Origin of the sequence: Kluyvera sp. EC_51, assembly GCF_019584505.1 — a bacterium.
Taxonomy (GTDB): Bacteria; Pseudomonadota; Gammaproteobacteria; order Enterobacterales; family Enterobacteriaceae; genus Kluyvera; species Kluyvera sichuanensis.
This window is the reverse complement of sequence record NZ_VDAG01000024.1, coordinates 1-57,671: the sequence shown is the minus strand read 5'-3', so window position 1 is coordinate 57,671 and position 57,671 is coordinate 1. Positions and strand designations below refer to the sequence as shown.

The following is a 57,671-nucleotide window of genomic DNA, read 5'->3' as shown; positions in this document are numbered from 1 at the left end:
CTCTCCGGCTAAACCTTCGGGATAGCCGGTGCCGTCCCATTTTTCGTGGTGATAGTGAATCAGGTTTTCTGCCACCGATCCCAGCACCAGCCCCTGGACGATACGCCAGCCTTTAATTGCGTGCTGTTGGATCTGTTTAAACTCATCGTCGGTCAATTTGCCTTTTTTTCGCAGAATATGTTCAGGCACGGCAATTTTGCCAATATCGTGCAGGGAAGCGAAGGTCTCTATCTCGCGGATATGCTTCGGCGGTAGCTTTAGCGCGCCTGCCAGCAGGCTGCAATAGGCTGCTACCCGGCGAATATGGCACCCGGTCTCATCATCATGGACATGGTTAATTTTCTCCATCGCCTCAACAATGCTGCGGTTAATGGCCCGGTTCTTATTCATATGCCGCCACATCATCAGCATCAGGCTAAGAATAAAGAACAGCAGGGCCAGCAGCCCAGCGCTGATAATCTGCAATGCGTTTTTGCTCAGGGAGGTGGATGCCGCAACGTTGGTCGGCGGCGTGAGTTGGTGGCGATTGCTGGAGATAAGATGCACCTGAGTGAGCAGCGCGTACAACGGGTGAGCAAGATTGACCCAGGTACCAATCTGGTAGCTGGAGTGGGTAAGCCCGGCAACCTTCAGCGCGCCACGAAACAGATCGCTACCGCGCAGCGCCTGCTCCAGCGAACTGAGGTCGCCAAGGATAAAGTCGATATGGTTGCTATCAATCGCATCGAGCAGTTCATCGATCGACGCTCGGGCAATCAGAGTGACATCGGTGCCGAACCGTTGACGCAGATAGTAGGCGGCAAACGAGCCGCGAATCACCCCCACGCGCTGATGGCGAACCTGCTCTTCATCGAGAATAAAGGGAGCGCCAGCCTTGTTGTAATAGGCGTTGTACCAGTTCACCAGCGGGCCGACTAACCCCTCCATTTGCGCGCCGTCGCGCACATCAATAATATCGGCAAGGTGGATAGGCCAGTCTTCATTTTTCATCCTTATCATGTAGTTATCAACAAATTGTACGTCGACGTTGATGTTCAGCAGGTCGCGTAAATCGTTCACCATACTGATCGCGCTGCCGTGATAACCCTGGTTGTCTTTCCAGATGATGGGCGCGAAGTTTTCATTCTTTGGCAGCCACAGGGTGAGCCGGTTTTCCTGCAGCCAGGTGTGCTCTTCAGGCGTGATGGTGAGGAAATGACGGAAGTACTCGAGCTGGCTTTGTTCCTCCAGCGCCTGCAGTTTCCCGCTTTGCAGCCATTCGTTGATCAACTGGTTGATGTTGTCGCGCAGCGAAATCAGCTCCGGGCTAATGCCAAATGAGGCGGTAATACGCAGCGAGTCAAACGGGCGGGAGAGGGTGTAGTAAAATTGCGGGCTACCGATTTCCCTGTCTTCATTAATATAGAAATCCGCACCGCCGCTGCGCAGGATCTGCAGCGCCTCTTTACTGCTGTCGACTTCAATAATCTGCTGGAACTGCAATGCCGGATAGGTTTCTCTCACCAGCGCCTGCGTAGGGTCGCTACGGCGAAAAATAACCCGTGTATTATTGATGTCAGTGATGGTTTTGGCCTGGCGAGTGATGCTGGCGGCAACGATCGAATTTTCAAGCAGGCGGGTCGACAGAATCGTGTTTTTCAGATGGTCTTTGGTTTGCAACACGCTGGCGTAGAGGCCATAGTCATGGTGGTTAAAGCGTTGCTCAAAGGTGGTGCCATCGATAGGGCGCAGCGTCAGGTTATAGCCGTAGCGCGCATTAATGGCGTGCAACAGTTCCGGGTAGAAGCCCTGATATTGCCCCCGCGCGTCGCGCCAGAACTCGAAACTATCGGCATCGAGTATCCATACGGGAATAGGGGCCGCCGCCCGTGTCTTTTGCGGCGGAGCCGCATGGGCGCGGGGCAGGCAAATTAGCAGCAGGGTCAGTAGAGCAAGGAGACCCAGCGCGTGTCGAAGTCCTCGGCAGTCCTGTGTCACAAATCAGTTCCTTTGTAGTGACGATTTCATCCATTGAAACGCAGACAAACAGCAGGGGCTTTCTGCCCATAGACCCAGTGTAGTCGACCATTCAGCCAGGTGATAGTAAATAAGTAATGGTTTGTGTAAGGTTTTATCTGCGCCACCTGGACAAAAATGTGACCTCATCGGTAAAAATCAAAACAACTTTTCATAAAATTTGAAAGTGTGTTTGCCTGGTAGTAAGGTGAATAGACTAATCGAACGACTGCGGGTAAGCCGCTTAGCTTTCAGGAGAGGAAAGAATGAAAATTGCACTGATGATGGAAAATAGCCAGGCCAGCAAAAACGCGACTATTCATCATGAGTTAAAAGCCGTTGCCGATGAAAAAGGCTTCCCGGTCTATAACGTGGGTATGAGCGATGAGAACGATCATCACCTGACCTATATCCACCTGGGTATTATGGCCAGCATCCTGCTGAACTCCAAAGCGGTAGATTTCGTGGTGACCGGCTGCGGTACCGGCCAGGGCGCGATGATGTCTCTGAACATTCACCCAGGCGTGGTCTGCGGCTACTGCCTGGATCCAGCAGACGCCTTCCTGTTTGCTCAGATCAACAACGGTAACGCGCTGTCTCTGGCTTTCGCTAAAGGCTACGGCTGGGGCGCAGAGCTGAACGTTCGCTACATGTTCGAAAAAGCGTTCACCGGCCGTAACGGCGAAGGCTACCCACCAGAGCGTAAAGAACCACAGGTGCGTAACGCCGGCATCCTGAACCAGGTTAAAGCTGCGGTAGTGAAAGAAAACTATCTGGATACCCTGCGCGCTATCGACCCTGCACTGGTGAAAACCGCCGTTTCCGGTCAGCGTTTCCAGGAATGCTTCTTTGAAAACTGCCAGAACAAAGAGATTGAAGCCTTTGTTCGCGAGATGCTGGCATAAGCCTGACGCTCAGCGGTTAAATAAAAACCCACGCCATGGCGTGGGTTTTTTGTTTGTGTCGCTTATTGCTTCACTTTCTTCGACACCGCGCTGCCCGCATCCCGCGTTAAGTGCAGCGTATCAATCATCCCCACCAGACAGATAAGCGCGATAAAGATGAACGCCAGCCGGAAGCTGATGCCCGGCACGTCGCTAAGGCTGAGCACGGCGCTAATCTTCTCTCCTAACCGTATACCGATGGCCCCAAGCGTGATGCCAAGGCCGATAGCCAGTTGGCTAGCCGTACTGAACAGCGTATTGGCGTAGCTCATCTGGGCGGACGGCACATCGGCAAAGGCCAGGGTGCTGACGCCAGTGAACTGAATCGAACGGAAGACGCCGCCGAGATACAGCACCAGCATAATGACCCACACCGGCGTTTGCGGGGTTAAAAAGGCACAGGCGACCAGCGCAATTACGTTCAGCGCGCCGTTGAGCAGCAGCAGGCGACGGAAGCCCAGCTTGCGGATAAGCGGCGTGGTGGCTGGCTTAATTGTCAGGTTACCGACGAACACCGCCAGCACCAACAGACCAGAGTGGAACGGGTCCATACCGAAACCGACCTGGAACAGCAGCGGCAGCAGGAACGGCACGGCGCTGATGGAGGCGCGGAACAGCGAGCCGCCGTACATGGTCACCCGGAACGTGGGCACCTGCAGCGCATCCATGCGGATCATCGGTGACGGGCTGCGGCGGAAATGGCGCAGGGCGTAATAGAAGGTCGCGGCGCCAATAACCAGCAGCGCGACGATTAATCCGCCCTGCATTTTTTCCGCTCCCAGCAGCTCCATGGCATACACCAGGCTCACCATCGAGACTGAGGTCGCCACAAAGCCCGGTAGGTCGAAAGGCCGACGCTCATCGTCGCGAATGTTCGGGATAATACGCAGCGCCAGCAGAATCGCAATGATGCCGAGCGGCACGTTAATAAAGAAGATCCAGCGCCAGTCGGCGACCTTGGTGATAAACCCGCCCAGCGGTGGCCCGATGATCGGCGCGATGAGCGCGGGCCAGGTCAGGGTGGCGATGGCGGTAATCAGCAGATGCTTGGGCGTGGTGCGCAGGACGGCAAGTCGCCCAACCGGCACCATGAGCGCGCCGCCGACGCCTTGTAAAATGCGCATTGCCACAAAGCTATGGGCGCTGGTCGCCAGGCCGCAGAAGACGGAGGAGACGGTGAAGATCGCCAGCGCCAGACTGAAGATCGTCCTGGCACCGAAGCGATCGGCAATCCAGCCGCTGGCGGGGATAAGCACGGCGAGGGTGATCAGGTAGGCGCTGATGCCGATGTTCAGGTCAACGGCTTCTACGCCAAAAGTTTTCGCCATATCAGGAAGGGCGGTGGCAATCACCGTGCCATCCAGGAACTCCATAAAGAATGCACCGGCCACAAGCAGCGCAGCAGGGGATACCCCGCGGCTCGCCTGGGCCTGGAGAGGCTCACTCATTGTTGTTTTACCCTATCAAAATAATTTTTAAAATTTATAGCTTTTGTAGATTTGGTAAGTGGTAGATTTCTATAACAAATTTTTTATAAATTTAACGCAATCGATAAAAATAGCGTGACTCAACTCTCAAAATGGTTGATTTTTGTGATGGCGGTCATATTATGTGCGTAAAGACAATAACACCTGCATAACAAACCGGAGCATCAACATGAAACAGCGCATGCGTAAAATCCTCAAAAGCATGTTTGAGAACTACTGCAAAACTTTCAAAGACGTACCGCCAGGCGCTATGTTCTGATAAAAAAAACCTGCCACGGCAGGTTTTTTTATCTTCTGCGAAAGTAGGTTACTATTACGCTCCGCAAAATAGGAGCAAAAAATGTCTCAGAACCTGACCCCGAACGATGAATTGGTATCCGATGTCGTGGCCTGCCAGCTCGTTATCAAACAGATCCTCGACGTTATTGACGTTATCGCCCCGGTTGAAGTCCGTGAAAAAATGGCGAGCCAGCTGAAAACCATCGATTTTACCACCCATCCGGCAGGGGCCGACCCGGTGACGATGCGGGCGATTCAGAAAGCGATTGCGCTGATTGAGCTGAAGTTTACGCCGCAGGACGCAACGCACTAATACGCGGTGAGGTATCAGGGCAGAGCGCCCTGAATACGCCTGAAATAAGGGCGGCGATCCCGCCCTTATGAATTCAATTAATGGTGCTGTTGAGAAACAATATTCAGCAGATGCTGATCGGTTTGCTGAATACACAGGCCTGCTTTACGCGCGCTGCGCACTTCATCCAGAATTGTCTTCAGCAAGATACCATCCTGTTCCTGTTCTTCTTCCAGTGCGTTCAGGAAACTCAGGGTGCTATCGTCATGAAGCACTTTCGCTTGTTCAGTTAATTCTGACAACGTTGACGCACGCTGGTGGTGGTCTTCGAGAGTTTTAAGGAAAAGATCTTCGAGGGTGGCACATTTATCTTCGCAAGTTTCAAAAGCCTTAACCACCGGATAAGCGCCAGATTTCTTCATATAATCGAACACCCGCATCATCTGCGTTACGCTGGACTGTGCCCGTGAACGTAGAAACGTCGCGGTTCCATTCAGCCGATGTTCTGAGCACCACTCGCTCAAACGCAAATAATGATTAGATGCAGAAAATTCAAGATTCATCTGTGCATTAAGCTTTTGAACCATTCCTGGAACTGCCATACAAATATCCTTATTACTGGTAGGAACGACACGCGTGACATCGCATAGTGCGTAATAGCTGCCAACCATGCGCTATTTCCGCGTTTGAGTGTGACTACATATTACCTGTAGTCCTTGCGTCCGACCGGGGGATATAATATCGCCCGGTCGAATAAAAGAATACTCTTAGTATGGATATAAGAAAAGTCTCACGAACTGCTTTTTACGTTTCGTTACAACCTATATTGTGAATAACTAACCAGGAAAGAAGGTATTCTCGTAACGCTATGATTAATAGTGGATATAACGAATATGTATATTCTCTGTAAGGCTTTGTTAACATAAGAGATTGCTATTGCAACGTATGCACTTAAAAGTGTGATCGTGATCTTGTTTTTATTGCTGCATTCGGTAATAACGAATGAAATACGTATTATTTACTATGAATGGCATTTTACGAATAATAAATGCTAACTAAATCGCGTATTTTCAGATGGCTGTATTAAATATCAGAATGATGTTCAATTTGTTTTAGATCATTTTTGGTATTAGCAGGCTAGAGGATTATGTTCTCGGTAATAAAAACTACGTAAAGTCCTTCCCGTTTCGTCGCTTCAGGGAAGACTCGTTGATTTCAAATGACAGGAGTTAAAATGAAACAGGTTGCTGTACTGCTGGCCCCGGGCTTTGAAGAAGGGGAAGCGATTGTCACTATCGATATTCTGCGCCGTTTGCACATCGGCGTTGAACTGGTATCGTGCGCCGAATCTCGCGCGGTAGTGAGTTATCACGATATTCCGATGGTCGCTGATGCGACGCTGGCAGAACGTCTCGATACGCTGTATGACGCGGTGGTTCTGCCGGGCGGCCCACAGGGAAGCGTGAATCTGGCGGCGAATAAAGACGTGGTTAAATTTGTCGCCGCTCACGATGCGGCAGGCAAACTGATCTGCCCAATCTGCTCTGCGGCAGCACGCGTATTAGCAGGTAACGATCTGCTGAAGGGGCGTCGTTACGTCTGCTCCGGTGATTTATGGCAGGACGTCAAAAACGGCGAATACGTTGATGCGCCGGTGGTGGAAGATGGCAACCTGATCAGCGGCAAAGGCTTCGGTCACGTCTTTGATTTCGCCTTTACCGTTTCTGCCCGCCTGCTGGGTGATGAAGCGCCGGTGCGCGACCACGCCGATCATATCTATTACCGTTGGTAATACTGCGAGAATTCCACCTAAAGGGATTTTCCCGCTGCTGATATAGAGATATCTGCTATTCCCCCGCGTGAATTGTCTGACAATTCACGCGTCTTATATGTACTTATTTGCTGAATATATGCATCACTTTACTGTAATTCTGCCGTGTGATGCCGCTCTCTTCTGCAAAGCCAATTCCTGGCTATTAATGTTTCAACAACGTTAACGCTGTTAATAAAACAGCTAATACATTGTTTTATGTCTAATTTAAATCACCTATTTGATTTTCCCTACATAAAAGAACATTAAGGCTGGAGTTAACCATGCACAAATTTACCAAAGCGCTGGCGGCCATTGGTCTGGCAGCGGTTATGTCACAATCGGCTATGGCCGAAAATCTCAAGCTCGGTTTTTTAGTGAAGCAACCGGAGGAACCCTGGTTCCAGACGGAATGGAAGTTTGCCGATAAGGCCGGTAAAGACCTCGGCTTTGACGTGATTAAAATTGCCGTGCCGGACGGAGAGAAAACGCTGAATGCGATCGACAGCCTGGCGGCCAGCGGGGCGAAAGGCTTCGTTATCTGTACGCCGGACCCAAAATTGGGGCCAGCCATCGTAGCGAAGGCGCGCGGTTATGACATGAAGGTGATTACCGTCGATGACCAGTTCGTCAATGCCAAAGGCAAACCGATGGAAGATGTGCCGCTGGTGATGATGGCCGCCAGTGAAATCGGCGCGCGTCAGGGGCAGGAACTCTATAAAGAGATGCAAAAGCGCGGCTGGGATGTCAAAACCACCGGCGTGATGGCGATTACCGCCAACGAACTGGATACGGCGCGTCGTCGTACCACCGGCTCAATGGATGCCCTGAAAGCCGCGGGCTTCCCGGAAAAACAGATCTATCAGGTCCCAACCAAATCTAACGATATCCCTGGCGCTTTCGATGCTGGTAACTCCCTGCTGGTACAGCATCCGGAAGTGAAACAGTGGCTGATTATCGGGATGAACGACAACACCGTGCTGGGCGGCGTCCGCGCGACGGAAGGCCAGGGCTTTAAAGCGGCGAACGTCATTGGTATCGGTATTAACGGCGTCGATGCGGTGAACGAACTGTCAAAAGCGCAGGCGACCGGCTTCTTTGGCTCACTGCTGCCAAGCCCGGATATCCACGGCTATAAGACCAGTGAACTGCTCTACAACTGGGTGCAGAAAGGCGCGGAACCACCGAAATTTACCGCGGTGACCGACGTGGTGCTGATTACTCGCGATAACTTCAAAGAAGAGCTGGCGAAAAAAGGTCTCTGAGTCCTGATAGTGCTCCCTTCGCAACGGCGGAGGGAGACGAGTTGTGTCATTGTGGAGGTTGCGATGCAACAGTCGACCCCTTATCTCTCTTTCCGCGGTATCAGTAAGACCTTCCCCGGCGTTAAGGCGCTGTCCGATATTAGCTTCGATTGCTATAGCGGCCAGGTGCATGCGCTGATGGGGGAAAACGGTGCCGGAAAATCGACGCTGCTGAAAATTCTCAGCGGCAACTACGCGCCGACCTCCGGGTCTTTGCTACTGCGTGGAGAAGAGATTTCTTTTGCCGATACCACTGCGGCGCTGAACGCAGGTATCGCCATTATTTACCAGGAACTGCATCTCGTCCCGGAAATGACCGTGGCGGAAAATATCTACCTTGGGCAATTGCCGAGCCGAGGCGGCTTCGTTAATCGCTCACTCTTAAACTATGAAGCGCGTCTGCAGCTGGAGCATCTGGGGCTGGATATTGACCCTGATACCCCGTTGAAATATCTCTCCATCGGCCAGTGGCAGATGGTGGAGATTGCTAAGGCGCTGGCGCGTAACGCCAAGGTTATCGCCTTTGATGAACCCACCAGTTCGCTCTCGGCGCGTGAGATCGACAACCTGTTTCGGGTGATCCGCGAGCTGCGCAAAGAGGGGCGGGTGATCGTCTATGTCTCCCACCGTATGGAGGAGATCTTTGCGCTTAGCGATGCGATAACCGTGTTTAAAGATGGCCGTTATGTTTGCACCTTTGATGATATGCAGACGGTAAGCCACGACCGATTGGTGCAGGCGATGGTCGGGCGCGAAATCGGCGATATCTACGGCTGGCAGCCGCGTGAATATGGCGAAGAGCGCCTGCGTCTTGAGCAGGTTAAAGCGCCGGGCGTGCGTACGCCAATATCGCTGGCGGTACGCAGCGGTGAAATCGTCGGTCTGTTCGGGCTGGTGGGGGCTGGGCGAAGTGAACTGATGAAGGGGATCTTCGGCGGCACCCGCTTGAGCGGCGGGCAGATTTACATTGATGGTCAACCAGTGACGATTGATAAGCCCGCGCAGGCGATTCGCGCCGGGATGATGCTGTGCCCAGAGGACCGTAAAGCCGAAGGGATTATTCCCGTTCATTCGGTGCGCGATAACATCAACATCAGCGCCCGGCGTAAACACATCCATGCTGGCTGCGTTATCAACAATGGCTGGGAAGCGACCAACGCCGATCACCATATTCAATCGCTCAATATCAAAACGCCTGGTGCCCAGCAGCTGATTATGAACCTCTCCGGAGGCAATCAGCAGAAGGCGATCCTGGGGCGTTGGTTATCCGAGGATATGAAGGTCATCCTGCTCGATGAGCCGACGCGCGGTATCGACGTAGGGGCCAAGCATGAAATTTATAACGTGATTTACGCGCTGGCAGCCTCCGGCGTGGCGGTGCTCTTTGCCTCCAGCGACCTGCCGGAAGTATTGGGCGTGGCCGACCGCATCCTGGTGATGCGGGAAGGGGAAATATCCGGGGAGTTGCTGCACGACAGCGCTAATGAACAACAGGCGTTAAGCCTGGCGATGCCTAAAGTCGGTCAGGCGGTTGCCTGAGGAAGGAGGTTACGATGTCATCTGTTACTACACCGGGCGCGCGTCGCACGTCGCTGAGCTTTGGCCGTATCTGGGATCAGTACGGCATGCTGGTGGTCTTTGCCGTGCTGTTTATCTGCTGCGCTATTTTTGTGCCTAACTTTGCCTCATTTATCAACATGAAGGGGCTAGGGCTGGCGATTTCGATGTCGGGTATGGTGGCCTGCGGGATGCTGTTCTGCCTGGCCTCCGGCGACTTTGACCTGTCGGTTGCCTCGGTTATTGCCTGCGCGGGGGTAACCACGGCGGTGGTGATTAATCTCACCGAAAGCCTGTGGATTGGCGTTTTTGCCGGTCTGTTGCTGGGGGCGCTTAGCGGTCTGGTCAACGGTTTTGTGATTGCAAAGCTGAAAATCAACGCGCTGATTACCACTCTTGCCACCATGCAGATAGTGCGTGGCCTGGCCTACATTATCTCAGACGGTAAAGCGGTTGGGATTGAAGACGAGCGCTTTTTTGCCCTCGGCTATGCCAACTGGTTAGGGCTGCCGGCACCGATCTGGTTAACCGTCGGCTGCCTGATTATCTTTGGCCTGCTGCTCAACAAAACCACCTTTGGTCGTAACACGCTGGCGATTGGTGGCAACGAAGAGGCGGCGCGTCTGGCCGGGGTTCCGGTGGTGCGCACCAAGATTATCATCTTTGTGCTTTCCGGTCTGGTGTCGGCTGCTGCGGGGATTATTCTGGCGTCGCGCATGACCAGCGGCCAGCCGATGACCTCAATCGGCTATGAGCTTATCGTTATCTCGGCGTGCGTACTTGGCGGGGTGTCGCTGAAAGGGGGGATTGGTAAGATCTCGTACGTGGTCGCCGGGATCCTGATTCTGGGGACGGTGGAGAACGCCATGAACCTGCTGAACATTTCGCCGTTCTCGCAGTATGTGGTGCGAGGATTGATTCTGCTAGCGGCGGTGATTTTTGACCGCTATAAACAGAAGGCGAAGCGTACCGTCTGATCGTTTGGTGTTTGTCCCGGCGTCGCGTTGCTCGGCCGGGCTACAGATAGGCATTTTGGTAGCCCGGCCGAGCAACGCGACGCCGGGTTTTGCATATTGTTACAGTGTCACTAACAGCACATCCACGCCACTATTTCCCGCAATGGCTTTCGCCGAGCAGGTCGCACGCGAAAAGAAGCTTTGGTTATGGTTCCCACAGATAACCAGGTCAACCTGATGGTTCTTGCAGAACGCTTTGACATGGTCGCACAGTTCACCGGAAGCGATATGTGTTTTCCAGATGGGGTAGTCTGCCGCATCAGTGAGACTTTGCAGAAACGTTCGCGTCTCCTCCTGCATTAGCTCGCGTAAGTTCTCCATCATCGGCGCAGCCAACTGGTTATACATTTCCGGGTCGGTAGACAGCGTCATCAGGCTAATCCGCGCGTTAGCGGGCCTGGCGATGGCGACGGCTTTCCTTAGCAGCTCATGACTCTCTGGGGTAGGCGCAACGGCCACCAAAAGATGTGAGTACGACATCAGACCTCCTTGCTCGAAGAATACGCACGCTTAACCTTCCATCTCTTACTCTTTTTACCGCACCGCTGCAAGCGGAAGACGGAATATTGCTGTCTATAACTTAATCTAATACATAAGCAAGTTTTATGCGAATTATTGGTGGAATTATGCGCAGATTGCATAAGCCACGCTGAATATATTATGTAACCGATAGCGATCTTAAATATTTAATTTTTGCTGAAATGATGTTAATGAAAAGTAAATAACAAGCGAATGAATTTGCTGCGAATGAATCACTGTTTCAATTTGTTGAATTTAAAATGAATTTTATTTATTAAATGAAAGTATGATCTGTGATAATTTTTTCGCATCTGGCTCACGTAAAGTCCTTCCCCCTGGCTGGATGTTAAATTGTTTTGGTGAATGAATATCCGTTAGGCTGGAATAAAATAGCGAATTTTTTGCTTAAATAATGCGCAAAGCACAATCGTGACTGATGGATTACTCCTAAAAATGGGGTTTGATTTTGTGAAGTGGATCATATAAATTTCAAATTAACAGTGAAGTAACATTGTATGTGTCACATCTGGCGAGTAAAGTTGCGTCGAATTAGGAAAAATCTTAGTAAATTGTAAGAAATGTTTAGATTTGTCGGGCCGAGGTTAACGCCCAGACCGACGATCCTGCAGAAAGATTTGCCTAATCGGCTATGCATTTCGACCGATTCATTTTTATCGGGCCTTGCCCGACGACATCACGGGGTATGCGGTTTGACCGCATAAAAGTACTAATTGGTTATTCGGGATGGGGAAAATGCATACATCCGAGTTGCTAAAGCACATCTATGACATCAATTTGTCTTACTTGCTTCTTGCACAGCGTTTGATTGGTCAGGATAAGGCTTCTGCTATGTTCCGTCTTGGTATCAACGAGGCCATGGCAAAAGTTCTGGGTGAACTGACTCTGCCGCAGATGGTGAAAATTGCGGAGACCAACCAGTTAGTTTGCCAGTTTCGTTTTGATGATGCTCAAACCATCACCCGCCTTACGCAAGAATCACGCGTTGACGACCTGCAGCAGATCCATACCGGCATTCTGCTTTCCACCAGACTGCTGAATGAAGCCAGCCAATCAGGCGAACCTGCACGTAAGAAAAGGGCCTGACGATGAGCGAAAAAAGCATTGTTCAGGAAGCCCGCGATATTCAACTCGCCATGGAGTTGATAACGCTGGGCGCCCGTTTGCAGATGCTGGAAAGTGAAACCCAGCTCAGCCGTGGTCGTCTGATTAAACTGTACAAAGAACTGCGCGGCAGCCCGCCCCCAAAAGGAATGCTGCCGTTTTCCACGGACTGGTTTATGACATGGGAACAGAATATTCACTCTTCCATGTTCTGCAATGCCTGGCAGTTTTTACTCAAAAGCGGACAGTGCTCCGGCGTGGATGCCGTGATCAAAGCCTATCGCTTGTACCTCGAACAATGCCCACAGCAGGATAATGGCCCGCTTCTGGCGCTGACCCGCGCGTGGACGTTAGTCCGTTTTGTTGAAAGCGGAATGCTTGAACTCTCCAGCTGTCACTCCTGCGGCGGCAATTTTATTACCCATGCGCACCAGCCAGCGGGCAGCTTTGTTTGCAGCCTTTGCCAGCCACCATCCCGCGCAGTAAAAAGACGTAAACTTTCTGACAATCTTGCCGATAGTAATCCACAACTGCTGGATGAACAGATAGAGCAAGCTGTTTAACCTCACACGGTGTAGAAAACATACTCCAGCAGCGGTCCTAAGGGCCGCTGCTTTTTTTTACCCGTAGGTGAGTGAAATTGCTCGTCTGTCTCCACTCATGGTCAACGGTGGAAGGATGATAACGTGCTTATCTTAATAGGTTACCTGGTTGTTTTGGGGACAGTTTTCGGCGGCTACATGATGACCGGCGGACACCTTGGGGCACTGTATCAACCGGCTGAGCTGATAATTATCGGCGGGGCGGGGGTCGGCGCGTTTATTGTCGGCAACAACGGTAAGGCCATCAAAGGTACGCTTAAGGCGCTGCCGCTGCTGTTTCGTCGCTCGAAATACACCAAAACGATGTATATGGATCTTCTGGCGCTGCTCTACCGGCTGATGGCGAAGTCGCGTCAGCAGGGGATGTTCTCCCTGGAGCGCGATATTGAAAACCCAAAAGAGAGCGAAATTTTTGCCAGCTATCCGCGCATTCTGGCCGATAAGGTGATGCTGGAATTTATCGTCGATTATCTGCGTCTGATCATCAGCGGCAATATGAACACCTTCGAAATTGAAGCACTGATGGACGAAGAGATTGAAACCCATGAAAGCGAATGTGAAGTCCCGGCGAATAGCCTGGCACTGGTGGGCGACTCGCTGCCCGCGTTCGGTATCGTGGCGGCGGTTATGGGCGTGGTTCATGCATTAGGCTCAGCGGACCGCCCGGCGGCGGAGTTGGGGGCGCTGATTGCCCACGCGATGGTCGGTACTTTCCTCGGGATTCTGCTGGCTTACGGCTTTGTTTCGCCGCTGGCCAGCGTGCTGCGCCAAAAGAGCGCGGAAACGACTAAAATGATGCAGTGCGTCAAAATCACGCTACTGTCGAACCTCAACGGCTATGCGCCGCCGATTGCCGTCGAATTTGGCCGCAAAACCCTTTACACCAGCGAACGTCCATCGTTCATCGAACTGGAAGAACACGTCCGTGCGGTGCGTAACCCGGCAGGCCAGCAGCAGACCACCACCGAGGACGCATGAAAAACCAATCGCATCCTATTGTCGTCGTAAAGCGGCGCAAGCATAAGTCGCACGGTAGCGCCCACGGTTCGTGGAAAATTGCCTATGCGGATTTTATGACCGCCATGATGGCCTTCTTTCTGGTGATGTGGCTTATCTCCATTTCCAGCCCGAAAGAGCTTATCCAGATTGCGGAATATTTCCGTACCCCGCTGGCGACGGCGATTACCGGCGGGCCGCGCATGGCAAACAGCGATAGCCCGATCCCCGGCGGCGGTGATGACGTCACCCAGCAGCAGGGTGAGGTGCAAAAACAGCCCAATATTGACGATCTGAAAAAACGGATGGAGACCAACCGTCTCAAGCGTATTCGCGGCGAGCTGGACCAGTTGATTGAGGCCGATCCGAAACTGCGCGCGCTGCGTCCGCATCTGAAAATCGATCTGGTGCAGGAAGGGCTGCGTATTCAGATTATCGACAGCCAGAACCGCCCGATGTTTAAAACCGGCAGTGCTGAAGTGGAGCCGTACATGCGCGATATTCTGCGCGCTATCGCTCCGGTGCTGAATGAAATTCCTAACAAAGTCAGCCTCTCCGGCCATACGGATGATTATCCGTATGCCTCCGGTGAACGGGGCTACAGCAACTGGGAGCTGTCGGCGGACCGCGCCAACGCCTCGCGTCGCGAACTGGTCGCTGGCGGGCTGGACGACGGCAAAGTATTGCGCGTTATCGGGATGTCTAACTCGATGCGCTTGTCAGAGCACGGCGGCAACGATGCGATCAACCGTCGCATCAGCCTGCTGGTGCTGAATAACCAGGCTGAGCAGGCCATTCTCCATGAGAATGCCGAGAGCCAGAATGAACCTTTAAGCGTATTACAGTCGCCGAATACCGCTTCAGACGCGGCAGGTACTACGCCGCCCCAACCCGACTCGAGGTGATAGCGTGAGCATGGATATCAGCGATTTTTATCAGACATTTTTTGATGAGGCCGACGAACTACTGGCCGATATGGAACAGCATCTGCTGAACCTGGTGGTGGACGACCCTGATGCTGAACAGCTGAATGCTATTTTCCGCGCCGCGCACTCGATCAAGGGCGGGGCGGGAACCTTCGGCTTCACCGTGCTGCAGGAAACGACGCACCTGATGGAGAACCTGCTGGACGATGCTCGTCGCGGGGAAATGCAGCTCAGCACCGATATTATCAACCTGTTTTTGGAAACCAAAGATATTATGCAGGAACAGCTCGACGCCTATAAAAGCTCCACCGAACCGGACGCTGCCAGCTTCGAATATATCTGCAATGCGCTGCGTCAGTTGGCGCTGGAAGCAAAAGGTGAAAGCGTCCCACCTGTGGCGGGTAGCGCACGCTTAAGCGTGGTGGATAACGCTGTGCAGCAGGCAGAATCAGCGACGCCTGCCGATGCCAGCGCAACGGCCGGTAAAAAGCAGATTACGCTCTCACGCCTGAAGGCGGGCGAGCCGGATATGCTGGAAGAGGAGCTGAGTAATCTGGCGACGTTAAGCCAGGTCACTAAAACCGCCGACAGCCTGAGTGCGGTGATTGACGATAGCGTGGATGAGGACGATCTCGTCGCCGTGCTGTGCTTTGTCATTGAAGCCGATCAGATCGATTTCTCGGCCGCGCCAGCTGCGGTTGAAGAGGTGGCTGAAGAGGTGGTTGAAGAACCGCAAGCCCCAGTTGAAGTGGCGGTTGCTGCACCCGTTGCCGTTGCAAGCCCTGCCGCACCGCGCGCTGAGCGAGAAAAACCGGCGGCCCGCAGCAGCGAGTCCACCAGTATTCGCGTGGCGGTAGAGAAGGTCGATCAGTTGATTAACCTGGTGGGTGAACTGGTTATCACCCAGTCGATGCTGGCACAGCGCTCCAATGCGCTCGACCCGGTATCGCACGGTGACCTGATTACCAGCATGGGCCAGCTGCAGCGCAACGCGCGCGACCTCCAGGAATCGGTGATGTCGATTCGTATGATGCCGATGGAGTACGTTTTCAGCCGCTTCCCGCGTCTGGTTCGCGACCTCGCGGGCAAGCTTGGCAAGCAGGTCGAACTGACGCTGATGGGCAGCTCGACCGAACTGGATAAGAGCCTGATTGAACGCATTATCGACCCGTTAACGCACCTCGTGCGCAACAGCCTTGACCACGGCATCGAACTGCCGGAAACGCGTCTGGCGGCAGGTAAATCAGCGGTGGGTAACCTGATTTTGTCTGCTGAACATCAGGGCGGCAATATCTGTATCGAAGTAACCGACGACGGTGCAGGGCTGAACCGCGAGCGCATTCTGGCGAAGGCGATGTCGCAGGGAATGGCGGTAAATGAAAGCATGACCGACGAAGAGGTTGGCATGCTGATCTTTGCGCCGGGCTTCTCCACCGCCGAGCAGGTGACCGATGTCTCCGGGCGCGGCGTGGGTATGGACGTGGTGAAACGGAACATCCAGGAGATGGGCGGCCACGTTGAGATCCAGTCGAAACAGGGCACCGGAACGACTATCCGCATTCTGCTGCCGCTGACGCTGGCGATACTCGATGGCATGTCGGTTAAGGTCAGCGAAGAGGTCTTTATTCTGCCGCTCAACGCGGTGATGGAGTCGCTGCAGCCGCGTGAAGAAGATCTGCATCCGCTGGCGGGGGGCGAGCGCGTGCTGGAAGTGCGCGGCGAATATCTGCCGCTGGTCGAACTGTGGAAAGCCTTCGACGTGCAGGGCGCCAAAACCGAAGCCACGCAGGGGATTGTCGTTATCCTGCAAAGCGCCGGACGCCGCTACGCGCTGCTGGTGGATCAGTTGATTGGCCAGCATCAGGTGGTGGTGAAGAACCTTGAAAGCAACTACCGCAAAGTGCCGGGGATCTCGGCGGCCACCATTCTTGGCGACGGTAGCGTCGCGCTGATTGTCGATGTCTCTGCACTGCAGGGGCTCAACCGTGAAAAACGTCTGGCGAGCACCGCCGCCTGATACGCAGAAAAAAGGGAACAACATGACCGGTATGACGAATGTAACAAAGCTGGCGGGTGAACCGACTGGGCAAGAATTCCTGGTATTTACGCTGGGCAATGAAGAGTACGGCATCGATATTCTGAAGGTGCAGGAGATCCGCGGTTACGATCAGGTGACGCGCATCGCCAACACCCCGGCCTTTATTAAAGGCGTGACCAACCTGCGCGGCGTGATTGTGCCGATTGTTGACCTGCGCGTGAAGTTTAGCCAGGAAGACGTGGAGTACAACGACAACACGGTGGTGATTGTCCTGAACCTCGGTCAGCGCGTGGTGGGGATTGTGGTTGACGGCGTTTCCGATGTGCTGTCGCTGGCGGCGGAACAGATTCGTCCGGCGCCGGAGTTTGCCGTCACCCTCTCAACGGAGTACCTGACCGGGCTTGGCGCGCTGGGTGACCGTATGCTGATTCTGGTGAACATTGAGAAGCTGCTCAACAGCGAAGAGATGGCGCTGCTGGACAGCGCTGCAAGCCACGCGGCTTGATAGCGATTAACAGGGTTCATCGCTATAACACGATGAACCCTGTTTTAAATGTGAAGCACCGCAATATTTTAAATGGCCGACATCAATATTTAAAAACTGTGCACTTAATACATTCCTGACCCTCAATTCTTGATAAGCCACGCTTTATTTTTATTACCATATTGGTTAGCCATTAAATATAATTATTTAAGTTGTGAATGACATATTTAAATCAATAATCCCCGTATATATTTAATGTATTTTTCTTTGTGGTAACTTTATCGCGATTCCCTCGGTGGTCGATAAGTAATAATCTAAAATGACGATAGATTAGTCTGCTATGATATTTTTATGTTAAAAATGGCGGTGTTTGTTGTATCTATTATTATTTTTAAATGTTTGTTAAATATAAATGAATGGTTTCTTGTTTATATTCTGAAATGTTTACATCAATATTTGCAGTAAAATCTTAATAAATTGAATTACTAATTCATTAATTTGTAAAATCATCGACATAATGTGATGGGTCGAAAGAAAATGATTCTTAGTGATCGTCATCTTATTTTTTATTATTTCGCATAGAAAATAGAATCCCGCTGCAATTAATATTTTGGTCGTGGAGAGAAAACTTTCTTTCCCATTATTAAATTCAAAAGTGGCAAAAACATAATCTTAAATATTGATTAAGGGATTTCTATGCGCGTAAAAACTGTAATGATTAAACCCTCTATTATCGCTCTGGCCATTACCGCAGCGGTAGGTGCTCCAGCTTATGCGCTGGCTGCCAGCGGCGACTTCGCCTCGCCGGCCTATACGGCAACGCAGACTAAAGGTGAGATGGTTTATCAGGGCGATGACACGGCAATTTCTATTATGGGTTCCGTTCGTCTGTACGCCAAAGACGATTCCGCGCATAGCGTAGAACATAATATCCAGAACAACGACTCACGTCTTGGCGTGGCGCTGCGGCAGAAAATTAACGACAAAGGCTATTACGCCGTTGGGTATTACGAAACCGGGATGCACGGCCTGGATTCCGCCACGGACGATCAGGGCAACGATGTTTATACCCGACAGGCCTATGCGGGCCTCGGCAATGAAGAATACGGCGTGGTGACCTTCGGTAAACAATATGCGCCAACCGACTGGGGTTTGGGGATTGATACCACTTACGCCTATGGCGGTAAGGCAAAACACGACACCGCCGGGATGTCGACCGATATCGTTAACTCGGCGGCCATTTATTATTACAACACTAAAGCGTTTACCGTGGGTGTGATGGGGCAGGGCAACGACGACGTTGATAAAATTGGCTTCGGCAGCGGCTATGGTGACGGCCCGGATATGCACGACGCCTATCATGACGGCTCGGCAACCGTTCACGGCGGCGGCGCGCTGGCGGCGCAGTATCGCTTCGATAACGGCTTCTCTATTCCGGCGCGGCGGCGTACAACAACTATACGGTGAATCAGGGGACGGAAACGGTCAACGAAGATTACAGCACCACGGGCGGTACCGTACCGGTCACCTATGTCACCGGCCCATCCTATGACGGTAATACCTATTCTATGGGGATGAATGCCAAATACACCGCCAACTTCGATGGCTTCACCTGGTATAACGCTGCCCAGGCGACCTACTACATCAATAAGGTGGATGACGTTAACGCGGCGACCAGCGGTACCAGCAACGCCACCGATGACCAGGAAACGATTCTCGGTCTGGAATACGCCTCCCAGTTCAAAATAACCCCGGAATGGAGCGTATACGCCAACTTCGACTGGAGTGAGGGCGGCGACGCGATGGACGGCCAGCATTTCCAGTCCACCACCCTGGGTACGGATTACTGGTTAGGCAAAAACGCCGTGACCTATATCGAGTACGGCTATGAGAAAGCCAGCGGCAATACAGACGAGTCGTACAACGTCTCCGATCACCTTGCTGCCGTGGGTCTGCGTATCTTTATCTAAACCGCGTTTTACCCCGTCTCCGGCCAGTGAGGCGGGCTGTTTTTTTCATTGCGCTTGAGTATTGCTTTTCGGTCGTCAGGGGAGGGGAGTTGGCTTCGGGGCGACGGTGAAAGGTTTTTTGATGGATTTAGCCAGACCCTGGGGTCTGGCTTTTGTTTGTGGGCGAAGCGCCGCCGGGAACGGCTCAACCCTTACATATTCTGCTGCACAACCTCTGGCTCAATTTCTTCGAGCTGACCTTCGTTCTGCGACAGCATCGCCGTCGCCACGCCGTTACCCAGCACGTTGATAGCCGAACGTCCCATATCGAGGAAGTGGTCAATACCCATCAGCAGCAGGATGCCCGCCACCGGAATGTTGAAGCTAGGAATGGTCGCCGCCAGTACTACCAGCGCAGAGCGCGGTACGCCGGCGATACCTTTAGAAGCCAGCATCAGCGTCAGCATCAGTACGGCAATCTCAGAGAAGCTTAGGTGGATGTTGTACGCCTGGGCGATAAACATTGAGGCGAATGAGCAGTACACCATCGAACCGACCAGGTTAAACGAATAACCAATTGGCAGAACGAACGACACGATATTGCGAGAGCAGCCGAATTTGGTCAGCTGTTCCAGGGTTTTCGGGTAGGCCGCTTCGGAGCTGCTGGTGGTGAATGCCACCAGCACCGGATCTTTCAGCATGCTCAGCAGACGGAAAACGTCTTTCTTCAGCACCATATAGCCGAGCGCCACCAGCACGCAGCAGGTCAGCAGAATCGCCACATAGTAGCCGCCGATGAACGATGCATAGTTAAGCAGAATGCCCAGACCTTCAGTGGCGATTACCGAAGAGATAGCGGCGAAGATGGCCAGAGGTGCTACGTACATCACGTAGCCGGTCACCTTCAGCATAATATGGGAAACCACGTCCAGTGCGGCAACCAACGGGGCATTGAACTTCTGACCCAGCGACGCGCCGCCGATACCGAAGAACATCGAGAAGACCACAATCTGCAGAATTTCGTTATCCGCCATGGCACCGACGATGCTGGTCGGAATGGTATGGGAAAGGAAGCCCTTCAGGCTCATACCGCCTACCGCCAGACCGGTTTCCACCGCGTCTTTTGGCACGGACAAATTCAGGCCACTGCCCGGATGCTGCAGGGTCACGATAAACAGACCCACCAGAATAGACAGCACCGAAGAGCTGATAAACCAGACCATCGCTTTACCGCCCACGCGGCCGATAGTGGAGGTTTCGCCGAGCTTCATGATCCCGACCGTCAGAGTACTAAAGACCAGCGGTGCGATAACCATTTTGATTAGTCGCAGGAATATATCGGTAAGCAGAGTGATGTTACTGGACCAGACTTGAATCGTTGTTGCGGATGCATAGGAATGGATCATTGCGCCGGTCAGAATGCCTGCCAGCATGAAAATCACGATAAAAACCGTGAGTTTATTTGCGTTTGCCACGAAAAATTACCCCGTCAGATTACAAAAATGTCGTGCGATGAAAAATGCTTTTTTAGTTATGTAATGTCATTAATCATTCACCACATAAATTGTATGAAAATGAGGTGATTTACAACTTTTTTTTATATCTTATAAAAAGCGTTGTTATTCAGTGACTCGCATCAGCCCCGTTTTGCCCCCGCGATTTTTACCCACCCACCGCATAAAGTTTCTTTTTGGGATGCCGATAACAGCCGTAACAAGTCATAGAGAAGGTGCTGTATGTTAAACCGTATCCGCGTTGTCACGCTGCTGATGTTGGTGCTGGTCGTCTTCGCACTTTTGCAGTTAGTCTCCGGGGGCTTTCTGTTCTCCTCGTTGCATCAAAACCAACAAAGCTTTGCGCTATCTAATACGCTTCGAACCCAACAAACCGAGCTCACGAAATCGTGGGATCTTTTACTGCAAACGCGTATCAACCTCAGCCGCTCTTCGGCGCGGATGATGATGGATGCGGCCAATCAGCAGAGCAGCGCCAAAACTGAACTGCTGAAAAACGCGCGAACCACGCTGGAGCAAGCTGCCGGCCACTTTGCGCGTTTTAGCGAAACCCCTGCGCTGCCGGCAATGAGCGATGCCAGCCAGCAGGTGGCCAAAACCTATCAACATTATTATGCCGCGCTACAGGAGCTGGTCGGCTTCCTGGAAGCGGGCAATATGGATGCCTATTTCGCTCAACCGACCCAGGGTATGCAGAACGCGCTGGGTGAAGCGATGACCCAATATGCCAGCCAAAGCGAAGCGCTCTATCAGAACGCCTTTACCACCAGTAGCCGCGACTATCAGATAGCCCGCTGGCAGCTGCTGGTGCTGGCGGTAGTGCTGGTCGTGGTGATGGTCGGTGCCTGGTTTGGCATTCGCGCCATTCTGCTGAAACCGCTGGCATCGGTGATGGGCCATATCCGCCATATCGCGGCGGGCGACCTGACCCCAACGCTTTCGCTTCGCGGGCGCAACGAAATCACTGAACTAGCCGACACCGTGAATCACATGCAGGCCTCGCTGATTGATACCGTGACGCACGTTCGTTCGGGGGCTGAAGCGATTTACCACGGCACCAGCGAGATTGCGGCGGGAAATAACGATCTCTCGGCGCGCACCGAACAACAGTCGGCTTCGCTCGAAGAGACGGCGGCCAGCATGGAACAGCTGACGGCAACCGTGAAGCAGAATGCCGAAAACGCCCGTCAGGCATCGCATCTGGCACAAAGCGCCTCTGAAACCGCCCAGCGCGGCGGCAACGTGGTGAACGGTGTGGTGAACACCATGCATGAAATCGCCGCCAGCTCGCAGAAAATCTCCGATATTACCGGCGTTATCGACGGTATTGCCTTCCAGACCAACATCCTGGCGCTGAACGCTGCCGTTGAAGCGGCGCGCGCCGGCGAGCAGGGGCGTGGTTTTGCGGTGGTGGCTGGCGAGGTGCGCAATCTGGCAAGCCGCAGCGCGCAGGCGGCAAAAGAGATCAAAGCATTAATTTAAGATTCCGTCTCACGGGTCGATACCGGTTCTGTGCTGGTAGAAAGCGCGGGCGAAACCATGACCGATATCGTCAATGCGGTTACCCGTGTGACCGATATTATGGGCGAAATCGCCTCGGCTTCCGATGAACAGAGCCGCGGGATCGACCAGGTGGCGATTGCCGTCGCAGAAATGGACAGCGTCACCCAACAAAACGCCGCGCTGGTGGAAGAGTCGGCAACGGCCGCCGCCGCGCTGGAAGACCAGGCTGAGCGTCTGAATCAAGCCGTTGCGGCTTTCCGCCTTAACGTCGCGTCCGCACAGCATGCAACAAAAACTACCCCGGCCCCGATAGCGGCGAAACGCCTCGCGTCGAGTGGCGAACGGGCTGCCGACAGTAACTGGGAAACCTTTTAATTTTATCCGCGGTCTTTGCCGCCTTTAGGAGTGTGGTGATGCTTTATCGTATTCGAATCTCTACCACGTTGTTTCTGATTTTGATTCTCTGCGGCATTTTGCAGATTGGCAGTAACGGACTCTCTTTTTGGGCTTTTCGCGATGGGCAAAGCAATATTAATCAGATAGACCAGAGCAGCCAGCAGTTGAACACCTTGACCGAGTCACGCGCGGCGATGCTGCAGGCCAGCACCATGCTCAACAAGGCCGGTACGCTGACCGCGCTGAGCTATCCGCCGGATGAAGTGCGCAGCATTGTCGGTGATGTGAAGCAGAATTTGTCACAGGCAGACGCGCTGTTTCAGGGGTTCATGGCGCTGCCGTTGATGGGTGAACACGACAAAGAACTGCAGGCGCAGACGGCGAAAACCTTCACCGCCTGGCATGAAATGTTAGCCCATCAGACGGCCTGGCTTGAGAACAACCAGCTGGCAGAGTTTGTGGCGGCACCGGTACAAAAATCGCAGGACCAGTTTGATAACGACTACGAAAGCTGGCGCAAAAATATCGAGAACTACGTGGCTTCCGCTGAACGCGAAAGTCAGAGCGACTACCAGCGTTCGACCATCACCTTTATTGGCATGGTGATTATTTCGGTACTGATCACCGTCGGCGCGCTGTGGTGGGTTCGCCATATGGTGGTTAAGCCAATGGAGATCATCAGCCGTCACTTTGACAACATTGCCCACGGCAATCTGGCGCGGCCGATTTCCGTCTACGGCAAAAACGAAATTAGCGCCATCTTCGCCGGTCTGAAAACCATGCAGCAATCGCTGCGCGACACCGTCGGACAGGTGCGGGAAGGCAGCTATGCGATGCATACCGGGATTTCGGAAATTGCCGCAGGCAACAACGATCTCTCTTCACGTACTGAACAGCAGGCCGCTTCGCTGGCGCAAACGGCAGCCAGCATGGAGCAGCTGACTGCCACCGTTAGCCAGAACGCCGATAACGCCCGTCAGGCTTCTAACCTGGCGCACGGCGCGGCGGATACAGCAAAACGCGGCGGCGAGCAGGCTTCTCATGTGGCTCGCACTATGCACAACATCGCCACCAGTTCACGCAAGATAAGCGACATTATCAGCGTAATTGACGGTATTGCTTTCCAGACCAACATTCTGGCGCTGAACGCCGCGGTGGAAGCCGCGCGTGCGGGCGAGCAGGGACGTGGGTTCGCGGTGGTGGCAGGGGAAGTCCGTAACCTGGCCAGCCGCAGCGCGCAGGCGGCGAAAGAGATCAAAGGGCTGATTGAAGAGTCGGTGGCCCGCGTGCAGGAAGGGTCGGCGCTGGTGGAAACCTCCGCCAATACCATGACCGAGATTGTGCAGTCGGTCACCCGCGTGAACGACATTATGGGTGAAATTGCCTCCGCCTCGGACGAACAGCGTCGCGGTATTGAGCAGGTTGCGCAGGCGGTGACGCAGATGGACCAGGTCACCCAGCAGAACGCCTCGCTGGTTGAAGAGGGCGCGGCGGCGACGCAGCAGCTTGCCGACCAGGCCGACCGCTTAACCAACGTGGTATCGGTATTTGCCCTGGAAGAAGTGAAAGCGGCGGCCCCGCGCGAGAGCGAAGAGCTGACCGCGGTACCCGCAGTTTCCTGAATGATGTGATGTAAGAAGGCGCTATGACTGTATCTCTGCCAAATGGGCAATCGCAATTATTGAGTCAACTGACACAGCGCCTGACGCTTACCGACGGTCAATTCCGTCGGATCTGTCAACTGATCTACCAGCGCGCCGGTATCGTGCTGGCCGATCACAAGCGTGACATGGTTTACAACCGCCTGGTGCGACGTTTACGTACGCTGAACCTCGACGATTTTGGTCACTACCTCAGTCTGCTGGAGGCCAACGGCGACAGCCCGGAGTGGCAGGCGTTTATTAACTCGTTGACCACCAACCTGACGGCGTTTTTCCGTGAGGCGCACCACTTTCCGACGCTGGCGGAGCACGCCGCGCGTCGGCAGGGGGAATACCGGGTGTGGAGCGCGGCGGCCTCGACCGGGGAAGAACCTTACTCCATCGCGATTACCCTCGCCGACACGCTGGGGACCGCGCCGGGGCGCTGGAAGGTCTATGCCAGCGACATCGATACCGAAGTGCTGGAAAAGGCGCAGAGCGGCATTTACCGCATGGACGAGCTGAAAACGCTCTCCCAGCAGCAGCTTCAGCGCTATTTCATGCGCGGAACCGGGCCGCATTCAGGTCTGGTGCGTGTGCGTGCCGAACTGGCGAACTACGTGGATTTCTCCACGCTGAATTTGCTGAATGCTCACTACCAGGTGCCGGGGCCATTTGATGCGATCTTCTGTCGCAACGTGATGATCTATTTCGATAAGACCACGCAGCAGGAGATCCTCAAACGCTTTGTGCCGCTGCTGAAACCGGACGGCCTGCTGTTTGCCGGGCATTCGGAAAACTTCAGCCATCTGGCCCGTGAGTTCAGCCTGCGCGGACAAACGGTCTATGCGTTAAGTAAGGGAAGAACATGAAAAAAATAAGGGTCCTCTCCGTGGATGATTCGGCGCTGATGCGGCAGATCATGACGGAAATCATCAACGAACATGACGATATGGAGATGGTGGCCACCGCGCCGGATCCGTTGGTTGCTCGCGACCTGATAAAAAAATTTAATCCTGACGTACTGACGCTGGACGTCGAAATGCCGCGCATGGACGGCCTCGATTTTCTTGAAAAGCTGATGCGCCTGCGCCCGATGCCGGTGGTGATGGTGTCATCACTGACCGGAAAAGGCTCGGAAGTCACGCTGCGCGCGCTGGAGTTGGGGGCGGTGGACTTTGTCACTAAACCGCAGCTCGGGATTCGCGAAGGGATGCTGGCCTACAGCGAAACCATCGCTGAGAAAGTGCGTGCCGCATCGCGTGCGCGCGTTAGCGCCCACAAGCCTATGCCCGCACCGGTGGCGCTCAAAGCAGGCCCGCTGCTCAGCTCCGAGAAACTGATTGCCATTGGCGCGTCGACCGGCGGCACCGAGGCGATTCGTCACGTGCTTCAGCCGCTGCCGCTCTCCAGCCCCGCGCTGCTGATAACCCAGCATATGCCACCGGGCTTTACCCGTTCGTTTGCCGAGCGGCTCAACAAGCTCTGCCAGATAACGGTGAAAGAGGCGGAAGACGGTGAGCGCGTGCTGCCGGGCCATGCCTATATTGCGCCGGGCGATAAACATATGGAGCTCGCGCGTAGCGGGGCTAACTATCAAATCAAAATTCACGACGGGCCGCCGGTTAATCGCCATCGCCCGTCGGTTGATGTGCTGTTTCATTCGGTTGCGAAGCACGCGGGGCGCAATGCCGTGGGGGTGATCCTCACTGGTATGGGCAACGATGGTGCGGCCGGGATGCACGCGATGTATCAGGCGGGAGCCTGGACCATCGCGCAGAATGAAGCCAGTTGTGTGGTGTTCGGCATGCCGCGTGAGGCCATCAATACCGGTGGCGTCAGCGAAGTGGTCGATCTTAGCCAGGTAAGCCAGCAGATGCTGGCAAAAATCAGTGCCGGACAGGCAATACGTATTTGATCAGGAGAATTATTTTATGGCGGATAAAGAGCTTAAGTTTTTGGTTGTGGATGACTTTTCCACCATGCGTCGCATCGTGCGCAACCTGTTAAAAGAGCTGGGATTTAACAACGTTGAAGAAGCAGAAGACGGCGTAGATGCGATGAACAAATTGCAGACCGGCGGTTTTGGCTTTGTGATCTCCGACTGGAACATGCCAAACATGGACGGCCTGGAGCTGCTGAAAACGATTCGCGCTAACGGCGCTATGGCAGCGATGCCGGTGCTGATGGTGACGGCGGAAGCGAAGAAAGAGAACATTATTGCCGCCGCACAGGCTGGGGCCAGCGGATACGTGGTGAAGCCATTCACCGCGGCGACCCTGGAAGAAAAATTGAACAAAATCTTCGAGAAACTGGGCATGTAAGGTGACGAACATGATGCAATCTTCCATCAAGCCCGGCGATGAACACTCCGCCGCGGATATTATTAGCCGCATTGGCAATCTGACCCGTATGCTGCGCGATAGCCTGCGCGAGCTGGGGCTGGATCAGGCCATTGCGGAAGCGGCGGAGGCGATACCCGATGCCCGAGATCGCCTCGACTACGTGGTGCAGATGACCGCGCAGGCGGCGGAACGCGCGCTCAACAGCGTGGAGGCTTCGCAGCCGCATCAGGATGAAATGGAGAAGGGTGCAAAAGCGCTGACCCAGCGCTGGGACGCCTGGTTTGAGAATCCGATTGAGCTTGCCGACGCTCGCGAACTGGTGACCGATACCCGCAAGTACCTTGGCGACGTGCCGGGGCACACCAGCTTTACCAACGCGCAGCTGCTGGAAATCATGATGGCGCAGGATTTCCAGGACCTGACCGGTCAGGTTATCAAGCGTATGATGGACGTGATTCAGGAAATTGAACGCCAGCTGCTGATGGTGCTGCTGGAAAACATTCCCGAACAAGGCGCTCGCCAGAAACGCGAAAACGACAGTCTGCTCAACGGCCCTCAGGTTGATACCTCCAAAGCGGGCGTGGTGGCCAGCCAGGATCAGGTCGACGACCTGCTGGACAGCCTCGGCTTCTAAAGTCACGCCCCCGGCGTCGCGATGCTCGGCCGGGCTACCTTCAAAACGTAGCCCGGCCGAGGCGGTTACGCCGACGCCGGGGTAAACCCCTCTGCATTTCCCGAAAATGAAACCAACATCACGTTGGCTTACGCCTGAGTGCCACCCCGTTATATAGACTTGTCATAATTATTGCGCTTAAATAGTTATCAATGAGACCTGCAACAATATTTATTTTTCAATCCTTGCTATTAATTAAGGTCGGAATGTTATTGCCCAAATAAACTCGGGAGTGCGCATGCGAATATTACGCGACAGTGACTTTTTTCACTCGGAACAACATGCATTTTGCCTGTTCACTATGAATAACCAGTTAATGGAAGGCGTACATGGGCATGAGTTTGATGAGCTGGTTATTGTCCGGGATGGCAGCGGGTTTCATATTGTTAATGATATTGTCCACTTTATTTGTAAGGGTGATTTCTTTCTCGTTACAAAGAATGATACTCACAGCTACGTTTCCACTAATCACCTTTCGGTGATTAATATATTAATTCGCAGAAATCATAATTTTCATTTTTTACAGAATATCGACGCTTTGCTGCAGTGCGTGAAAACACAGTTGCAGTCGCGCAAGGACCGCACGCTAACGCCGAGTGAACTGGCAACTATCGAAGGCTGGAGCGAACAGATCATCGCGCGTAACGAGCACGACTACGACGCGCTCTATTTTTCGCAGTGCGAAGCGGCATTTCTCAACGTGATCAACACGCTGTGCCTATGTGGCCGTCAGGGAGAGACGCTTAGCATCGAGGAAAAAGGACGCGCAAGCCTTATCAAAACGCTGAAATCCAACAGCCTGCGACAGCTAGACTGGAGCGCGCTTAGCGATGATAACGGCGTCGCACGGCGTACGATGTTCCGCTTTATCAAACGCATTACCGGCTATACCCCGGTGAAATTTCAGATGCTGTTTCGGGTGCTCAAAGCCCAGGAACTGCTACGCACGACCGATAAAACCGTCAGCGAAATAGCTGCCCGCTGCGGCTTTATGAACGCCATTAGATTAACTGAATCATACAAACGCTATTTTAATTATTCACCCACCCATGAACGGGAACTGCATTCACGGGTGTTAACGCAGATCTGATTTTCGGCTAATAACAATAAAACGACAGCAATTTTATCTCAACAATCGCGGTGAGAGGGGATTCTGCACCCGTCTCCTTTCATCTCACAGCATTAAGGGATAGGTTATGGCAAAAAATAGCACACCCGGCCCCTGGTATATCGGGGTGGTGTCAGGAATGGCATCGTATATTGATTCTGCCGCCATTGTTTCTAATGGCACCGCACTGGTTATTTATCAAAAAACCATCGGCATTACCGCGCTGGAAATTGGTATTTTATCCGGCCTGTTAACCCTCTGTATCGCCGCCGGAGCATTCTGCGGTGGCCGCCTTGGTGATCGTATTGGGCGGCGTAATGTCTTTATTATCACGATGGCGATGATCGTTATCGGCACGCTGGCGCTGGCGTTTGGTGCGAGCTTCCACTTCCTGTTGGTTGGGACGTTGCTGGTGGGGTTGGCTACCGGGGCCGATTTACCGGTGTCGCTGGCGACCATTTCTGAAGCGGCAAACGATGACAACCGCGGCAAAATTATCGGCCTGTCGAACCTGCTGTGGCTGGTGGGGATTGGCGCGACGATGGGCATCTCAGCGGTCGTTGGCGACTGGGGACGAATTGGCGCGCAAATCATGTATATGCACGTCGGACTGGTGGCGGCAGTGCTGCTCATCCTACGCTGGTCGATACCTGAATCGCCGCTGTGGCTTGCCGCTCGCGACGAGCAGCGCCGGGGCGTGGCGACCGTCCGCGCGCAGAAAAACGGCTGGCGTGACCTGCTGGACAGCAAATATCTGTGGCCGTTTCTCTCCCTGTGCGCCTTTTACACCTTCACCAATCTGGCGGCCAATACCGGCGGGCAGTTTGGCACCTTTGTCGCCGTCAACGTGGTGGGCATTTCTGTTAGCACTAACTCGCTCTGGGGGTTGTTGATCCTGCCGGTGAGCGTCGCCTCAGGACTGCTGTTTATGCGCATTGTCGATACCTCAAAGCGCATTCCCTTTTTCATCTTTGGCGCGGTGATGATGTCCGGCGGCTACTTTGTGCCGGTGCTGCTGAATTTCTCGCCGCTCTCATGGTTCTGCTGCCTGCTGTTTACCAATATCGGCACCGGCTTTGCCTTTGAAGGGATCATGAAAGTGTGGGCTCAGGAGTCGTTCCCGACCATGCTGCGCGCCACCGCCCAGGGGGTGATCGTCGGCGTGGCCCGCTTGACCTGCGGCCTGCTGGCCTTCGTCACGCCGGTGCTGCTGAGCGCCGGGCCGACGGTGCTCTACTGCCTGCTGACGGCGATTGTGGTCGTCGGCATGGTCATAGGCTGGCTGTGCTTCCACGGCAAGCAGCGCAATGAATTTAATGCAGAAACGGAAATGGTTGCGGCGGCGGATACGCGGACTGCGGCACACGACACGATGCGGGTGAAAGCCTGAACACGACGTTATTGAGGGAATAACTATGTTGGTAGTAGAGAACGTTACGCTTAACTATGAACGCGCGCTGGCGGGCTGTGAGACGCTCCCGGTATTCGGTTGGACCATCAGCAGCAGCTTACGCAATGTCGTGCAGCGGAGTTGGCGGCTGCAGTTGGCGACATCGGCCAGTTTTGATGACCCTTGCTATGACAGCGGCGACATCCACGATGACCGCTCGAATAACGTGGAGCTGACTGCGTTTACCTGCACGCACTCCACCCGCTACTACGTGCGGGTTCGCATCACCGACAATCACGGCCAAAGCAGCGACTGGAGCCCGGCATCCTCGTTTATCACCGGCCTGCCTGCCAGGGCGTGGCAGGGCGAATTTATCTCAGCGGAGACGCCGCAGGATAAAGCCGAGTCGAAAGGGACGTTGCTGCGTCAGGCGTTCACCCTGCCGCAGGGGGCTGATATTGTTTCGGCGGTGGTCCATGCCAGCGCGCTGGGGCTTTATCAGCTGTGGCTTAACGGGGAAAAGGTCGGCTGCGATGAGCTGGCACCGGGCTGGACCAGCTACCACCACCACCTGCTGTACCAGACCTGGGACGTGACCGAACGGTTACGAGAAGGCGCGAATGCCATCGGGGCAATGGTGGGGGCGGGCTGGTACAAAGGGGATATGAGCTTTAACCGTTACCGCAACTACTACGGCGAGCAGACCGGGTTTATCTGCCATCTGGTAGTCACGCTGCGCGACGGTAGCCAGCAGGTCATCGCCAGTGACGGGCGCTGGCTAGGCAGCGACTCGGCAATTCTGTTCTCGGAAATCTATGATGGTGAAATCTACGACGCTCGGCTCGAACAGCGTGGCTGGAGTGAGCCCGGCTTTGCAGCGCAGGGTTGGCGCGCGGTGAACGTGCTGACCGCCGACCGTGTGGTGCTGCAGCCGCAAACAGCCTGCCCGGTGCAAGAGATTGAACGCCTGACGCCGCGTGCGCTGTTCACGACGCCGAAAGGCGAGACGGTGCTTGATTTTGGGCAGAACCTTAGCGGCTGGGTCGAGTTTTGCGTGCGTGGCGAAGCGGGCGACAACGTTTCGCTGCGCCATTTTGAGGTGCTGGACGCGGAGGGTAACGTCTATCTGGATAACCTGCGCACCGCCAAACAGCGCATCGACTACACGCTGCGCGGCGACGGTGAGGAACGTTATCACCCGCACTTTACCTTCCAGGGCTTCCGCTACGTGATGATTGAACGCTGGCCAGGGACGCCGACGCTGGATGATTTTACCGCCGTGGTACTGCATTCGGCGATGACCCCAACCGGGCATATTGAAACCTCTAACGCCGAACTGAATCAGCTTCATCACAATATTCTCTGGGGGCTCAAGGGGAACTTTGTTGATATTCCCACCGACTGCCCGCAGCGCGATGAACGCCTTGGCTGGACCGGTGACGCGCAGATTTTCTGCCGTACCGCCAGCTATCTGATGCAGACGCACACCTTCTTTGCCAAGTGGCTGGAGGATCTTGCGCATGACCAGACGCCAGAAGGCGGCGTGCCGCACGTGATCCCCGACATTCTGACCGGCAAATGTGATAACGACCGTTTCCTGTCGCACGGTCGCACCCACTCGTCCGCCGCGTGGGCCGATGCGGCGGTGATCAACCCGTGGACGCTGTATCTGATGTATGGCGACACCCAGACGCTGGCGCGACAGTACCAGAGTATGAAGGCCTGGGTGGAATTTATGCGGGCCAATGCGGTCGACAATATGTGGTCATGGAAGCTGCAGTTTGGCGACTGGGTAGCGCTGGATGCCCGTGAGGGCAGCTATTTTGGTGCGACGCCGAACGAACTGACCTGCATGGCCTACTATGCGCTGTCGACGCAGTTGCTGGCGAAGTCGGCGAAGGTGCTTGGCCATCTGGAAGATGCTGAACGTTACACAGCGCTGCATGCTTCGATCGTCGACAGCTTCCATCGCGAATTCTTTACGCCGAACGGCAGGCTGGCGGCGAGAACGCAAACCGCGCATATTCTGGCGCTCTACTTCCAGCTGGTGCCGGAGGCCTATCGCGAACGCACGGTGCAAACCCTGCTGACGCTGCTGGAGGAGCAGGATGGGCACCTGGTGACCGGGTTCGTTGGCACGCCGTACTTCTGCCATGCCCTCAGTGAAAACGGTCAGGCCGATGCGGCGTGGCAGTTGCTGATGAAGGAAGATTTCCCTTCCTGGCTGTATCAGGTGAAGGCCGGGGCAACCACTATCTGGGAGCACTGGGACGGCGTGAAGCCGGACGGCACCATGTGGAGCCCGGACATGAACTCGTTTAATCACTATGCCTACGGCGCCATCGGCGAATGGCTGTACCGGGCTGCGGCGGGGATCAACACCGAAGAAGAGGCGCCGGGCTTTAAACGTTCGGTGATACATCCGATTCCTGGCGGCAATCTTCAGTGGCTGAAAGCCCATTATGCTTCGGTTTATGGTGATATTGGCGTTAGCTGGGTGCTGGCCTCCGCGCAGGAGGGCCAGACGGTGACGCTGGAGGTGGAGATCCCGGCTAACACGCGCTCGACGCTGGTGCTCGACGGGGCGCATACGCTGCTGGAAACTGACGGTATCGACTTTGCCCCCTCATCGGCAGGCTATTGCGCCGAAGTGGGCTCAGGGCGTTATCGGGTTATCTTCCAGCGCTGACGGATTCATTACCACGGCGGCCTTTGCGCCGCCGTTTTAAATAAACGGCCGAACTCCTCCCTTTTCATTCCGTTATTCCCCGTATTGGCAACGTCCCACATCGAGATAATACTCGCGACCGTAATTGCGAGAGTGAAGCCGTGGCAGAAGAAAGCGACGACGACAAAACAGAAGACCCCACACCCCAACGACTTGAAAAAGCGCGTGAAGAGGGGCAAATCCCGCGATCCCGCGAGCTGACATCGGTGCTGATGCTGCTGGTGGGCGTTTGTGTGCTCTGGCTGGGCGGGGAGTCCCTTGCGCGTCGGCTGGCAAACCTGCTCTCCGGCGGTCTGCGTTTTGACCACAGTATCGTTAACGATCCCAATTTGATTCTCGGGCAGATAATCATGCTGCTCAAAGAGGCCATGCTGGCGCTGCTGCCGCTGATTGTTGGCGTGGTGACGGTGGCGCTGGTGGCTCCAATGATGCTCGGCGGCCTGGTCTTCAGCACCAAATCCCTCGCCCTCAAACTCGACAAACTCAACCCGCTGCCGGGGATTAAACGCATGTTCTCTGCCCAGACGGCGGCGGAACTGGCGAAAGCCATCATGAAAGCAGTGCTGATGGGGACCGTGGCAGGTTTCTTTATGTGGATGCACTGGCCGCAAATGATGCGACTGGTGAGTGAATCGCCGCTGTCGGCGATGGGCAACGCCCTCAATATGGTCGGGCTCTGTGCGCTGTTGGTGGCACTGGGGATTATCCCGATGGTGGGGTTCGACGTCTTCTGGCAGATCCACAGCCATCTGAAAAAGCTGCGCATGTCGCGTCAGGATATCCGTGACGAATTCAAACAAAGCGAAGGCGACCCGCACGTGAAAGGGCGTATTCGCCAGATGCAGCGCGCGGCGGCGAGACGACGCATGATGGCGGACGTGCCAAAAGCGGACGTTATCGTCAATAACCCGACCCACTACTCGGTGGCGCTACAGTACGACGAAAACAAAATGAGCGCGCCGAAAGTGGTGGCGAAAGGCGCGGGGCTGGTGGCGCTGCGCATTCGCGAAATCGGCGAAGAGAATCGTATCCCGATGCTGGAAGCGCCGCCGCTGGCACGTGCGCTCTACCGCCATGCGGATATCGGCCAGCAGATCCCCGGCCAGCTCTACGCGGCGGTGGCGGAAGTGCTGGCCTGGGTCTGGCAGCTTAAACGCTGGCGACTCGCGGGCGGTCAGCCGCCGAAAAAACCGGATAACTTACCGGTGCCAGAGGCACTGGATTTTTTGAACGAGAAGGACTCTGATGGCTAATCTTGTCGCAATGCTGCGCCTCCCCAGCAACCTGAAATCCACCCAGTGGCAGGTGCTTGCCGGGCCGGTGCTGATCCTGCTGATCCTGTCGATGATGGTGCTGCCGCTGCCGGCCTTCGTCCTCGATCTGCTTTTTACCTTTAACATTGCGCTGTCGATTATGGTGCTGCTGGTGGCGATGTTCACCCAGCGAACCCTGGAGTTTGCCGCGTTCCCGACCATCCTGCTGTTTACTACCTTACTGCGCCTGGCGCTGAACGTGGCCTCCACCCGTATTATTCTGATGGACGGGCATACCGGTGCGGCGGCGGCGGGTAAGGTGGTAGAAGCCTTCGGCCACTTCCTGGTGGGCGGTAACTTCGCCATCGGTATCGTGGTGTTTATCATCCTCGTTATCATCAACTTTATGGTTATCACCAAGGGTGCCGGGCGTATCGCGGAAGTGGGCGCGCGCTTCGTACTGGACGGGATGCCGGGCAAACAGATGGCGATTGATGCCGACCTGAACGCCGGGATCATCGGGGAAGATGAGGCGAAAAAACGCCGCTCAGAAGTGACCCAGGAGGCGGACTTCTACGGTTCGATGGACGGTGCGAGTAAGTTCGTTCGCGGTGACGCCATCGCCGGTATTCTGATCATGGTCATCAACGTCATCGGTGGCCTGTTGGTCGGTGTATTGCAGCACGGGCTGGATCTCGGCAAAGCGGCAGAATCTTATACCCTGCTGACCATCGGTGACGGTCTGGTCGCACAGATCCCTGCGCTGGTTATCTCGACCGCGGCGGGCGTTATCGTCACACGCGTCAGTACCGAGCAGGACGTGGGCGAGCAGATGGTCGGCCAGCTGTTCAGCAACCCGCGCGTGATGCTGTTGAGCGCCGGGGTGTTGGGTCTGCTGGGCCTGGTGCCGGGCATGCCAAACCTGGTGTTCTTACTGTTCACTGCCGCGCTGTTAGGGCTGGCCTGGTGGATCCGCGGTCGCGAAATGAAAGCGCCGGAACAGCCTCAGGTGGCTAAACCTCAGGAAGCCAGTACTCAGGCCGTTGAGGCCACCTGGAGCGACGTACAGCTAGAAGATACCCTCGGCATGGAGGTGGGCTACCGGCTGATTCCGATGGTGGATTTCCAGCAGGACGGCGAACTGCTGGGGCGTATCCGCAGTATCCGTAAGAAATTCGCGCAGGAGATGGGCTTTTTGCCCCCGGTGGTGCACATCCGCGACAATATGGATCTCCCGCCTGCACGCTACCGTATCCTGCTTAAAGGCGTTGAGATTGGCAGCGGCGAAGCCTATCCGGGGCGCTGGCTGGCAATTAACCCGGGCACGGCGGCGGGGACGCTGCCGGGTGAAGTCACCACCGACCCGGCCTTTGGTCTGGCGGCTATCTGGATCGAAAGCGCGCTGAAAGAGCAGGCGCAAATTCAGGGCTTCACGGTGGTGGAAGCCAGTACCGTGGTAGCGACCCATCTTAACCATCTGATTAGTCTCCATTCGTCTGAGCTGTTTGGTCGTCAGGAGGCGCAGCAATTGCTGGATCGCGTCTCGCAAGATATGCCGAAGCTGACCGAAGATCTGGTGCCGGGCGTGGTGACGCTGACTACGCTGCACAAAGTGCTGCAAAATCTGCTCGACGAAAAGGTGCCGATTCGCGATATGCGCACCATTCTGGAAACGCTGGCGGAACACGCGCCTATTCAGACCGATCCTGGCGAGCTGACCTCGGTGGTGCGCGTGGCGCTAGGCCGGGCGATTACCCAGCGCTGGTTCCCGGGTAATGATGAAGTGCAGGTGATTGGCCTGGATACGCCGCTTGAGCGTCTGTTGCTGCAGGCGCTGCAGGGCGGCGGCGGGCTGGAGCCGGGGCTGGCGGATCGTCTGCTGGCGCAAACTCAGGAGGCGCTGGCACGTCAGGAGATGCTCGGCGCGCCGCCGGTGCTGCTGGTGAACCATGCGCTGCGTCCGCTGCTGTCGCGCTTCCTGCGCCGCAGCCTGCCGCAGCTGGTGGTGCTGTCGAATATGGAGCTGTCAGATAACCGCAATATCCGCATGACCGCGACCATTGGAGGTAAGTAATGCGCCGGTTGCTGTTATTACTCTTTCTGCCGATGCTGGCGCAGGCGGCAGGCGAGGGGGCCTGGCAGGCGAGCCATATGGGCATCACGCTGAACTACCGCGGCGTTGCTGCCTCGTCGGCACCGCTGACCGCGTCACAGCCCGTTCAGGGGGCAACAACGCTGGTGGCCTGGCGCTATGAGCTGAATGGCCCAACGCCTGCAGGATTGCGCACCCGGCTGTGTTCGCTCACCCGCTGTACCGAACTTGATGCCCAGAGTGGTACCACCATGGCATTCAGCCAGGTATCGGCGGCGGAGCCTTTTCGTTTTATCTGGGAAGTTCCAGGCGGAGGGCGATTAATTCCAGCATTGAAGGTGCAAAGCGTACAAATCATCGTTAACTATCGCTAACTGCCGCACAATTCACCAATCGCCACCCCAATCTGGTGGCGATGTCGCATTTCTGGTCCTTCCTTTTGATCGTAAAGAAACGTTGTTTTATAAATCAGTGACACATATGCCACGACTCTTTGCATTTTTGCCAATCCAGCCGTCGTGCTGGCAGAAATAGGAAGGTATCCCTCTACGCATACTTTTACTGTAGCCGTGTCAGTACTCCTTTTGGTGAAGCGATAGCGCGCCGAAGGAGTTCCAATAATAAAAGGCACAGGATTGACGGCAATGAATAGAACGCGAAAAATAGGATTGGTGAATTACTTCGCCTACGGTTCGGGCGATTTTCTCGGCGCAGGCACCACCGCGCTGACCGCCGCATGGCTCCTCTACTTCTACACCACCTTCTGTGGGCTCTCTCCCATCGAAGCGACCTTTATTTTTGCAACCGCCAGGGTACTGGATGCGGTTGTCAGCCCGTTGATGGGCTTCTTAACCGATAACTTTGGCTCAACCTGGTTCGGTAAACGCTTCGGTCGTCGTAAATTCTTTATTCTGCTCGGTATTCCTTGCGTGTTCAGCTACTCCTTTATGTGGATAGGGGACATGGGATTCTGGTACTACCTGGTGACCTACCTGATCTTTGATGTGGTTTACACCATGATTCTGGTGCCGTATGAAACGCTGGTGCCGGAAATGACCGACGATTTCAAACAGAAGACCAAATTCTCCGGTGCGCGTATCGGTATGGCGCAGATGTCGGCAATTCTGGCTTCCTTCCTGCCTGGCATCCTGCTGACTCACTTTGGTAAAGACAACGCGGTCTCCTTCTTCTACGCCAGCCTGGTGTTCTCCGTGCTGTGCGCGCTGATGCTAACCTTTGTCTGGTTCTTCACCTGGGAACGTCCACGTGAAGAGTGGACGGCGGCGGCGCTGCAGGCTGAAGCCGAGAAGAAACATCTGACTTTCGGGCAGAGCATGAGCCGTCTGTTCATCGAACTCTCCTCAACGCTGCGCATTAAGATTTTCCGTCAGCATCTGGGGATGTACCTCGGTGGCTATATCGCTCAGGACGTGTTTAACGCCGTCTTCACCTACTATGTAGTGTTTGTGCTGATGCAGGAAGCCTCGGTGGCCTCTAACCTGCTGGGTACCATGGCTATCTTCCAGTTCATCGCCGTTATCGCCATGATCCCGCTGTGCATTCGCTTTGGACCGGCGCCGTCTTACCGCATGGTGGTGGTCCTGTTTGGTATTGGCTCGTTCTCCTACGCGGCGCTGTACTACGCAGGCCTGAGCGATATCTACTCGCTGCTGCTGCTGATTTCCGCGGTGGCCGGTCTGGGCCGTGGCGGTATCAACTACGTACCGTGGAACACCTACACCTATATTGCTGACGTGGATGAAGTGATCACTGGCCAGCGCCGTGAAGGCATCTTCGCGGGCATTATGACCCTGACGCGTAAAGCCTCTCAGGCGGGTGCCGTGATGCTGGTGGGGATCATCATGCAGCTCTCCGGCTTTGTCTCCGGGCAGAAAACCCAGCCGCCTGAAGTGAGCCACACCATTCTGCTGATCCTCAGCATGGGGACCATCATCGTGCTGGCGTTGGGCTTCCTGGTCTCACTGCGCTTCAAGCTGAACCTGAAAACCCACGGTGTACTGCGTGAAGAAACCGCGAAAATGCGCGATTCCGGCCACGTGGTACCGGAAACCGTCACTGCCCAGGCGCGTGAAACCGTCGAAATGCTGGCGGGTATGCCGTACGAATCCCTGTGGGGCAACAACAATATTGGTTACCTGAATCGTAATAAACCTGCTGCACCTTCGCTGAAGCAGGCTGCAACATTGAATTCGACTTACAACAGAGGTTAGAGATATGAAAGTTTGGCCCGTCAAACATAGCCCATTATTACGTCAACCGGAGCGTTTTATCTCCCGGGAAGAGCTGAAAGCCTTGATTCAGACGGTGACGAACAATCTGGTGAATATCAAGGATGAGACTGGTCAATTTCTGCTGCGCCTGGACGATGGTCGCGTGATTGACACCAAAGGCTGGGCAGGTTGGGAGTGGACGCACGGTGTGGGTCTGTACGGTATCTATCAGTACTACCAGCAGACCGGCGACGTGGCGATGCGCGACATTATTGATAGCTGGTTCGCCGACCGCTTCGCTGAAGGCGCGACCACCAAAAACGTCAACACTATGGCCCCGTTCCTGACGCTGGCCTATCGCTATGAAGAGACGCGCAACCCGGCGTATCTGCCGTGGCTGGAAACCTGGGCCGAATGGGCGATGAACGAGATGCCGCGCACCGATCACGGCGGTATGCAGCACATCACGCTGGCGGAAGAGAACCATCAGCAGATGTGGGATGACACCCTGATGATGACCGTGCTGCCGCTGGCGAAAATCGGCAAGCTGCTGAATCGCCCGGACTACGTGGAAGAGGCGGTGTATCAGTTCCTGCTGCACGTGCAGAACCTGATGGACCGGGAAACCGGGCTGTGGTTCCACGGCTGGAACTACGAAGGAAACCACAACTTTGCCAATGCGCGCTGGGCGCGCGGCAATAGCTGGCTGACTATCGTGATTCCTGACTTCCTTGAGCTGGTGGATTTGCCGGATAACAACGCGGTGCGTCGTTATCTGGTACAGGTGCTGAATGCGCAGATCGCAGCGCTGGCGAAATGCCAGGACGACAGCGGCCTGTGGCATACGCTGCTGGACGACCCGAACTCTTATCTGGAAGCGTCGGCGACCGCTGGTTTTGCCTACGGCATTCTGAAAGCGGTGCGTAAACGCTATGTTGGTCAGGAGTATGCGGACGTTGCGGAGAAAGCCATTAAGGGCATTGTGAAGCACGTTTCTCCAGAAGGGGAGTTACTGCAAACCTCCTTCGGTACCGGGATGGGTTCCAACCTCGATTTCTATCGTGAAATCCCGCTAACCTCCATGCCGTACGGCCAGGCCATGGCGATTCTGTGCCTGACGGAATATCTGCGTAAGTTCTTCTAAGCCTTAGCGCTTCAAAAACCCGGCTATGCAGATGGCCGGGTTTTTTATTGCCCTTTCCATCAAAAAAAGTTGTTATTTTTACTTTTGGTTATAAAAAAATTTTAACCAGATCGCATTCCTGGCGCATGGCTAATAGCCGCAATGACAATGGTGATATAGCTCACATTTCATCATTCACCATAAGAATATAAAAACAGTGTTTCAAAATAATAAAACACGAGGTTTAATTTTATGGCAAGAAATGCGGCTTCAGCCCCCCACGGGCTGCAGGGAAGACCTGTCAATCTGCGCCATCAACTGGCATACGGAGGCGGAAACCTTTTGGGGAGCGGCGCGCTGGCGATCAGCGGCGCGTGGCTTCTGTACTTCTATACCACATTCTGTGGTCTGACGCTGATTGAGGCGGCGTTCATTTTCTCCGTTGCAAGCGTCATTGACGCAATCAGTAACCCGCTGATGGGTTATCTCACCGATAATTTTGGTAAAACCGCGCTGGGCAAACGCTTTGGCCGCCGCCGTTTCTTCCTGCTTATCGGCATTCCACTGATGATGTTCTACCCGCTGCTGTGGGTAGAAGGGTTGAGCTTCTGGTACTACCTCGCCACCTACGTCATGTTCGAGATTATCTACACCTCGGTGATGGTGCCATACGAAACGCTGGCCACCGAGATGACCGACGATTTTGCGCTGCGCTCGAAGCTGACCGGCTATAAGGCGATTTTCGGTAAACTAGCTAACTTCCTCGCCGCGTTCATTCCTGGGCAGTTTATCCTGATTTACGGTAAAGATTCAGCGACGCCGTTCTTCCTGACCGGCCTGACCTACGGCGCGATCCTCATCGCGGCAGTAGCCTGCCTGTGGTACAACAGCTGGGAGCGCCCGCGCGAAGAGGAGCCGGAAGCTCAGGTCAAATCGACCCTGCTGCAAACGCTGGTGTCACTAGCGAAAGATATGCGCTCCACCTTCTACCTGCGGGTATTCCGTAAGCACCTCGGCATGTACCTGTGCGGCTTTGGCGCTGAGTGGCTGTTCGCGTCAATCTTTACCTACTTTGTTATTTTCGTACTGCAGCATGACCCGGCGATGGTGGCGGGGCTGAACAGCCTGAACTCCATCCTGCAGCTGATTTCCACCGCGCTGTTTATCGGCCTGTGTGTGAAAAAAGGCTTCAGCAAGCCGTACATTATTGCGCTTTGCATCGTGATTTTCGCCGTATTCCTCTACACCTCACTGTGGTTCTTCCATCTGCCAGTGCATCTGGCGACCATTCTGATGTTCGGGATCACGATTATTTTCGGTTTGGGCACCGGCGGCGTGTACTACATTCCGTGGACGGTCTATACCTTCCTGGCCGACGTGGATGAAGTCTATACCGGTCGCCGCCGCGAGGGGATTTACGCCGGTGCGATGACCTTCTCCGGCAAAATCCTGCGCTCGATTATCGTCTTCGTGATGGGGGCTATTCTGAGCTACTACGGCTTCCAGTCTAAAGCGCACGTACAGCCGGAAAGCGCGGTGAACGCGATTGCGGTGGTGTTCTGCGGCGGTGTGGCGCTGTTGGCGCTGATGGCTATCGTCTTCAGTAAGCAGATGAAACTGGACCGCGAAACCCACAAAGTGGTGCTGCAAGAAGTGGCGCGTATTAAAGCGGGCGGCAAGCTGGAAGATATTACCCCTGAAGTGCGCGCGGTGGTGGAAGACCTGGTCGGTCATCGCTACGAAGAGTGCTGGGGCAATAGCCCGCTGTTCAAAAAAGATGAATCTCCGGTTGTGGTTGAGGCCGTATCCGCCGGGCGCTAATGCACCCGACGTTCACGTCAACTTACCCCTGGGGCGACGGCAGCTGCGCGTCGTCCTGGGGGACAAACAGATGGTCGAGGATCTGGCGCATCACTGGTGCCGCGACCACACCATCACTCCCCCCGTTTTCCAGCACCAGCGCAACCGCAACCTTCGGATTTTTATACGGCGCAAAAGCGGTATAGAAGATATGGTCACGCAGGCGCGTTGGGATCATTTTCGCGTTATAGGTTTGGTTCTCTTTCAGGCTGAACACCTGCGAGGTGCCGCTTTTCGCCGCGATACCGTAAGGCGCAGTATGGAAAAACTTATAGCCGGTGCCGTTTGGCGCGTTGGCCATACCGAACATCGCCTGGCGCACCAGGTTCCAGTACGGTGAGGCGGCACTGGCAATCTGCGGTTCATTAGCCGGTTGTTGATACGGAATAACCGTCTTGCCGGACTCTTCATCTTTCAGCAGGTGTGGCGGGATCACGCGGCCGTTGTTGAGCAGGGCCACCATCGCTTTCACCATCTGAATTGGGGTGGCAATCCAGTAGCCCTGACCGATGCCGACGGAAATCGTGTCGCCCTGATACCAGGCTTTTTTGTGCACTTTCTCTTTCCAACCGCGGCTCGGCAGCAGGCCGGTGTACTCTTCGTCCAGATCGATCCCGGTTGGCTTGCCGTAGCCAAACTGGCTGAGCATATTATTGATGCGGTCGATGCCCATCATATAGGCCACCTGATAGAAGAAGGTGTCGGCGGACTCTTCAATCGCTTTGGTGACGTCCAGCATACCGTGGCCGGTTTTTTTCCAGTCGCGATAGTGGCGCTGGGTCCCCGGTAGCGTCCAGGTTGGCGCGCCAAAGAAGCTGGTTTGCGGAGTGATCACACCGTCGAGCAGCGCCGACATCGCCATATAGGGCTTCACCGTGGAGGCGGGCGGATAGAGCCCCTGGGTGACGCGGTTAATCAGTGGTAGGTTCTTATCCTGCAGCAGCGAATTGTAATCTTTGTAGCTTATCCCTTTCACAAACGGGTTCGGGTCATAGCTGGGGTTTGAGACCATCGCCAGCACGGAACCATCGTGCGGGTCTTCTACCAGCACCGCCGCGCGCTGACCAACCAGCAGACTTTCAATGTATTCCTGTAGATGCAGATCCAGCGTCAGGTGAATGTCTTTACCCGCCACCGGCGGCACGTCTTTTAGCAGACGGACGATGCGCCCGTGGTTATCGACTTCCACTTCCTGGTAGCCGGTTTTGCCGTGCAGTTCATTTTCGTAGTAGCGCTCGATACCCTGTTTGCCGATGTTATGGTCGGCGGCATAGTTTTCCGCAATGCCTTCTTTATCCAGCGTTTTCAGATCGCTATCGTTGATTTTCGACACGTAGCCCAGCACGTGCGCCAGCTCGGCACCGTAGGGATACTGGCGGTCTTCATAGCTGTCGATCGTCACGCCGCTAAAGCGGAACTGGTTCACGGAAAAACGGGCGATTTCAACGTCGGAGAGGGCGCTCTTTAAGACAACAGGACGGTACCGACTGCTGGACTTAAGCGCTTTATGGAACTGGTCAATATCGTCAGGCGTCAGGTCAACGAGCGGCGTCAGTTCGCGCAGTAGCGCGTTCATGTCGTCGATTTTGTAAGGCGTAACGGAGATATCGTACCAGGTGACGTTCTTCACCAGCGGAATGCCATTGCGGTCATAGATAATGCCGCGGGTCGGCGCGACCGGCAGCATCTTGATGTCGTTGGCATCAGAACGTGTGGCGTAGTAGCTGTGTTCGTCAATCTGCAGATGGTAGAGATTGAAAATCAGTATGCCAAAGCAGACCACCACCAGGCCAAAGGCCACGATCGCGCGGCGCATGAAGAGCTTTCGCTCCGCTTCATAGTCTCTAAAAGTCATTACGGTACCCAGTGTTTAAGCCGCCTAATCATACGGAGCGGTCACTGGCATGACAGACAAAAAATGTACCATCCCTATAGGGAAATGTGTCATTCCTTGTGTTTTGTAACAAATTGCGGGGATTTAGCCTGTAGCCCGTCCAGACAGAGCGCCGCCGGGAAATGCGCGATATAAAAAACCCGCGACATGCGCGGGCTTTTCACATCACTCGAGATGATTACATACGTTCTACGGTTTCGATACCCAGGGTATCCAGACCCAGCTTCAGGGTTTTCGCCGTCAGCAGCGCCAGTTTCAGACGGCTATTACGCACGCTTTCGTTCTCGGCGGAGAGGATAGGGCAGTGCTCGTAGAAGCCGGAGAACAGACCTGCCAGATCGTACAGGTAAGCACACATCACGTGCGGGGTACCGTCGCGAGCGACGACGTTTAGCGTCTCTTCGAACTGCAGCAGACGCGCCGCCAGCTGTGCTTCACGGTCTTCAGTGATGGTCACTGCGGCATTGATGATAGCGCTCTCTTCCAGCTCCGCTTTACGGAACACGGACAGCACGCGGGTATAAGCGTATTGCATATACGGCGCGGTGTTGCCTTCGAAGGCCAGCATGTTGTCCCAGTCGAATACGTAGTCGGTGGTACGGTTTTTGGACAGATCCGCATATTTCACCGCGCCGATACCGACGACGTTGGCCAGTTTTTCCAGCTCATCTGCTGGCATATCCGGGTTCTTCTCTGCCACCAGGCGACGTGCGCGCTCCAGCGCTTCGTCCAGCAGATCCGCCAGCTTGACGGTACCGCCAGCACGGGTTTTGAACGGCTTGCCGTCTTTACCCAGCATCATGCCGAACATGTGGTGCTCCAGCGGTACGGAATCCGGCACGTAACCGGCTTTACGTACGATGGTCCACGCCTGCATCAGGTGCTGGTGCTGGCGGGAGTCGATGTAGTACAGCACGCGGTCGGCATGCAGGGTTTCGTAACGATATTTCGCACAGGCGATATCGGTGGTGGTGTACAGGTAGCCGCCATCCTTTTTCTGGATGATGACGCCCATAGGCTCACCTTCTTTGTTCTTGAACTCGTCCAGGAACACCACGGTTGCGCCTTCGCTCTCCACCGCCAGACCTTTGGCTTTCAGGTCCGCGACGATACCCGGCAGCATTGGGTTGTACAGGCTTTCACCCATCACGTCATCGCGGGTCAGGGTGACGTTCAGGCGATCGTAGGTCAGCTGGTTCTGGGTCATGGTGATATCGACCAGCTGACGCCACATTTTACGGAAATATTCGTCGCCGCCCTGCAGCTTCACGACGTAACTACGTGCGCGCTCGGCGAAGGCTTCATCTTCGTCGTAGTGTTTTTTCGCTTCGCGGTAGAAACCTTCGAGGTCGGCCAGCGCCATCTCACCGGCGTTCTCCTGCTGCTGCTTTTCCAGATACGCAATCAGCATACCGAACTGGGTGCCCCAGTCGCCAACGTGGTTCGCGCGGATCACTTTATGGCCCATCAGCTCCAGCGTACGGACGGCAGCGTCACCAATGATGGTGGAGCGCAGGTGGCCGACGTGCATCTCTTTTGCCACGTTTGGCGCGGAGTAGTCCACCACGATAGTCTGTTTTTCTGGCTGGGTGATGCCCAGACGATCGCTTTTCAGCGCCTGGCTTACGTGCTCGGCCAGGAAGGCTGGGTCGAGGAAGATGTTGATAAAGCCTGGCCCGGCGATCTCGACTTTATTGGCAATGCCGTTCAGATCGAGATGAGACAGTACCTGCTCTGCCAGTTGTCGCGGTGCCATGCCCAGTTTTTTGGCCACTGCCATCATGCCGTTAGCCTGATAGTCGCCGAACTGTACTTTTGCTGACTGACGAACCTGCGGTTCGCAATCGACAGGCGCGCCTGCCGCAATCATGGCCTGACTGACTTTTTCTGAGAGAAGAGCCTGAATATTCACCGGAATACCTTACGTTTTAGACGCTGCAACCTGCACGGCCCAGCGCCGGGTGTGGATAAATTAAGGCGGGAGTATACTGCATTTGCCTGATGCCGTCAGCATCGGGCCGCCCTCTGCCATAGTGAAAAAACGTTGCCTGAGCAGGGATTAATCGCTCATCTCGCCGAACGGTTGGTTCGCGGCCCACAACAGGGTAGATTAGCCTTTTCATGGAATAAGAGTAGGGCTGAAATGGCAAACTGGCAGACTATCGCGGAACTGCAGGATATCGCAGCGGATCTTCCGCGCTTCACCGACGCACTGGCGGCGCTTTCCCAACGGCTGGGGCTCGATATCGCGCCGCTCAACGCCGACCATATCTCGTTGCGCTGCCACCAGAACACCACCGCCGAACGCTGGCGTCGCGGCTTCGAGCAGTGCGGTACGCTGCTGTCGGAAAATATCATCAACGGTCGACCGATTTGCCTGTTTAAACTTGAGGAGCCGGTTTGCGTGGCCCACTGGCAGTTTACGGTGGTTGAACTGCCGTGGCCGGGTGAGAAACGCTACCCGCATGAAGGCTGGGAACATATCGAAATCGTTCTGCCGGGCGAGCCGGAAGGGCTGAACGCCCGCGCGCTGGCGCTGCTGTCTGATGATGGGCTGAGCCAGCCGGGTATTTCGGTCAAAACCAGTTCACCAAAAGGCGAACGCGAGCGTCTACCGAACCCGACGATGGCGGTCACCGACGGCAAGGTGACGGTGAAATTTCACCCGTGGACGATTGAAGAAATTGTTGCCAGTGAGCAGGCAATGTAACCAGCCAGTGTAACTATGTGAACTAACGCCGGGTCTGCAGGCGGGAACGGTGGCATGATCTTTCGCTGAATCAAACGGAGAGAAATATGGCATTGCTGGAAATCTGCTGTTACAGCACGGAATGCGCGGTTATCGCGCAGCAGAATGGGGCGGATCGTATTGAACTGTGTGCGGCGCCGCTCGAGGGCGGGCTGACTCCGTCATACGGTGTGCTGAAAGCCACGCGTCATCGGGTGACGATTCCCGTCCACCCGATTATCCGGCCTCGAGGCGGTGATTTCTGTTATACCGACGGCGAGTTTGCCACCATGCTGGAAGATGTGCGTCAGATTCGTTCGCTGGGTTATCCCGGCTTTGTGATTGGCGTGCTGAATCCTGAAGGGCAGGTAGATATCCCCCGCATGCGTCAGATTATGGTGGCGGCAGGCCCGCTGGCGGTGACCTTCCATCGCGCTTTTGATATGTGCGCGAATCCTCAGCAGGCTATTGAACAGCTTGCGGAATTAGGGGTTGCCAGGGTTCTCACCTCCGGCCAGCAGTCGTCGGCGGAAAAAGGTATTTTATTAATTCGGGAACTTATTGGTAGGAGTGATACTCCAACCATTATGGCAGGTGCAGGTGTAAGAGCGAGCAACCTTTCTCTCTTCCTCGAAGCCGGTGTCAAAGAAGTGCACAGTTCAGCCGGGCAATGGGTGCCCTCCGAAATGCGTTACCGCAACTCCGGACTATCAATGTCAACGGATCCTGAAGCTGATGAGTATTCTCGCTATACCGTCGATGGCGCGGCGGTAGCGGCAATGAGAGAAATCATTGAGCGCCACGTGTAGCTAAAAGTTTTTTACCGCGTGTCATATTCGCCCAATATGATGCTTGCTTGTACCAGGCCCCTGCCCATTAAACAGGGGCCTTTTTTTCGCCGTTATATTTCACCCTGCCACTGCGTTGGCTTTCCTCGCTCGCCCCAGTCACGTACTGATGTACGCTCCTGGGGACTCGCTGCGTCACCGCCTTGTTGCAGAGCGAAATATTTAGGCGAATCGCCGTCATATTTCACCGCGTTGGGTACGAACCTGTAGCCCGGCCAAGCGTAGCGCCGCCGGGAAGGGCACAACCGTTACGGTTTACGCGCAATCAACACCGCGCGCAGCGGTGCCGGATAACCTTCAACCGTTTTGCTCGGATCGTTTGGATCGAGGAAGTCGGCCAGCGACTCGGTGATCATCCACTCGGTGCGACGCTGTTCCTCGGTGGAAGTCACGCTCATATCGGCGATACGCACGTCAACGAAACCGCACTTCTCCATCCAGTTTTTCAGCGCCAGCGCCGACGGAATAAAGTAGACGTTACGCATCTGCGCATAGCGGTCGCCCGGTACCAGCACCGTGTTCTCATCGCCTTCAACGACCAGCGTTTCCAGCACTAGCTCACCGTCGTTGACCAACTGATCTTTCAGCTGCCAGATATGCTCAAGCGGCGAACGGCGGTGGTAAAGCACGCCCATAGAGAAAACGGTATCAAACGCCTTCAGCGCCGGAAGCTGCTCAATGCCCAGCGGCAGCAGGTGTGCGCGCTGATCGTTGCCCAGCAGTTTACGCACCGCCTCAAACTGGCACAGGAACAGATGGGTTGGGTCGATACCAACCGCCATGTGCGCACCTGCGCCAATCATGCGCCACAGGTGATAGCCGCTACCGCAGCCCACGTCGAGAATGGTACGCCCGCTCAGGTCCGAAAGGTGCGGCAACACGCGCTCCCATTTCCAGTCAGAGCGCCATTCGGTATCGATGTTCACGCCGTACAGCGAAAACGGCCCTTTACGCCACGGCATCAGGTTACGCAACAGGGTATCGATGCGTTTAACCTGGCCTTCGCTCAGCGGCGTTTCACTTTCAGCGGTAACGCTGTGTAGCAGGTCGAGCTTCCACGGCTGAATTTCCGGCAGAAATTCAACGGCGTTGGACCACTGCTTAAACAGACCGTGCTGGTCGCGCTGCCAGGCGCCAATCTGTGCGGGCAGCGTTTCCAGCCAGTGAGATAGCGGGCTTTTTGCGATTTGCTGATAAAAATTGCCAAACTCGATCATGCCGGGGTTCCCGCTTTCAGTGCCACCAGAGAGCCAAAGTTAAAGCACTGGAACCACAGCTCGCTATGCTCAAAACCAGCCTGACTCAGGCGAGCTTTGTGGACTTCAACCGAGTCGGTCAACATCACGTTTTCCAGCATGCTGCGCTTCTGGCTGATTTCCAGTTCGCTGTAGCCGTTGGCGCGCTTAAAGTCGTGGTGCATGTTGAACAGCAGCTCACCGACGGTCGCATCTTCGAAGCTGAACTTCTCTGACAGCACCAGCGCGCCGCCAGGGTTCAGCCCCTGGTAAATTTTGTTGAGTAATGCCTGACGTTCTGCGGGCTCAAGGAACTGGACCGTAAAGTTCAGCACCACCATCGAGGCGTTATGAATCTCGATATCGCGAATATCGCCCTCAATGACATCCACCGGGGTCGGCGCTTTGTAGGCGTCGATATGGCGACGGCAGCGTTCAATCATCGCCGGAGAATTATCAACGGCGATAATGCGACAGTTGTCGTGGGCAATGTTACGGCGGATGGAAAGGGTGGCGGCACCCAGTGAACAGCCAAGGTCGTAAACCTGGGTACCCGGCTGCACAAAGCGCTCGGCCAGCATGCCGATCATGGAAATGATATTCGAGTAGCCAGGCACGGAGCGCTGGATCATATCCGGGAAAACTTCGGCTACCCGTTCATCGAAGGTCCAATCGCCGAGGCGGGCAATCGGTGCAGAAAAAAGCGTATCGCGGTCAGACATTAGGTTAAATCCGGAAAAATAAAAACGGCGTATTGTGCGCTAACGCAGCGAGAAAACCAACTCCCACGGCATATACCACAGGTTCACCAGCACCATTAGCAACAGCGAAAGATAGGTGGCGATCATGCCTGAACGTCGCCAGCGGAACAGCCGATGGTGAAAACCGTAGTAGTGCATCAACCGCCCAGCGAGCAGCATCAGGCCGCAGAGGTGCACCATCCAGGTCTCTGCGCCGTTCATTTCCATAAACAGCAGCAGGGCGACGCCAATCGGAATATATTCCACCGCATTGCCATGAATGCGAATGGCGCTTTGCAGCTCGCTAAAGCCGCCGTCACCGTAGGCGACGCGATAAAGTCGGCGCAGGCGTACGACGTCGAAGGAAAATTTTATCAGCAACAACGCCGCGAGTACGGCGTACAGCGCGCTAACCATACAAACTCCCTTTATGTTGGCAGAGGCTACTCATTATCATAGGTATGAATGTCAAAAAAGAGAAGATTGTTGTGGAATCGACGGGGCGGAACCCAGTTCGGGAAGGACGGAATGCAGCGCATCCCACAGAGAATGCACCAGCTCAGGCGCCTGGGCGATATCCGGGGTGTGCAAAAACAGATAAGGCGTGGTGGTGTGCTGCCACTGCGCCAGTTTCTTCAGCCACGGCGCAAACATGGCCTGATTCTGCGCCATATCATCGCTGCCGATAAATCTCACCATGGGCTGTTCAGCGGTCACCACCGCATGCACCGGCACTTTCGGCTTTTTGCGCTGGGCTTCTCGTACCGCTTCGTTGTGAGGTTTAGCTGCATGTACCGGTCGGCTATCGAGGATCACGCGATTTACGCCACGCTCGTGCAGGCCACGGTTTAGCAGTCGCTCGCTGTCGCTCTTATCGAAAAACTGCGGGTGACGCACTTCAACGCCATAGTGAAAAACGTTCGGTAACCCGTCGAGAAAAGCCCACAGCGCGGGAAGGTCACGAGGGCCAAAGGTGGCCGGAAGCTGAAGCCAGTACTGCCCAATTCGCCCAGCAAGTGGCGCCATCCGTTGGAAAAACTCAAGGGTCAGATCGTCGCAATGACGCAGGGCGGCCTGGTGCGAAATGGTGGCCGGGAATTTAAAGCAGAAACGGAAATTATCATCGGTCTGCGCCAGCCAGCGGTCGACAATGTCGGCCTTCGGCAGAGCGTAGAGCGTGGTATTGCCCTCCACGCAGTTAACATGTCGGGTATGTTGGCTTAACTGACTGATTTTAATAGTCCTCTGCTGTTTGTTTGTGGCCTATGGGGCATCAATGGGGCAAAATCACCCAGCTTCTGATTCAGCATTGCGATCTGCTCTGCGTTATTATCTGCCATCCATGCGCCGTACACATTGAAAACCATTTGTGCGCTAGCGTGCCCCATCTGACTGGCTATAAAGCTTGGGTTGGCCCCGGCGGCCAGTGACCAGCACGCGTAAGTGTGGCGCGACTGGTAAGCCTTTCGATGCCTGATCCCTGCCTTTTTTAACCCCGCGTCCCACGAGTCACCAAACGAATCCACCTTATAAATAACCCCCACATCCTTACTTCGACGGACTAGCTTAGGGTTAAAGACAAAAGTACACCTGTGCTTCGCTGTTCGGCCATACTCACGCAATTGCACGTTGATGTGATGCTGTTGCCCGAGCCTGGTCATTTCCATCTGATTCCTTAAAACATCGATGGCTGGCTGAATGAGGTGTATCACCCTATCTGTACTGGCGTCAGTTTTCGGTAGTGTGAACTCGCCCAGCTTTGTATAATTACGGCGAATTGTTATTGTACCTGTCTCAAGGTCGATATCTTCCCATGCCAGGGAAACCAGTTCCCCGTGACGAACACCTGTGTACACCGCCAGTGACCACATGTTTTTCGTTTGCTGATGCCGGCATGCATCTATCAGACGGATGAATTCATCACGACTGAGCGGGTCTGGTTCTACCCTGGCCCTTTTTAATGGCTTTATTCCATTAAAGGGATTTGCCTTTATGTACCCATTATCGGCGGCGAACTGGAACATTCCGGCGATAGTAGTCATGTAGTAGTTGACGGTGACAGCGCTCCGGCCCTTAACGGGGATCCTGCCCTTTACAGCGCACTGATAACCCATCAGAAGCTCTTTTCTGATGTACAGCAACTCTTCTTTCTCAATTGCCGTCACCAGTCGGTTAACCCCGATCAGCGGCACAACAACTGCCACGACCGACTCGTACCGTTTGTGTGCGTTCGCGCTGATTTCCATCTTTTTCAGATCCAGCCACTTCTCTTCGAGTTCTTTCACTGTGATTTCTTTCTTGCCCAACCCAAAAATTTTAAGGTTAGGTGAATCTGGAAACCGTTCAGCATAATCAAAGCTTCCTGTGCGGATGGCAAAGCATACCGACACCCTAAGCTCTCCGGCGATCTTCCTGTTCTTAGCGGTGTCAGGGACACCGAGATTTTCCCTGACACGCTTACCTTTATAGTTAAACCAGATGCGCAGACTGCCACCGTGGTTTTCGACGCCTGTTGGATAGGTGATTTTATCCATTGATTCCTCCAGACGCCCAAGAGCAGAGTGAGCTTACCTTTTTCATGACATCAAATCACCCTAGCTGTTTGTTTTTCATCGAAGCGACCCATGCATCGACCGCTTTACGGTTGTACATACACTCACTGGAAGGCTTTGGACTGCCATCAGGTGACACGTGGATATACTCCCGGCCAACCATCCAGCATTCTTTTCTGGCTCTAAGGATGGTTCCAGGCTTAAGCCCGGTAACAGCGATAAGAACGCTCTCGCAAACCCACTCGTTCGGGGCTAACTGGATAACATTACTCATATTTGGCTCTCCACTTCTACCGGCTGCACCCGGTTACTCAGGTTTATTAGTAACGCTATCTAGTTTCACGGCATTGGTCATGGCAGCGCGGCAGGCATCATACGAATCACGCATAGCCTCCTTGACCCACCCCAATGGTTTTTGACCGCTACTTTTCAGCCATTCGTCGAATGAAGGCACTACCGGCGCTGGCGGTGCGATGTACAGCGGAATGACGCACTCACCAGATGGTGACGATAGCGTTCGCAATAGGTGCTCACCATCTTTTGCAGCTGCGATTGTTTCTGCACTGCAATACATTACCGGCTCCCCCTTCGCCTTCCGCACTTCCCGCACCTCTCTCATCAACGACAGCAGCTTGGGCGTCATGCCGTCACGCTCTAACTTCCATATCATCTGGTCGAGTTCTTCATCGGTTACTGGTACTTGATGGTCTGTTAACTGGTTATTCATCGCCGCACAAATCCTCGTATTTAACAAACTCACCAAAGCACTGAAGCTCAGCGCCAGCCATGAAATACCCCAGCGCGGCGGCGCGTTCGGTATCGCTTTTGAATGATGCTACCGGGTAACGTTCGTAGAACTTATTAACCAGGTTTGCTGGCTTCAATTCTGGCTCCACTGCTATCGCTTTGCGGCGCTCTAGTAGCTCTTCCAGTCCTTTAATTGCATCAGCGACGATATAGTCCATTACACCGCCGCTAGCGTAGAACATGGTGCGCTGCAGCTCGTCACGCACGCGTATGACGCGCTCAGCCGTAAGAGGTCCGTTTGCCGGGTGGTTAGCTGGGTCTGTTAAGTTGATTGTCATGCGTTAATCTCGATGTAAGAACGGATAAATTCAGCGGCCGCTTGCGCGTTTATGGCGTTACCGTAACCCTTAAGTCGGCCTGTGCGGTTGCGGCCTGCCATTGCTCGTAATGAGGACTTGCCGTGTCCCAGGCTTTTGGCAAACCTTGCAACCAGCGGGAATGTGCCGGATTCAACTGGACGCCATTGCCCATCTCGACAAAAGAGCCAGTCCGCATCTCGCCAAAAACCGTTAACCTCAAGGGGCCTGCTGTGTAAGCCTGCCGAGGTAACTGATCCATTCTTTCTTTCCCATCCCGCTGCGCCGTCATTCCCGAGGTGTCTTTCCAGTCGCGAGTTGTTGGAGTCACCCAGCCCGCTAAAGCCGCAGCCCACCCGATTTTGTTCGGAGTTGCTCGACCATCCCCGCTCATCTGAACTGTCGTTGCGTTGGTAATATTGCTTACCTGCGGAGTTGGCCATCCCGTTAATCTCGCAGCTCCCGATACGTGCTGCAGGCCGCGACGCGTCTCCGGCTGCGGATTCGTATTCGCTACCAGGGTGGGCCACCCAGTAGGCCCGCTCTCTGATATGCGGCGCACCGATGCTCGCTGACGTAAACGGCACAAGCCCGAAGGCGTAGTCCATTCCTTCCAGGTCTGCTTGTACAAGGTCGAACCATACATTTGCGTTACCAGCTGCAACCTGTTCGCCAAAGACGTGCTGAGGTCTGCGCTCGCTAATGAGGTGGAAGAAGGCTGGCCATAAGTGCCGCTCGTCAGCAAACCCATCGCCTTTGCCTGCCGCGCTGAAAGGCTGGCACGGACAGGAGCCTGTCCAGACCGGTTTATCGTCAGGCCATCCGGCAAGGCGCAGGGAATGCGACCAGATGCCAATTCCGGCGAAAAAGTGGCATTGGGTAAAACCTCTGAGGTCGTCAGGTTTGACATCTTCAATACTCCGTTCATCAACTTCGCCTGGTGCAATGTGACCGCCGGCGATTAAATTTCGCAGCCACTGCGCAGCGAATGGATCAATTTCGTTGTAATAGGCACCCATCAGAGCTCACCGCCACATTGTCCTTCTCCTTCGATAACCTGGATGCCAGCGGCACGGAGTGCAGTTGCGCAGTCCTTTCTCATGCTGGAGGTGCCAGCAGCATACCCTTGGTACCACTCAGCATTGGAGCCCAGGACAGGTAGCTCTGGCAGCTTCACGGTGACGGTGCGGGACTCCAACTGTTCCTTCAGCCCTACGATCTTTTTTTGCGCAACAGTCAGTTCACCAGCTAGATTCCACTCTGATTTTGAAATCACTTCCAGCGCCTCTACCAGCGCCTTAGCTTCATCTTCTCTCAGCACCACGGTGTCATAGCTTTCTGTCTGTTTTTTGATTTTGGCAATAAGGGACAGTGCGGAGATATCGTTCATTGGGCACCTCCAAAAATCCACTGATTGCCTGCATGCGCCTGGAATTTGCAGGACGTATCCGGCATCACAAGCTCATGCACCACTTCACCAGTTTCAACAAAGTAGTAATTGCTGTCGGTTACGTTGTTGATGAAGAATGCCTCTCGTTCACGTTCTGACATGCCGCCGATGATCCGAAGCACCTTCTTGGTAATCGGCCGGTAATCAGGCTCAACCCCTGCTAATTTTGCTGCCGCATAGTTGTGGTGCCCGTCCATCAGGATGGTGTACTGAACACCGCGTATTACGATGGGGTAAACAGACACGATAAAGCGCTTAAAGCGAGAGGCTTTATCTGCGACTTTTGCTTTATCCAAAAATCTCTGGCTGCTGATTAACTGGCCTTTGACTGTGCTCATTGGGCTGACTCCTGTTTCTTCGCGCTCAGTATCATTCGGCTTCCATCATCCATATCCCAGGCTATCTCACCGCCCTCGGCCATAACCAGTTGCCAGACTAACTGCGCAGCCTCGTTGGTGACGTCACGCCCACGGTCATTTCCCACACGTAAGCGTCCGCCGCCGTCCAAATCGCGCATTTTTGCAAGGGTGATCGTTTTGCTCAGCGGGGAGAAGCCGAGTTGAAGTTTTGCTGTATTGCTCATTGCTCGGCTCCTTGGCGTAACTGGGCGGCGTGGTCTCTTGCAAATCGAGCGGACTCTCGCCAACTGTCAGCTATGCTTCTGTTAGCCTCATGCGCTGCCAGCGTGAAATATAATTCTGCAATCTCATCCACAGCCTGCGCCCGAACTTCAGCCAGGTACGCGTCGGTGTTCGGCATGTTCCCGAGATCGTTATAGGCTGCCACGATTTCAGCTACACGCTCTTGCCCCAGTTCATCGCAGATGATTTCAGTGATGTCGTGAGTAACGTTTGAAAAGACGGTTACTGCTTTAACGGCTCTGTCATTCTCCGCGACCACCTGCTCCAACTTCAGCTCCAGATTGTGAATAGTCGCGTTTGCTGCTGTGAACTCGCGACGTGATTCCTCCAGTTCTGAGCACGCTCTCTGAACTGCATAAGCCATAACAGCGGTATCACGATCATCATTTGCTTCCGCCTTACACAGAAGCTGAGCGGATAGGGTAGATAGGTCAGCCAGCTGCTCGCTGGTCATTTGTTGGTTAGTTGCTGTCATGGCTATTCTCCTGCTGCTGCTTGTACTGTTTGACGAAGAACGCAACGGCTTTTGATTGGCTGGCAACAATGGTTTTGTCCCCCATGTCCAACCAGACGGTTTTGCCGCGGTAAAGTGAGGCCCGCCCAATGTCTTTACCGTCTAACATCACATAAAGACTTTTACCGCGAATTTCTGTTGTAGGGATGGGCTGAGACAGGCGATAAGTTTCACGCGCCTCAGCTATAGCTTTGTGCTCGTCGACAATTGCTAGGGCTTCTGCAAGAGCTGCACCTTCCAGTGTGAACACACCTTCGTCACTGATAGAAGCCATGGACATCAGTTCTACGAACCGACGCGCACTCTTCACGTTAAGTTCGGGAGCTATAGAACTGCGGGTAACTTTCGTTTTTCCCTGGGCAGCCGCAACAGCCTTGTCATGCTGGAGAACTTCACCTGCTTTCTCTCCAAACTCTTTGACGCGATCTACAGCAACATCAACGGAAACGGCACCGGATTTAACTTCCTGCTGAACGTCATAATTTGCGGTGCTCAGAGTCAGCAGTTTTTCAACCGTAGCGACTGACTTATTGACCAGCTTTGCGATCTCGCTAGTGGTCTGGTTAAACGCGTTATGCAGTTCCTGAATCACCGCGGCCTGTTCGATATCAGATAGCGGGAGCTGGTTGTTACTGGTCATGATGCGCGCAAGGCGCTGCACGTCGTTTCCGTTGAACGGCATGATGTGAATGCGGTCTACTGGCTTACCCGCGTCCCGGCAACGCGCATAACAGCGACGACGGCGGTGACCTTCAACAACCCACACACCACCTTCATCGCGGGCAATCACTTCCAGAGGTGGTACTGAACCACCGTTCATCAGATAGTTGAACAGGTCGTCATCTGCCTGGCGGGTACGTTCGTCGTCTTCACGTTTGTTGAAACCTTCACGAACGTGAATATCGTCCAGGCTGATAAACATGCCTGTATCAGTTCGTTTGATGGTCCCGTCACGGGTCATCATCTTGAATGAGTTAGCCATCACTGAGCCTCTTCAGTAATCGAAACGGTAGTGACATAGCCAAATTCACGTAGTTCGCGCTGTGCTGACAGTACGTGAAGGTTGCATTGCGACTTGGTGTGTCGCTCAGTGACCCGATCACATTCCCGCGCCCAGTTGATGACGTCTTCAGCAAGAGCCTTACGCTGTTCCATCGATTCACACAGTGCCACGCTGGTGATGTTCAACCGGTTCGCCAGCTCGTTCATCAGCCACTGAGAAGCAGGTGGAAGGAGAGGGGCGGCTTTACGGGCAGCGTCAATCAGCTGCTCTCTTGTCATGCGTGGTTGTTGCTCTGAAATGGCTACTAAGTTGCCCATTGTTAGTTTCTCCGTGTTATATGCGCCCTGCACGGCGCTGAATTTTGGTTACACGAATCCCTCACCAGAAGGTGATTAAAAGTTTTGGGTTTCGTTTCAGTAAGCACCCAGGATAGGGCACTTAGTGAAACGGGCGACTGCAATCGCCTGTTAGCTTCTCCACTCAACTGGAAGCGCGCTCCGGTTGGCTGATTTAACGACTGACACACTTAACGAAATGGACAGAGCGCGCTTTCAGTTGAGTAAAAAGGGCGGTACCAGAGAACTTCAAGGGATGGTACTGGTACCGCCAATACTGCCTACAGCTATCTTACTTCCTGGTAACTAGGGTTGTGGCGGTGGTGCCTCCACCTGCCGGGTCGACCATTCCCGGCGACGTACACTAACCAAGACACATATTCATTTTTAAGCTGAATAAGCTGGTGGCCTCGTCACGTGCGCATAGCCGCAATTACCACAACGCAGAGCGCACTACATTTGACCAACCTGCCGCCGATCTACCCGCCTGACTGTTTGACTGACATACTACGTAGCCACGACTCAGGACTATAAGGTTCTAACGGGTTCCGGTGTAATGCGCTTTGCTGTTGTGTTCGCGGGGTCTACTTCCCTCCTGTCACGGTTCTTTCCCCGCGTCATCATGTGTTCATTCGGTACATGAAACCCTTTTTCCGGGCTTTCACCGTCCCCATCTGTTTTTAAAGCCACTCAGATATCGTCTGGGCTTGCTCGTCTTTCCGAGCCGTCAGCGGTCTACTTCCCGCCGTCACTGCCGTCGAGGGAGCTGGCATCTCTCCGTTTTCACAGTTGAACGTCTGCCGCTGTTATCGGTGCAGGTACCGCCACTGTCCAGGACATTTATCAGGACCGTCTCCAAGTGGTAACTCTTCCAGTCCCGATAAACATCCTCGCAAGGGTGCTTATCGGGATTGAACGTTGTCAGCCGTAGTTCTTCATGCACACTAGCAACACCTTTAAGTTGTAATTTAGTTGTGCAAAGGTAAGGTGTCAACAACTTTATGTGGTTTGATTGAATCGAAGTTGAATGTAAGGATGTACAAAAAATAGGAGGCTGTATGGAAGACAAGCTTTACGTATTTAACTACACACACAATAGAGATAAGCTTTTTGCTAACTTAATTAGCATCATTGATGGAATTGTTGCTGATGGCGTTGTCCGAGATGAAGAGATTCTTTATCTTGATACATGGTTGCTTGAAGCAAATCAGGTGTTCAGAAATGGTGTTATTAAAAGTTTGTCAGCGAGAGTCTCAGATATTTTAGCCGACGGGGTTATTACGGAAGAAGAAAGACAAGACCTTAAAAGCAGTCTGATAAAGATACAAAGAGAAATAGGTGATGCTGCCAACTTACTGATTTAGTGTATGATGGTGTTTTTGAGGTGCTCCAGTGGCTTCTGTTTCTATCAGCTGTCCCTCCTGTTCAGCTACTGACGGGGTGGTGCGTAAC

The 57,671-nt window shown here is 54.4% G+C and carries 53 protein-coding genes and 2 pseudogenes (1 of these 55 running past the window's edge); 33 read left to right on the top strand and 22 right to left on the bottom strand.

Annotated features, from left to right (window positions below; genetic code table 11):
- Window positions 1-1,977: the 5' portion of an HD domain-containing phosphohydrolase gene (locus FHC49_RS06355; protein WP_220439284.1), read on the bottom strand. 210 nt of this gene lie to the left of the window's left edge; the window shows 1,977 of its 2,187 coding nt (coding positions 1-1,977); the start codon lies at window positions 1,975-1,977; its stop codon lies off the left edge, out of view.
- 284 nt (window positions 1,978-2,261) lie between these two features.
- Here FHC49_RS06355 and FHC49_RS06350 point away from each other — a divergent pair, with 284 nt between their 5' ends.
- Window positions 2,262-2,900 carry an RpiB/LacA/LacB family sugar-phosphate isomerase gene (locus FHC49_RS06350; RefSeq protein ID WP_185669421.1) on the top strand — a complete coding sequence of 213 codons (639 nt, stop codon included), beginning with the start codon at window positions 2,262-2,264 and terminating at the stop codon, window positions 2,898-2,900.
- 62 nt (window positions 2,901-2,962) lie between these two features.
- Here FHC49_RS06350 and FHC49_RS06345 read toward each other — a convergent pair whose 3' ends face one another.
- The gene (locus FHC49_RS06345; RefSeq protein ID WP_185669422.1) at window positions 2,963-4,387 is read right to left on the bottom strand and encodes an MFS transporter; all 1,425 of its coding nucleotides are present in this window, start codon (window positions 4,385-4,387) and stop codon (window positions 2,963-2,965) included.
- Window positions 4,388-4,595: 208 nt separating this feature from the next.
- On the opposite strand from FHC49_RS06345, the gene azuC reads away from it, so the two are divergent.
- Together azuC and FHC49_RS06335 are read left to right on the top strand one after the other, a co-directional pair.
- Window positions 4,596-4,685: a stress response protein AzuC gene (gene azuC / locus FHC49_RS06340; RefSeq protein ID WP_015963980.1), complete on the top strand. Its 90-nt coding sequence runs from the start codon at window positions 4,596-4,598 to the stop codon at window positions 4,683-4,685.
- Window positions 4,686-4,766: 81 nt separating this feature from the next.
- Window positions 4,767-5,018, top strand: a complete 252-nt coding sequence (locus tag FHC49_RS06335; RefSeq protein ID WP_185669423.1) for a DUF2766 family protein — start codon at window positions 4,767-4,769, stop codon at window positions 5,016-5,018.
- Window positions 5,019-5,095: 77 nt separating this feature from the next.
- On the opposite strand, the gene FHC49_RS06330 is transcribed toward FHC49_RS06335, so the two are convergent.
- A complete protein-coding gene (locus FHC49_RS06330) occupies window positions 5,096-5,599 on the bottom strand; it encodes a non-heme ferritin-like protein (RefSeq protein WP_185669424.1) in 504 nt (167 codons plus the stop codon).
- Window positions 5,600-6,231: 632 nt separating this feature from the next.
- Here FHC49_RS06330 and FHC49_RS06325 point away from each other — a divergent pair.
- The 4 genes from FHC49_RS06325 to araH all read left to right on the top strand — a co-directional run bounded on the left by FHC49_RS06325 (window position 6,232) and on the right by araH (window position 10,645).
- A complete protein-coding gene (locus tag FHC49_RS06325) occupies window positions 6,232-6,789 on the top strand; it encodes a DJ-1/PfpI family protein (protein WP_185669425.1) in 558 nt (185 codons plus the stop codon).
- Between the two features lie 302 nt (window positions 6,790-7,091).
- Entirely contained in the window at window positions 7,092-8,072 is a 981-nt protein-coding gene (locus FHC49_RS06320; RefSeq protein WP_185669426.1) for an arabinose ABC transporter substrate-binding protein, read from the top strand.
- A gap of 63 nt (window positions 8,073-8,135) precedes the next feature.
- Window positions 8,136-9,650 carry an L-arabinose ABC transporter ATP-binding protein AraG gene (gene araG, locus FHC49_RS06315; protein WP_220439283.1) on the top strand — a complete coding sequence of 505 codons (1,515 nt, stop codon included), beginning with the start codon at window positions 8,136-8,138 and terminating at the stop codon, window positions 9,648-9,650.
- A gap of 14 nt (window positions 9,651-9,664) precedes the next feature.
- Window positions 9,665-10,645: an arabinose ABC transporter permease AraH gene (gene araH / locus FHC49_RS06310; RefSeq protein ID WP_185669428.1), complete on the top strand. Its 981-nt coding sequence runs from the start codon at window positions 9,665-9,667 to the stop codon at window positions 10,643-10,645.
- A gap of 99 nt (window positions 10,646-10,744) precedes the next feature.
- Here araH and uspC read toward each other — a convergent pair whose 3' ends face one another.
- Window positions 10,745-11,164, bottom strand: coding sequence for a universal stress protein UspC (gene uspC / locus FHC49_RS06305; protein ID WP_220439278.1), 420 nt, complete (start codon window positions 11,162-11,164; stop codon window positions 10,745-10,747).
- A gap of 792 nt (window positions 11,165-11,956) precedes the next feature.
- Here uspC and flhD point away from each other — a divergent pair.
- The 7 genes and pseudogenes from flhD to FHC49_RS24645 all read left to right on the top strand — a co-directional run bounded on the left by flhD (window position 11,957) and on the right by FHC49_RS24645 (window position 19,341).
- On the top strand, window positions 11,957-12,307 hold the full coding sequence (flhD, locus tag FHC49_RS06300; protein WP_220439276.1) for a flagellar transcriptional regulator FlhD: 351 nt from the start codon (window positions 11,957-11,959) through the stop codon (window positions 12,305-12,307).
- Window positions 12,304-12,888 (top strand): flagellar transcriptional regulator FlhC, encoded by a 585-nt coding sequence (gene flhC, locus FHC49_RS06295; protein WP_185667761.1) that lies wholly within the window; start codon window positions 12,304-12,306, stop codon window positions 12,886-12,888. The genes flhD and flhC overlap by 4 nt, the downstream gene beginning before the upstream one ends.
- Before the next feature lie 123 nt (window positions 12,889-13,011).
- Complete coding sequence (gene motA / locus FHC49_RS06290) at window positions 13,012-13,905, top strand: flagellar motor stator protein MotA (RefSeq protein ID WP_185667544.1); 894 nt, start codon at window positions 13,012-13,014, stop codon at window positions 13,903-13,905.
- Window positions 13,902-14,828: a flagellar motor protein MotB gene (motB, locus tag FHC49_RS06285; RefSeq protein ID WP_185667545.1), complete on the top strand. Its 927-nt coding sequence runs from the start codon at window positions 13,902-13,904 to the stop codon at window positions 14,826-14,828. The genes motA and motB overlap by 4 nt, the downstream gene beginning before the upstream one ends.
- A gap of 4 nt (window positions 14,829-14,832) precedes the next feature.
- Window positions 14,833-16,866 (top strand): chemotaxis protein CheA, encoded by a 2,034-nt coding sequence (cheA, locus tag FHC49_RS06280; RefSeq protein WP_220439274.1) that lies wholly within the window; start codon window positions 14,833-14,835, stop codon window positions 16,864-16,866.
- A 22-nt stretch (window positions 16,867-16,888) separates the two neighbouring features.
- Window positions 16,889-17,392: a chemotaxis protein CheW gene (gene cheW / locus FHC49_RS06275; protein ID WP_035895231.1), complete on the top strand. Its 504-nt coding sequence runs from the start codon at window positions 16,889-16,891 to the stop codon at window positions 17,390-17,392.
- Window positions 17,393-18,208: 816 nt separating this feature from the next.
- Window positions 18,209-19,341: pseudogene (locus tag FHC49_RS24645) on the top strand (porin).
- Window positions 19,342-19,532: 191 nt separating this feature from the next.
- On the opposite strand, the gene FHC49_RS06265 reads toward FHC49_RS24645, so the two are convergent.
- Window positions 19,533-20,795, bottom strand: a complete 1,263-nt coding sequence (locus FHC49_RS06265; RefSeq protein WP_185667547.1) for a dicarboxylate/amino acid:cation symporter — start codon at window positions 20,793-20,795, stop codon at window positions 19,533-19,535.
- 261 nt (window positions 20,796-21,056) lie between these two features.
- Between FHC49_RS06265 and tar the strand changes: the two are divergent.
- The 15 genes and pseudogenes from tar (at window position 21,057) to FHC49_RS06190 (ending at window position 41,137) form a co-directional block, all read left to right on the top strand.
- Window positions 21,057-22,712, top strand: a pseudogene (gene tar / locus FHC49_RS06260) (methyl-accepting chemotaxis protein II).
- 38 nt (window positions 22,713-22,750) lie between these two features.
- Entirely contained in the window at window positions 22,751-24,355 is a 1,605-nt protein-coding gene (locus FHC49_RS06255; RefSeq protein WP_220439273.1) for a methyl-accepting chemotaxis protein, read from the top strand.
- Window positions 24,356-24,378: 23 nt separating this feature from the next.
- Window positions 24,379-25,245 (top strand): protein-glutamate O-methyltransferase CheR, encoded by an 867-nt coding sequence (cheR, locus tag FHC49_RS06250; RefSeq protein WP_185667550.1) that lies wholly within the window; start codon window positions 24,379-24,381, stop codon window positions 25,243-25,245.
- Window positions 25,242-26,291 carry a chemotaxis response regulator protein-glutamate methylesterase gene (locus tag FHC49_RS06245; RefSeq protein WP_185667551.1) on the top strand — a complete coding sequence of 350 codons (1,050 nt, stop codon included), beginning with the start codon at window positions 25,242-25,244 and terminating at the stop codon, window positions 26,289-26,291. The genes cheR and FHC49_RS06245 overlap by 4 nt, the downstream gene beginning before the upstream one ends.
- Window positions 26,292-26,307: 16 nt before the next feature.
- Window positions 26,308-26,697: a chemotaxis response regulator CheY gene (gene cheY, locus FHC49_RS06240; protein WP_185667552.1), complete on the top strand. Its 390-nt coding sequence runs from the start codon at window positions 26,308-26,310 to the stop codon at window positions 26,695-26,697.
- Window positions 26,698-26,707: 10 nt separating this feature from the next.
- Window positions 26,708-27,352, top strand: a complete 645-nt coding sequence (gene cheZ / locus FHC49_RS06235) for a protein phosphatase CheZ (RefSeq protein ID WP_220439271.1) — start codon at window positions 26,708-26,710, stop codon at window positions 27,350-27,352.
- 589 nt (window positions 27,353-27,941) lie between these two features.
- On the top strand, window positions 27,942-28,481 hold the full coding sequence (locus FHC49_RS06230) for a helix-turn-helix domain-containing protein (protein WP_370631755.1): 540 nt from the start codon (window positions 27,942-27,944) through the stop codon (window positions 28,479-28,481).
- 106 nt (window positions 28,482-28,587) lie between these two features.
- Window positions 28,588-29,889, top strand: coding sequence for an MFS transporter (locus FHC49_RS06225; protein ID WP_220439267.1), 1,302 nt, complete (start codon window positions 28,588-28,590; stop codon window positions 29,887-29,889).
- Between the two features lie 25 nt (window positions 29,890-29,914).
- Window positions 29,915-32,578: an alpha-L-rhamnosidase gene (locus FHC49_RS06220; protein ID WP_220439265.1), complete on the top strand. Its 2,664-nt coding sequence runs from the start codon at window positions 29,915-29,917 to the stop codon at window positions 32,576-32,578.
- Window positions 32,579-32,718: 140 nt separating this feature from the next.
- Window positions 32,719-33,870, top strand: a complete 1,152-nt coding sequence (gene flhB, locus FHC49_RS06215) for a flagellar biosynthesis protein FlhB (RefSeq protein WP_185667557.1) — start codon at window positions 32,719-32,721, stop codon at window positions 33,868-33,870.
- On the top strand, window positions 33,863-35,944 hold the full coding sequence (flhA, locus tag FHC49_RS06210) for a flagellar biosynthesis protein FlhA (protein WP_220439263.1): 2,082 nt from the start codon (window positions 33,863-33,865) through the stop codon (window positions 35,942-35,944). The genes flhB and flhA overlap by 8 nt, the downstream gene beginning before the upstream one ends.
- Window positions 35,944-36,336 (top strand): flagellar protein FlhE, encoded by a 393-nt coding sequence (locus FHC49_RS06205; RefSeq protein ID WP_185667559.1) that lies wholly within the window; start codon window positions 35,944-35,946, stop codon window positions 36,334-36,336. Before flhA ends, FHC49_RS06205 begins: the two co-directional genes overlap by 1 nt.
- Window positions 36,337-36,606: 270 nt before the next feature.
- On the top strand, window positions 36,607-38,193 hold the full coding sequence (locus FHC49_RS06200; protein WP_185667560.1) for an MFS transporter: 1,587 nt from the start codon (window positions 36,607-36,609) through the stop codon (window positions 38,191-38,193).
- A 4-nt stretch (window positions 38,194-38,197) separates the two neighbouring features.
- Window positions 38,198-39,337, top strand: coding sequence for a glycoside hydrolase family 105 protein (locus FHC49_RS06195; RefSeq protein WP_185667561.1), 1,140 nt, complete (start codon window positions 38,198-38,200; stop codon window positions 39,335-39,337).
- A 231-nt stretch (window positions 39,338-39,568) separates the two neighbouring features.
- Window positions 39,569-41,137, top strand: coding sequence for an MFS transporter (locus tag FHC49_RS06190; RefSeq protein WP_185667562.1), 1,569 nt, complete (start codon window positions 39,569-39,571; stop codon window positions 41,135-41,137).
- 22 nt (window positions 41,138-41,159) lie between these two features.
- Here the strand turns inward: FHC49_RS06190 and mrdA are convergent, their stop codons facing one another.
- Window positions 41,160-43,031 (bottom strand): penicillin-binding protein 2, encoded by a 1,872-nt coding sequence (gene mrdA, locus FHC49_RS06185; protein ID WP_185667563.1) that lies wholly within the window; start codon window positions 43,029-43,031, stop codon window positions 41,160-41,162.
- A gap of 217 nt (window positions 43,032-43,248) precedes the next feature.
- Window positions 43,249-44,982 (bottom strand): arginine--tRNA ligase, encoded by a 1,734-nt coding sequence (gene argS, locus FHC49_RS06180; protein ID WP_185667564.1) that lies wholly within the window; start codon window positions 44,980-44,982, stop codon window positions 43,249-43,251.
- 231 nt (window positions 44,983-45,213) lie between these two features.
- Here argS and FHC49_RS06175 point away from each other — a divergent pair, with 231 nt between their 5' ends.
- Together FHC49_RS06175 and cutC are read left to right on the top strand one after the other, a co-directional pair.
- Window positions 45,214-45,780 carry a VOC family protein gene (locus FHC49_RS06175; protein WP_220439261.1) on the top strand — a complete coding sequence of 189 codons (567 nt, stop codon included), beginning with the start codon at window positions 45,214-45,216 and terminating at the stop codon, window positions 45,778-45,780.
- 86 nt (window positions 45,781-45,866) lie between these two features.
- Window positions 45,867-46,607 carry a copper homeostasis protein CutC gene (gene cutC, locus FHC49_RS06170; RefSeq protein WP_220439260.1) on the top strand — a complete coding sequence of 247 codons (741 nt, stop codon included), beginning with the start codon at window positions 45,867-45,869 and terminating at the stop codon, window positions 46,605-46,607.
- 287 nt (window positions 46,608-46,894) lie between these two features.
- Here cutC and cmoB read toward each other — a convergent pair whose 3' ends face one another.
- From cmoB to FHC49_RS06095, 15 genes are read right to left on the bottom strand one after another with little or no spacing between them, the layout of a single operon-like run.
- Entirely contained in the window at window positions 46,895-47,863 is a 969-nt protein-coding gene (gene cmoB, locus FHC49_RS06165; protein WP_220439258.1) for a tRNA 5-methoxyuridine(34)/uridine 5-oxyacetic acid(34) synthase CmoB, read from the bottom strand.
- On the bottom strand, window positions 47,860-48,603 hold the full coding sequence (cmoA, locus tag FHC49_RS06160) for a carboxy-S-adenosyl-L-methionine synthase CmoA (RefSeq protein ID WP_185667568.1): 744 nt from the start codon (window positions 48,601-48,603) through the stop codon (window positions 47,860-47,862). Before cmoA ends, cmoB begins: the two co-directional genes overlap by 4 nt.
- 39 nt (window positions 48,604-48,642) lie before the next feature.
- Window positions 48,643-49,038, bottom strand: coding sequence for an MAPEG family protein (locus tag FHC49_RS06155; RefSeq protein WP_185667569.1), 396 nt, complete (start codon window positions 49,036-49,038; stop codon window positions 48,643-48,645).
- A gap of 51 nt (window positions 49,039-49,089) precedes the next feature.
- Window positions 49,090-49,860, bottom strand: a complete 771-nt coding sequence (locus FHC49_RS06150; RefSeq protein WP_220439421.1) for a DUF72 domain-containing protein — start codon at window positions 49,858-49,860, stop codon at window positions 49,090-49,092.
- The gene (locus tag FHC49_RS06145) at window positions 49,842-51,155 is read right to left on the bottom strand and encodes a site-specific integrase (RefSeq protein ID WP_220439256.1); all 1,314 of its coding nucleotides are present in this window, start codon (window positions 51,153-51,155) and stop codon (window positions 49,842-49,844) included. The genes FHC49_RS06150 and FHC49_RS06145 overlap by 19 nt, the downstream gene beginning before the upstream one ends.
- A gap of 55 nt (window positions 51,156-51,210) precedes the next feature.
- Window positions 51,211-51,447: an excisionase family protein gene (locus tag FHC49_RS06140; RefSeq protein WP_220439254.1), complete on the bottom strand. Its 237-nt coding sequence runs from the start codon at window positions 51,445-51,447 to the stop codon at window positions 51,211-51,213.
- A 33-nt stretch (window positions 51,448-51,480) separates the two neighbouring features.
- Window positions 51,481-51,900 carry a hypothetical protein gene (locus FHC49_RS06135; RefSeq protein WP_220439252.1) on the bottom strand — a complete coding sequence of 140 codons (420 nt, stop codon included), beginning with the start codon at window positions 51,898-51,900 and terminating at the stop codon, window positions 51,481-51,483.
- Window positions 51,893-52,258 carry a hypothetical protein gene (locus FHC49_RS06130; protein WP_220439432.1) on the bottom strand — a complete coding sequence of 122 codons (366 nt, stop codon included), beginning with the start codon at window positions 52,256-52,258 and terminating at the stop codon, window positions 51,893-51,895. The genes FHC49_RS06135 and FHC49_RS06130 overlap by 8 nt, the downstream gene beginning before the upstream one ends.
- Window positions 52,255-53,295, bottom strand: a complete 1,041-nt coding sequence (locus tag FHC49_RS06125) for a DNA cytosine methyltransferase (protein ID WP_220439250.1) — start codon at window positions 53,293-53,295, stop codon at window positions 52,255-52,257. The genes FHC49_RS06130 and FHC49_RS06125 overlap by 4 nt, the downstream gene beginning before the upstream one ends.
- On the bottom strand, window positions 53,295-53,666 hold the full coding sequence (locus tag FHC49_RS24325; RefSeq protein WP_255581186.1) for a hypothetical protein: 372 nt from the start codon (window positions 53,664-53,666) through the stop codon (window positions 53,295-53,297). The genes FHC49_RS06125 and FHC49_RS24325 overlap by 1 nt, the downstream gene beginning before the upstream one ends.
- Window positions 53,663-54,064: a ParB/RepB/Spo0J family partition protein gene (locus tag FHC49_RS06115; RefSeq protein ID WP_220439248.1), complete on the bottom strand. Its 402-nt coding sequence runs from the start codon at window positions 54,062-54,064 to the stop codon at window positions 53,663-53,665. The genes FHC49_RS24325 and FHC49_RS06115 overlap by 4 nt, the downstream gene beginning before the upstream one ends.
- Complete coding sequence (locus FHC49_RS06110; RefSeq protein WP_220439246.1) at window positions 54,061-54,309, bottom strand: hypothetical protein; 249 nt, start codon at window positions 54,307-54,309, stop codon at window positions 54,061-54,063. Before FHC49_RS06110 ends, FHC49_RS06115 begins: the two co-directional genes overlap by 4 nt.
- Window positions 54,306-54,842, bottom strand: a complete 537-nt coding sequence (locus FHC49_RS06105; RefSeq protein WP_220439245.1) for a hypothetical protein — start codon at window positions 54,840-54,842, stop codon at window positions 54,306-54,308. Before FHC49_RS06105 ends, FHC49_RS06110 begins: the two co-directional genes overlap by 4 nt.
- A complete protein-coding gene (locus FHC49_RS06100; protein WP_220439243.1) occupies window positions 54,829-55,863 on the bottom strand; it encodes a chromosome partitioning protein ParB in 1,035 nt (344 codons plus the stop codon). The genes FHC49_RS06105 and FHC49_RS06100 overlap by 14 nt, the downstream gene beginning before the upstream one ends.
- The gene (locus tag FHC49_RS06095; protein WP_255581185.1) at window positions 55,863-56,162 is read right to left on the bottom strand and encodes a hypothetical protein; all 300 of its coding nucleotides are present in this window, start codon (window positions 56,160-56,162) and stop codon (window positions 55,863-55,865) included. The genes FHC49_RS06100 and FHC49_RS06095 overlap by 1 nt, the downstream gene beginning before the upstream one ends.
- Window positions 56,163-57,277: 1,115 nt before the next feature.
- Here FHC49_RS06095 and FHC49_RS06090 point away from each other — a divergent pair.
- Both FHC49_RS06090 and FHC49_RS24640 read left to right on the top strand, forming a co-directional pair.
- Entirely contained in the window at window positions 57,278-57,583 is a 306-nt protein-coding gene (locus FHC49_RS06090) for a hypothetical protein (protein WP_255581184.1), read from the top strand.
- A 28-nt stretch (window positions 57,584-57,611) separates the two neighbouring features.
- Window positions 57,612-57,671 (top strand): IS1 family transposase (locus FHC49_RS24640; protein WP_001623223.1); only part of this gene is annotated, 60 nt, incomplete at its 3' end.

Coding starts and splice junctions, on each gene's coding strand:
- FHC49_RS06350 (WP_185669421.1), top strand. CDS start 2,262: ATGAAAATTGCACTGATGATGGAAAATAGCCAGGCCAGCAAAAACGCG.
- FHC49_RS06345 (WP_185669422.1), bottom strand. CDS start 4,387: ATGAGTGAGCCTCTCCAGGCCCAGGCGAGCCGCGGGGTATCCCCTGCT.
- azuC (WP_015963980.1), top strand. CDS start 4,596: ATGAAACAGCGCATGCGTAAAATCCTCAAAAGCATGTTTGAGAACTAC.
- FHC49_RS06335 (WP_185669423.1), top strand. CDS start 4,767: ATGTCTCAGAACCTGACCCCGAACGATGAATTGGTATCCGATGTCGTG.
- FHC49_RS06330 (WP_185669424.1), bottom strand. CDS start 5,599: ATGGCAGTTCCAGGAATGGTTCAAAAGCTTAATGCACAGATGAATCTT.
- FHC49_RS06325 (WP_185669425.1), top strand. CDS start 6,232: ATGAAACAGGTTGCTGTACTGCTGGCCCCGGGCTTTGAAGAAGGGGAA.
- FHC49_RS06320 (WP_185669426.1), top strand. CDS start 7,092: ATGCACAAATTTACCAAAGCGCTGGCGGCCATTGGTCTGGCAGCGGTT.
- araG (WP_220439283.1), top strand. CDS start 8,136: ATGCAACAGTCGACCCCTTATCTCTCTTTCCGCGGTATCAGTAAGACC.
- araH (WP_185669428.1), top strand. CDS start 9,665: ATGTCATCTGTTACTACACCGGGCGCGCGTCGCACGTCGCTGAGCTTT.
- uspC (WP_220439278.1), bottom strand. CDS start 11,164: ATGTCGTACTCACATCTTTTGGTGGCCGTTGCGCCTACCCCAGAGAGT.
- flhD (WP_220439276.1), top strand. CDS start 11,957: ATGCATACATCCGAGTTGCTAAAGCACATCTATGACATCAATTTGTCT.
- motB (WP_185667545.1), top strand. CDS start 13,902: ATGAAAAACCAATCGCATCCTATTGTCGTCGTAAAGCGGCGCAAGCAT.
- cheW (WP_035895231.1), top strand. CDS start 16,889: ATGACCGGTATGACGAATGTAACAAAGCTGGCGGGTGAACCGACTGGG.
- FHC49_RS06255 (WP_220439273.1), top strand. CDS start 22,751: ATGCTTTATCGTATTCGAATCTCTACCACGTTGTTTCTGATTTTGATT.
- cheR (WP_185667550.1), top strand. CDS start 24,379: ATGACTGTATCTCTGCCAAATGGGCAATCGCAATTATTGAGTCAACTG.
- FHC49_RS06245 (WP_185667551.1), top strand. CDS start 25,242: ATGAAAAAAATAAGGGTCCTCTCCGTGGATGATTCGGCGCTGATGCGG.
- cheY (WP_185667552.1), top strand. CDS start 26,308: ATGGCGGATAAAGAGCTTAAGTTTTTGGTTGTGGATGACTTTTCCACC.
- cheZ (WP_220439271.1), top strand. CDS start 26,708: ATGATGCAATCTTCCATCAAGCCCGGCGATGAACACTCCGCCGCGGAT.
- FHC49_RS06225 (WP_220439267.1), top strand. CDS start 28,588: ATGGCAAAAAATAGCACACCCGGCCCCTGGTATATCGGGGTGGTGTCA.
- FHC49_RS06220 (WP_220439265.1), top strand. CDS start 29,915: ATGTTGGTAGTAGAGAACGTTACGCTTAACTATGAACGCGCGCTGGCG.
- flhA (WP_220439263.1), top strand. CDS start 33,863: ATGGCTAATCTTGTCGCAATGCTGCGCCTCCCCAGCAACCTGAAATCC.
- FHC49_RS06205 (WP_185667559.1), top strand. CDS start 35,944: ATGCGCCGGTTGCTGTTATTACTCTTTCTGCCGATGCTGGCGCAGGCG.
- FHC49_RS06200 (WP_185667560.1), top strand. CDS start 36,607: ATGAATAGAACGCGAAAAATAGGATTGGTGAATTACTTCGCCTACGGT.
- FHC49_RS06195 (WP_185667561.1), top strand. CDS start 38,198: ATGAAAGTTTGGCCCGTCAAACATAGCCCATTATTACGTCAACCGGAG.
- FHC49_RS06190 (WP_185667562.1), top strand. CDS start 39,569: ATGGCAAGAAATGCGGCTTCAGCCCCCCACGGGCTGCAGGGAAGACCT.
- mrdA (WP_185667563.1), bottom strand. CDS start 43,031: ATGACTTTTAGAGACTATGAAGCGGAGCGAAAGCTCTTCATGCGCCGC.
- FHC49_RS06175 (WP_220439261.1), top strand. CDS start 45,214: ATGGCAAACTGGCAGACTATCGCGGAACTGCAGGATATCGCAGCGGAT.
- cutC (WP_220439260.1), top strand. CDS start 45,867: ATGGCATTGCTGGAAATCTGCTGTTACAGCACGGAATGCGCGGTTATC.
- cmoB (WP_220439258.1), bottom strand. CDS start 47,863: ATGATCGAGTTTGGCAATTTTTATCAGCAAATCGCAAAAAGCCCGCTA.
- cmoA (WP_185667568.1), bottom strand. CDS start 48,603: ATGTCTGACCGCGATACGCTTTTTTCTGCACCGATTGCCCGCCTCGGC.
- FHC49_RS06155 (WP_185667569.1), bottom strand. CDS start 49,038: ATGGTTAGCGCGCTGTACGCCGTACTCGCGGCGTTGTTGCTGATAAAA.
- FHC49_RS06145 (WP_220439256.1), bottom strand. CDS start 51,155: ATGGATAAAATCACCTATCCAACAGGCGTCGAAAACCACGGTGGCAGT.
- FHC49_RS06140 (WP_220439254.1), bottom strand. CDS start 51,447: ATGAGTAATGTTATCCAGTTAGCCCCGAACGAGTGGGTTTGCGAGAGC.
- FHC49_RS06135 (WP_220439252.1), bottom strand. CDS start 51,900: ATGAATAACCAGTTAACAGACCATCAAGTACCAGTAACCGATGAAGAA.
- FHC49_RS06130 (WP_220439432.1), bottom strand. CDS start 52,258: ATGACAATCAACTTAACAGACCCAGCTAACCACCCGGCAAACGGACCT.
- FHC49_RS06125 (WP_220439250.1), bottom strand. CDS start 53,295: ATGGGTGCCTATTACAACGAAATTGATCCATTCGCTGCGCAGTGGCTG.
- FHC49_RS24325 (WP_255581186.1), bottom strand. CDS start 53,666: ATGAACGATATCTCCGCACTGTCCCTTATTGCCAAAATCAAAAAACAG.
- FHC49_RS06115 (WP_220439248.1), bottom strand. CDS start 54,064: ATGAGCACAGTCAAAGGCCAGTTAATCAGCAGCCAGAGATTTTTGGAT.
- FHC49_RS06110 (WP_220439246.1), bottom strand. CDS start 54,309: ATGAGCAATACAGCAAAACTTCAACTCGGCTTCTCCCCGCTGAGCAAA.
- FHC49_RS06105 (WP_220439245.1), bottom strand. CDS start 54,842: ATGACAGCAACTAACCAACAAATGACCAGCGAGCAGCTGGCTGACCTA.
- FHC49_RS06100 (WP_220439243.1), bottom strand. CDS start 55,863: ATGGCTAACTCATTCAAGATGATGACCCGTGACGGGACCATCAAACGA.
- FHC49_RS06095 (WP_255581185.1), bottom strand. CDS start 56,162: ATGACAAGAGAGCAGCTGATTGACGCTGCCCGTAAAGCCGCCCCTCTC.
- FHC49_RS06090 (WP_255581184.1), top strand. CDS start 57,278: ATGGAAGACAAGCTTTACGTATTTAACTACACACACAATAGAGATAAG.